General features: G+C 71.4%; 51 protein-coding genes, 1 pseudogene and 1 riboswitch (2 of these 53 only partly in view). Of the genes and pseudogenes, 31 read left to right on the top strand and 21 right to left on the bottom strand.

Annotation, left to right across the window (positions count from 1 at the left end; translation table 11 throughout):
- The 3 genes from OOZ19_RS08085 to xylA all read right to left on the bottom strand — a co-directional run.
- Positions 1-1,171, bottom strand: the 5' portion of a protein-coding gene (locus OOZ19_RS08085) for an MFS transporter (protein ID WP_266089396.1). The gene continues 35 nt to the left of window position 1, outside the view; only the first 1,171 of its 1,206 coding nucleotides appear in the window; its start codon is at positions 1,169-1,171; its stop codon lies beyond the left edge, outside the window.
- Positions 1,172-1,537: 366 nt separating this feature from the next.
- Entirely contained in the window at positions 1,538-2,791 is a 1,254-nt protein-coding gene (locus OOZ19_RS08080; RefSeq protein WP_266089395.1) for an FAD-binding protein, read from the bottom strand.
- A 39-nt stretch (positions 2,792-2,830) separates the two neighbouring features.
- Positions 2,831-4,024 carry a xylose isomerase gene (xylA, locus tag OOZ19_RS08075; RefSeq protein ID WP_266089394.1) on the bottom strand — a complete coding sequence of 398 codons (1,194 nt, stop codon included), beginning with the start codon at positions 4,022-4,024 and terminating at the stop codon, positions 2,831-2,833.
- 126 nt (positions 4,025-4,150) lie between these two features.
- Between xylA and OOZ19_RS08070 the strand changes: the two genes are divergently transcribed.
- From OOZ19_RS08070 to OOZ19_RS08045, 6 genes are all read left to right on the top strand, one after another.
- Positions 4,151-5,332 carry an ROK family transcriptional regulator gene (locus OOZ19_RS08070; RefSeq protein WP_266089393.1) on the top strand — a complete coding sequence of 394 codons (1,182 nt, stop codon included), beginning with the start codon at positions 4,151-4,153 and terminating at the stop codon, positions 5,330-5,332.
- Between the two features lie 391 nt (positions 5,333-5,723).
- On the top strand, positions 5,724-7,220 hold the full coding sequence (locus OOZ19_RS08065) for a DHA2 family efflux MFS transporter permease subunit (protein ID WP_266089392.1): 1,497 nt from the start codon (positions 5,724-5,726) through the stop codon (positions 7,218-7,220).
- A 678-nt stretch (positions 7,221-7,898) separates the two neighbouring features.
- Positions 7,899-8,750 (top strand): helix-turn-helix domain-containing protein, encoded by an 852-nt coding sequence (locus OOZ19_RS08060; RefSeq protein ID WP_266089391.1) that lies wholly within the window; start codon positions 7,899-7,901, stop codon positions 8,748-8,750.
- Complete coding sequence (locus OOZ19_RS08055) at positions 8,747-8,923, top strand: DUF397 domain-containing protein (RefSeq protein WP_266089390.1); 177 nt, start codon at positions 8,747-8,749, stop codon at positions 8,921-8,923. Before OOZ19_RS08060 ends, OOZ19_RS08055 begins: the two co-directional genes overlap by 4 nt.
- A 128-nt stretch (positions 8,924-9,051) precedes the next feature.
- Positions 9,052-10,074 (top strand): DUF6528 family protein, encoded by a 1,023-nt coding sequence (locus OOZ19_RS08050; protein ID WP_266089389.1) that lies wholly within the window; start codon positions 9,052-9,054, stop codon positions 10,072-10,074.
- A gap of 231 nt (positions 10,075-10,305) precedes the next feature.
- Positions 10,306-11,193 carry an SAM-dependent methyltransferase gene (locus OOZ19_RS08045; protein WP_266089388.1) on the top strand — a complete coding sequence of 296 codons (888 nt, stop codon included), beginning with the start codon at positions 10,306-10,308 and terminating at the stop codon, positions 11,191-11,193.
- 36 nt (positions 11,194-11,229) lie between these two features.
- Here the strand turns inward: OOZ19_RS08045 and OOZ19_RS08040 are convergent, their stop codons facing one another.
- Positions 11,230-12,009 (bottom strand): class I SAM-dependent methyltransferase, encoded by a 780-nt coding sequence (locus OOZ19_RS08040; protein WP_266089387.1) that lies wholly within the window; start codon positions 12,007-12,009, stop codon positions 11,230-11,232.
- A 435-nt stretch (positions 12,010-12,444) separates the two neighbouring features.
- Between OOZ19_RS08040 and OOZ19_RS30140 the strand changes: the two are divergent.
- A pseudogene (locus OOZ19_RS30140) lies at positions 12,445-13,470 on the top strand (acyl-CoA dehydrogenase family protein); the annotation flags it as partial.
- A gap of 333 nt (positions 13,471-13,803) precedes the next feature.
- Here the strand turns inward: OOZ19_RS30140 and OOZ19_RS08025 are convergent.
- On the bottom strand, positions 13,804-14,175 hold the full coding sequence (locus OOZ19_RS08025; protein WP_266089384.1) for a TraR/DksA family transcriptional regulator: 372 nt from the start codon (positions 14,173-14,175) through the stop codon (positions 13,804-13,806).
- 165 nt (positions 14,176-14,340) lie between these two features.
- On the opposite strand from OOZ19_RS08025, the gene OOZ19_RS08020 reads away from it, so the two are divergent.
- The 4 genes from OOZ19_RS08020 (at position 14,341) to OOZ19_RS08005 (ending at position 19,950) form a co-directional block, all read left to right on the top strand.
- Positions 14,341-17,226: an AfsR/SARP family transcriptional regulator gene (locus OOZ19_RS08020; RefSeq protein ID WP_266089383.1), complete on the top strand. Its 2,886-nt coding sequence runs from the start codon at positions 14,341-14,343 to the stop codon at positions 17,224-17,226.
- Between the two features lie 373 nt (positions 17,227-17,599).
- Entirely contained in the window at positions 17,600-18,778 is a 1,179-nt protein-coding gene (locus OOZ19_RS08015; protein ID WP_266089382.1) for a WXG100 family type VII secretion target, read from the top strand.
- Between the two features lie 12 nt (positions 18,779-18,790).
- Positions 18,791-19,135: a hypothetical protein gene (locus tag OOZ19_RS08010; RefSeq protein ID WP_266089381.1), complete on the top strand. Its 345-nt coding sequence runs from the start codon at positions 18,791-18,793 to the stop codon at positions 19,133-19,135.
- Positions 19,132-19,950 (top strand): ESX secretion-associated protein EspG, encoded by an 819-nt coding sequence (locus tag OOZ19_RS08005; RefSeq protein ID WP_266089380.1) that lies wholly within the window; start codon positions 19,132-19,134, stop codon positions 19,948-19,950. Before OOZ19_RS08010 ends, OOZ19_RS08005 begins: the two co-directional genes overlap by 4 nt.
- A gap of 13 nt (positions 19,951-19,963) precedes the next feature.
- Here OOZ19_RS08005 and OOZ19_RS08000 read toward each other — a convergent pair whose 3' ends face one another.
- The 3 genes from OOZ19_RS08000 to OOZ19_RS07990 form a co-directional block, all read right to left on the bottom strand.
- On the bottom strand, positions 19,964-21,181 hold the full coding sequence (locus tag OOZ19_RS08000; RefSeq protein WP_266089379.1) for a cytochrome P450: 1,218 nt from the start codon (positions 21,179-21,181) through the stop codon (positions 19,964-19,966).
- A gap of 91 nt (positions 21,182-21,272) precedes the next feature.
- Positions 21,273-22,292, bottom strand: coding sequence for an SDR family NAD(P)-dependent oxidoreductase (locus OOZ19_RS07995; RefSeq protein ID WP_266089378.1), 1,020 nt, complete (start codon positions 22,290-22,292; stop codon positions 21,273-21,275).
- 91 nt (positions 22,293-22,383) lie between these two features.
- Positions 22,384-23,301, bottom strand: coding sequence for an alpha/beta hydrolase (locus OOZ19_RS07990; protein ID WP_266089377.1), 918 nt, complete (start codon positions 23,299-23,301; stop codon positions 22,384-22,386).
- Between the two features lie 423 nt (positions 23,302-23,724).
- Here OOZ19_RS07990 and OOZ19_RS07985 point away from each other — a divergent pair, with 423 nt between their 5' ends.
- Both OOZ19_RS07985 and OOZ19_RS07980 read left to right on the top strand, forming a co-directional pair.
- On the top strand, positions 23,725-24,636 hold the full coding sequence (locus tag OOZ19_RS07985; protein ID WP_266089376.1) for an AurF N-oxygenase family protein: 912 nt from the start codon (positions 23,725-23,727) through the stop codon (positions 24,634-24,636).
- 276 nt (positions 24,637-24,912) lie between these two features.
- Complete coding sequence (locus tag OOZ19_RS07980; protein ID WP_266089375.1) at positions 24,913-26,535, top strand: FAD-dependent oxidoreductase; 1,623 nt, start codon at positions 24,913-24,915, stop codon at positions 26,533-26,535.
- Here the strand turns inward: OOZ19_RS07980 and OOZ19_RS07975 are convergent, their stop codons facing one another.
- The 3 genes from OOZ19_RS07975 to bla all read right to left on the bottom strand — a co-directional run bounded on the left by OOZ19_RS07975 (position 26,536) and on the right by bla (position 28,492).
- Positions 26,536-27,150, bottom strand: a complete 615-nt coding sequence (locus tag OOZ19_RS07975) for a TetR/AcrR family transcriptional regulator (protein ID WP_266089374.1) — start codon at positions 27,148-27,150, stop codon at positions 26,536-26,538.
- A gap of 219 nt (positions 27,151-27,369) precedes the next feature.
- Positions 27,370-27,504 carry a hypothetical protein gene (locus OOZ19_RS07970; protein ID WP_266089373.1) on the bottom strand — a complete coding sequence of 45 codons (135 nt, stop codon included), beginning with the start codon at positions 27,502-27,504 and terminating at the stop codon, positions 27,370-27,372.
- Between the two features lie 88 nt (positions 27,505-27,592).
- A complete protein-coding gene (bla, locus tag OOZ19_RS07965) occupies positions 27,593-28,492 on the bottom strand; it encodes a class A beta-lactamase (RefSeq protein WP_266089372.1) in 900 nt (299 codons plus the stop codon).
- A 106-nt stretch (positions 28,493-28,598) separates the two neighbouring features.
- On the opposite strand from bla, the gene OOZ19_RS07960 reads away from it, so the two are divergent.
- From OOZ19_RS07960 to OOZ19_RS07950, 3 genes are all read left to right on the top strand, one after another.
- Complete coding sequence (locus OOZ19_RS07960) at positions 28,599-29,471, top strand: LysR family transcriptional regulator (protein WP_266089371.1); 873 nt, start codon at positions 28,599-28,601, stop codon at positions 29,469-29,471.
- A 34-nt stretch (positions 29,472-29,505) separates the two neighbouring features.
- Positions 29,506-30,408, top strand: coding sequence for a serine hydrolase (locus OOZ19_RS07955; RefSeq protein ID WP_266089370.1), 903 nt, complete (start codon positions 29,506-29,508; stop codon positions 30,406-30,408).
- Positions 30,409-30,568: 160 nt separating this feature from the next.
- Complete coding sequence (locus tag OOZ19_RS07950) at positions 30,569-31,897, top strand: MFS transporter (protein ID WP_266089369.1); 1,329 nt, start codon at positions 30,569-30,571, stop codon at positions 31,895-31,897.
- A gap of 197 nt (positions 31,898-32,094) precedes the next feature.
- Here OOZ19_RS07950 and OOZ19_RS07945 read toward each other — a convergent pair whose 3' ends face one another.
- Entirely contained in the window at positions 32,095-33,330 is a 1,236-nt protein-coding gene (locus OOZ19_RS07945; protein ID WP_266089368.1) for an oxygenase MpaB family protein, read from the bottom strand.
- 184 nt (positions 33,331-33,514) lie between these two features.
- On the opposite strand from OOZ19_RS07945, the gene OOZ19_RS07940 reads away from it, so the two are divergent.
- Positions 33,515-34,330, top strand: a complete 816-nt coding sequence (locus OOZ19_RS07940) for a TetR/AcrR family transcriptional regulator (protein WP_266089367.1) — start codon at positions 33,515-33,517, stop codon at positions 34,328-34,330.
- Between the two features lie 218 nt (positions 34,331-34,548).
- Here OOZ19_RS07940 and OOZ19_RS07935 read toward each other — a convergent pair whose 3' ends face one another.
- The 3 genes from OOZ19_RS07935 to OOZ19_RS07925 all read right to left on the bottom strand — a co-directional run bounded on the left by OOZ19_RS07935 (position 34,549) and on the right by OOZ19_RS07925 (position 38,276).
- Positions 34,549-35,250 carry a helix-turn-helix domain-containing protein gene (locus OOZ19_RS07935; RefSeq protein WP_266089366.1) on the bottom strand — a complete coding sequence of 234 codons (702 nt, stop codon included), beginning with the start codon at positions 35,248-35,250 and terminating at the stop codon, positions 34,549-34,551.
- 490 nt (positions 35,251-35,740) lie between these two features.
- Positions 35,741-37,375, bottom strand: coding sequence for a ribosomal protection-like ABC-F family protein (gene abc-f, locus OOZ19_RS07930; protein ID WP_266089365.1), 1,635 nt, complete (start codon positions 37,373-37,375; stop codon positions 35,741-35,743).
- Between the two features lie 268 nt (positions 37,376-37,643).
- Positions 37,644-38,276 (bottom strand): MSMEG_1061 family FMN-dependent PPOX-type flavoprotein, encoded by a 633-nt coding sequence (locus OOZ19_RS07925; RefSeq protein WP_266089364.1) that lies wholly within the window; start codon positions 38,274-38,276, stop codon positions 37,644-37,646.
- Between the two features lie 134 nt (positions 38,277-38,410).
- Here OOZ19_RS07925 and OOZ19_RS07920 point away from each other — a divergent pair, with 134 nt between their 5' ends.
- From OOZ19_RS07920 to OOZ19_RS07905, 4 genes are all read left to right on the top strand, one after another.
- Positions 38,411-39,046 carry a TetR/AcrR family transcriptional regulator gene (locus OOZ19_RS07920; RefSeq protein WP_266089363.1) on the top strand — a complete coding sequence of 212 codons (636 nt, stop codon included), beginning with the start codon at positions 38,411-38,413 and terminating at the stop codon, positions 39,044-39,046.
- A gap of 260 nt (positions 39,047-39,306) precedes the next feature.
- Positions 39,307-39,528 (top strand): hypothetical protein, encoded by a 222-nt coding sequence (locus OOZ19_RS07915; protein WP_266089362.1) that lies wholly within the window; start codon positions 39,307-39,309, stop codon positions 39,526-39,528.
- A 643-nt stretch (positions 39,529-40,171) separates the two neighbouring features.
- A complete protein-coding gene (locus tag OOZ19_RS07910) occupies positions 40,172-40,516 on the top strand; it encodes a hypothetical protein (RefSeq protein ID WP_266089361.1) in 345 nt (114 codons plus the stop codon).
- A 79-nt stretch (positions 40,517-40,595) separates the two neighbouring features.
- A complete protein-coding gene (locus OOZ19_RS07905; RefSeq protein WP_266089360.1) occupies positions 40,596-40,856 on the top strand; it encodes a hypothetical protein in 261 nt (86 codons plus the stop codon).
- Positions 40,857-40,925: 69 nt separating this feature from the next.
- Here the strand turns inward: OOZ19_RS07905 and OOZ19_RS07900 are convergent, their stop codons facing one another.
- The 3 genes from OOZ19_RS07900 to OOZ19_RS07890 form a co-directional block, all read right to left on the bottom strand.
- Positions 40,926-41,990, bottom strand: a complete 1,065-nt coding sequence (locus tag OOZ19_RS07900) for a hypothetical protein (RefSeq protein WP_266089359.1) — start codon at positions 41,988-41,990, stop codon at positions 40,926-40,928.
- Positions 41,991-42,161: 171 nt separating this feature from the next.
- Entirely contained in the window at positions 42,162-44,366 is a 2,205-nt protein-coding gene (locus OOZ19_RS07895; protein ID WP_266089358.1) for a DEAD/DEAH box helicase, read from the bottom strand.
- Positions 44,367-44,545: 179 nt separating this feature from the next.
- Positions 44,546-45,148 carry a MarR family winged helix-turn-helix transcriptional regulator gene (locus tag OOZ19_RS07890; RefSeq protein WP_266089357.1) on the bottom strand — a complete coding sequence of 201 codons (603 nt, stop codon included), beginning with the start codon at positions 45,146-45,148 and terminating at the stop codon, positions 44,546-44,548.
- Between the two features lie 59 nt (positions 45,149-45,207).
- Between OOZ19_RS07890 and OOZ19_RS07885 the strand changes: the two genes are divergently transcribed.
- From OOZ19_RS07885 to OOZ19_RS07850, 8 genes are all read left to right on the top strand, one after another.
- Positions 45,208-46,140 carry an NAD(P)/FAD-dependent oxidoreductase gene (locus OOZ19_RS07885; RefSeq protein ID WP_266089356.1) on the top strand — a complete coding sequence of 311 codons (933 nt, stop codon included), beginning with the start codon at positions 45,208-45,210 and terminating at the stop codon, positions 46,138-46,140.
- A gap of 152 nt (positions 46,141-46,292) precedes the next feature.
- A complete protein-coding gene (locus OOZ19_RS07880; protein ID WP_266089355.1) occupies positions 46,293-46,664 on the top strand; it encodes a hypothetical protein in 372 nt (123 codons plus the stop codon).
- Entirely contained in the window at positions 46,570-47,208 is a 639-nt protein-coding gene (locus OOZ19_RS07875; RefSeq protein WP_266089354.1) for a cytochrome P450, read from the top strand. The genes OOZ19_RS07880 and OOZ19_RS07875 overlap by 95 nt, the downstream gene beginning before the upstream one ends.
- 564 nt (positions 47,209-47,772) lie before the next feature.
- Positions 47,773-47,903: riboswitch (cobalamin riboswitch) on the top strand.
- Positions 47,904-47,986: 83 nt separating this feature from the next.
- Positions 47,987-49,009: an ABC transporter substrate-binding protein gene (locus tag OOZ19_RS07870; RefSeq protein ID WP_266089353.1), complete on the top strand. Its 1,023-nt coding sequence runs from the start codon at positions 47,987-47,989 to the stop codon at positions 49,007-49,009.
- Positions 49,006-50,052, top strand: a complete 1,047-nt coding sequence (locus OOZ19_RS07865) for a FecCD family ABC transporter permease (protein ID WP_416309409.1) — start codon at positions 49,006-49,008, stop codon at positions 50,050-50,052. The genes OOZ19_RS07870 and OOZ19_RS07865 overlap by 4 nt, the downstream gene beginning before the upstream one ends.
- Positions 50,049-50,807 carry an ABC transporter ATP-binding protein gene (locus tag OOZ19_RS07860; protein WP_266089352.1) on the top strand — a complete coding sequence of 253 codons (759 nt, stop codon included), beginning with the start codon at positions 50,049-50,051 and terminating at the stop codon, positions 50,805-50,807. Before OOZ19_RS07865 ends, OOZ19_RS07860 begins: the two co-directional genes overlap by 4 nt.
- Positions 50,808-51,066: 259 nt before the next feature.
- The gene (locus OOZ19_RS07855; protein ID WP_266089351.1) at positions 51,067-51,480 is read left to right on the top strand and encodes an effector-associated constant component EACC1; all 414 of its coding nucleotides are present in this window, start codon (positions 51,067-51,069) and stop codon (positions 51,478-51,480) included.
- Positions 51,473-53,494 carry a caspase, EACC1-associated type gene (locus OOZ19_RS07850; RefSeq protein ID WP_266089350.1) on the top strand — a complete coding sequence of 674 codons (2,022 nt, stop codon included), beginning with the start codon at positions 51,473-51,475 and terminating at the stop codon, positions 53,492-53,494. Before OOZ19_RS07855 ends, OOZ19_RS07850 begins: the two co-directional genes overlap by 8 nt.
- 60 nt (positions 53,495-53,554) lie before the next feature.
- Here OOZ19_RS07850 and OOZ19_RS07845 read toward each other — a convergent pair whose 3' ends face one another.
- Positions 53,555-54,451: an SDR family oxidoreductase gene (locus OOZ19_RS07845; RefSeq protein ID WP_266089423.1), complete on the bottom strand. Its 897-nt coding sequence runs from the start codon at positions 54,449-54,451 to the stop codon at positions 53,555-53,557.
- 87 nt (positions 54,452-54,538) lie between these two features.
- Between OOZ19_RS07845 and OOZ19_RS07840 the strand changes: the two genes are divergently transcribed.
- Positions 54,539-55,093 carry a TetR family transcriptional regulator gene (locus OOZ19_RS07840; protein ID WP_266089349.1) on the top strand — a complete coding sequence of 185 codons (555 nt, stop codon included), beginning with the start codon at positions 54,539-54,541 and terminating at the stop codon, positions 55,091-55,093.
- A 77-nt stretch (positions 55,094-55,170) separates the two neighbouring features.
- Entirely contained in the window at positions 55,171-55,971 is an 801-nt protein-coding gene (locus OOZ19_RS07835; RefSeq protein ID WP_266089348.1) for an SDR family oxidoreductase, read from the top strand.
- Between the two features lie 244 nt (positions 55,972-56,215).
- Here the strand turns inward: OOZ19_RS07835 and OOZ19_RS07830 are convergent, their stop codons facing one another.
- Both OOZ19_RS07830 and OOZ19_RS07825 read right to left on the bottom strand, forming a co-directional pair.
- Positions 56,216-56,653, bottom strand: coding sequence for a nitroreductase family deazaflavin-dependent oxidoreductase (locus tag OOZ19_RS07830; RefSeq protein ID WP_266089347.1), 438 nt, complete (start codon positions 56,651-56,653; stop codon positions 56,216-56,218).
- A gap of 139 nt (positions 56,654-56,792) precedes the next feature.
- Positions 56,793-56,991: the end of an alpha/beta fold hydrolase gene (locus OOZ19_RS07825; protein WP_266089346.1), read on the bottom strand. Its footprint extends 674 nt past the window's final position; 199 of the gene's 873 nt are visible here — the last part of the coding sequence; its start codon lies off the right edge, out of view; it ends in the stop codon at positions 56,793-56,795.

Here is a 56,991-nt window from a genome sequence, read left to right as displayed (position 1 = left end):
GCAGGAGCGCGGTGATCACGCTGCTCACGCCGATCAGCGCGATCGTGCGGTCGAGCGGGAGGAATTCCGCGATCAGGCCGAAGACCAGGGGACCGACGCCCTGGATCGTCATGGTCGTCGTGTTGAGCAGCGCGAAGCCCTGCCCATGGAGTTCGGGCGGGACCGCCTCCAGGAAGCGCCGCTGCAAACCGAGCAGGTAGGCGGACCCCACCCCGGTGATCACGTACGCGGCGGCGATCACCGGCTGCGGCGGGTTCAGGACGAGCGTGATCAGCGGCGTGTCCATGATCAGCAGCAGTGGCAGGACGAGCCGTTCGCGGGTGGCGGGCGCGAACGCTCGCCCGACCACGACGTCGCCGAGCAGCATGCCGACCGAGGTGGCGGCCAGGAGCACGCCGGTCTCCGCCGGGCCGAACCCGCGCTGCGCGGAGTAGGGGATGAGCAGGCTGCCACCCGCGGCCAGGTACGCGGCGGGCAGGCACTGGGCCGTGATCAGCTCGGTGACTCCGGGGGCGCGGGTGAGCGCGGCGTTGCCCTGCCAGGTCTTGCGCACGATCGAGCCGCTCGCCCGGACCGGCTCGGTGCGCGGCAGGAACAGGCGGCTGATCACCGACGCGAGCAGGTGCGCCACCGCGGTGAGCAGCATCGTGCGCTCCACGCCGAGCCAGGCGGTGAGCGCCCCGCCGACGGACATCCCGGCCAACTGCGCGGCGACCGCGACGAGGTACGAGAGCGACCGTCCGAGCACGTAGGCGTCGCCGGTGAGGACTTCCGCGAGGACTCTGGCCGTGGCACCGGTGGTGACCGGTGTCAGGCAGGCCACTGCCGCGACGAGCAGCAGGCTGCCCGCGACCGGGAGGCGCCCGGACGCGAGCAGCAGCCCGACCGCGCACTGCAAGGCGTAGCCCGTGCTGACGAGGGCGCGCGGCGGGAACCGGTCCGCCATCGCGGCGAGGAACAGGCCACCCGCGGCCTGCGGCAGGAAGCCGATCGTGAACGCCATCGCCGTCAGCAGCGGCGAGTCGGTCCGCTCGAACACCAGCACCGCCAGCGCCACGGACCGCACCGTGTCCGACATGACGCCGAGCAACCGACCGGCGAACAGCACCCGGAACTGCGCGACCGCGAAGACCTGGCCGTAAGTCGCCTTGGCCGTGAACTCACCGGTCATGATCGAGCAGCTCCTGCGGACGTCATGGGGAGAGCCTTCGGACCGGTACTTCGTCCGCGTCTTGTCAGCGGCCGGAGCCGCTGAGAGCCCGCCTGTGCACTCGGTCTGCGTTGTCGGTCGCTCAGCGGAACCTCAGCGGCTTGCTCGCTGCGGGATCCCTTGCTCCTGCATGCCGTGCGCAGCGAACTGGCCGTCCTCGCGAGGAAGCCGCTGAGCACCCGCCGGTGGTCCTGCAGCGTGCGCGGTCACCGCTGAGCAGTTTCGACGCCGGCGGGAAGCAGATCAAGCTCATTTCGCGATGCCTCGTGCACCGGACCGCGTTCTCCGGTGGACGACGGTGCTCCGGGGCGGCTCGTTCGACGAAGACTAGTGCGCTCCGAAGACCCGGTGGTCCAAGAAGTCGTTGCGGAAGCGGTGGTCCGGGTCCCAGCGGTCCGCCAGAGCGCGGAAGTCGGGCAGGCGCGGGTAGCGCTCGGCGAGCACGTCGGGACCCATCGCCCAGACCTTGCCCCAGTGCGGGCGGGCGCCGAACGGTGCCAGCGCCGCTTCGACCGCGGGCAGCGCGGCCTCCACGCCGGGTTGGTCGAGGCGCCAGGTGAAGTGGATCGCCAGCGAGTCGCGCTCCCAAGCGGGGCTGAGCCAGCGGTCGTCCGCGGCGACGGAGCGCAGTTCGCTCACCAGCAGCACGTGCGCGAACTCGGGGCCGGCTTCGCGCAGCGCCTCGACGGCGGCTGCCGCGTGCTCGGCGCCCACCAGGTACTCGCTCTGGATTTCGGCGCCGCTGCTGGGAGTCCGCCCGGCTCGGAAGTGCGGCAGCCGCTCGTGCCACGGTCCGGGCGCGGCCTGGACGGTGACGTTCTCCGCCGGGCCGCCCGCCACCGGGTGCCGCGGCCCGTCCACGAGGCGGACGCCGACGCGGTCGAACGGTCCGGTCTCGTGCGGGGTGCCGTCGCGTTCCTTCACCACGCACTGCCGGATGCCCGCGCCGTCGAAGTCGGTGAACAGGCTGACGCTGTACCCGCAGTTCAGCAGCGCGCCGAGCTCGTCGGCCAGCGCCGCCCACGGCAACGACCCGTACACGTGCTGGGTGACCTGGTAGGCGGGTTCGACGGCGAGCTCCACCCGCGTGATCACGCCGAGCGCGCCGAGCCCGACCACGGCGCCGGGGAACTCGGCGTCGCCCTCGCGCAGCTCGCGGAGCTCGCCGCGCGCGGTCAGCACCTCCATCGCCCGCACGTCGGAGGCGAGGCCGCGCAACCTGGAGCCGGAGCCGTGCGTGCCGGTGGAGATCGCGCCGACGACCGACAGGTCCGGCAGGGAAGCCAGGTTCGCCAGCGCCCAGCCGCGCGCGTGCAGATGCTCGGCCAGCTCGCGGTAGCGCACCGGGCCGGTGACCGACACGACGCGGCGCGCGGAGTCGATCTCGATCCCGGTCGGCATCGCCGCCAGCGAGATCCGCAGGTCCGCGCTGTCGGCGATGCCGTTGAAGGTGTGCCCGGTGCCCGCGACCCGCACCCGCTCGCCGGTGGTGACCGCCTCGGCGAGCTCGTCGACCCCGCGGGGTTCGGCGAACCTCGGTGCGCGGTAGGCGTAGTTGCCCGACCAGTTCGTGCGGATCACTGCTCTCCTCGGCATCCGGTCATCGTGCCCTGCCGCGGATCAGCCGCGGGCGCCCATCAGGTGTTCGGTCGCGAGCTGCTGCAGGCGCACCAGCCCGAAGCCGTGGCCGTCGAGGTACTCGGCGGCGTCGAACTCCTCGAACGCGGAGCGGTCGGACACCAGCGCCGCGTACCCCTCGCCGTCGGCGAGCGTCGGCACCGCCAGCTCCGGCACCCGCGCGGCCTCCAGCGCCTCCTGCACGTCGGGGTCGGCGCGGAACGCCGCCGCCCGTTCCTTGAGCAGCAGGTAGTTGGCCATGTTGGCGCGCACCGAATCCCACACGCCGGCCTCGTCCTCGGTGCGGCTCGGCTTGAAGTCGAAGTGCCGCGGCCCGTCGTAGGCGGGCACGCCACCGGGGCCGCCGTGTTCCAGCAGGTCCACGAGCGCGAACGCGTTGTGCAGGTCGCCGTGGCCGAACACGAGGTCCTGGTCGTACTTGATGCCGCGCTGGCCGTTGAGGTCGAGGTGGAAGAGCTTGCCGTGGTAGAGCGCCTGCGCGATGCCCGCCGCGTAGTTGAGCCCGGCCATCTGCTCGTGCCCGACCTCCGGGTTGACGCCGACGAGTTCGGGGCGCTCCAGCGAGTCGATGAACGCGATCGCGTGCCCCAGCGTGGGCAGCAGGATGTCGCCGCGCGGCTCGTTCGGCTTCGGTTCTAGCGCGAACCGGAGGTCGTAGCCCCGGTCGATCACGTACTCGCCGAGCAGGTTCACGGCCTCGCGGTAGCGCTCCAACGCCTGCCCGACGTCCTTCGCGGAGTCGTACTCGGCGCCTTCGCGCCCACCCCACATGACGAAGGTGCGGGCGCCGAGCTCGGCCGCGAGGTCGAGGTTGCGCAGCACCTTGCGCAGCGCGAAGCGGCGCACCGCCCGGTCGTTGGAGGTGAGGCCGCCGTCCTTGAACACGGGGTGGGAGAACAGGTTCGTCGTGACCATCGGAACGACGACCCCGGTGTCGTCGAGCGCCTGCTTCAACCGGTCGATCTCGGTGCGGCGCCGCGCCTCGGTGGAGTCGAAGGGGAACAGGTCGTCGTCGTGGAAGGTGAGGCCGTGGGCGCCGAGTTCGGCGAGCTTCTCCACGGCGTGCACGGTGTCCATCGGGGACCGGGTGGGGCCGCCGAACGGGTCGGCGCCGGTGTAGCCGATGGTCCAGAGCCCGAAGGAGAACCGGTCGGCCGGAGTGGGGTTGCGGCTCATGATCACTCGACTCCCTTGCGATTTGTTCGTTTGAAGAACATAATAGGGTTCGGCTGCGAGCGGTGACAACAGCCGAACCCTGCTCCGAACGATGGGAAGTGGATGCGCGGGAGCAATCTGGATCGCGTGCGGCGCGGCAACCTCGCGACCGTGCTGGGGCTCGTGCACCGCGGGGGATCGCTGTCGCGCGCCGAGATCACGCGGACCACCGGGCTCAGCCGCTCCACCGTCGCCGCCCTCGTCGCCGAGCTCGCCGACCTGGGGTTCGTCCTCGAATCCGGCCCGGAGGCCACGGCCAGGGTCGGCCGCCCCTCGCCCGTGGTGCATCCCGATCCAGGCTGCGTCGCGATCACCGTCAACCCCGAGCTGGACGCGGTCACCGTCGGCGTGGTGAGCCTCGGCGGCAAGGTCCGGGCCCGGATCCGCAACGAGGTCGGGCACCCGGTCACGGCGGCGGAGACCGTCGAGATCGTCGTCGGTGATCTCGCGGACCTGGCGCCGGAGCTCGCGAGCAGCCGCGTGGCGGGCATCGGCGTCGCCGTCCCCGGCCTGGTCCGCGAGGGCGACGGCGTGGTCCGGTGGGCGCCGCACCTCGGCTGGCGGGAGGAGTCGATCGCGGCGGCGCTGCACCGGGCGACCGGTCATGACGCGTTCGCCGCGAACGACGCGAGCCTGGGCGCGCTGGCCGAGCACATCTTCGGCGCGGGCGTCGGCGTGCGCGATCTCGTCTACCTCAACGGCGGCGCGAGCGGGATCGGCGGCGGCGTCATCACCGGCGGCGCACCGCTCGGCGGGGTCGGCGGCTACGCGGGCGAGTTCGGGCGGACCCGGCCGGGCGTGCGCGATCCGGCGGACAGCGCGGTCGCCGACGGGACCTTGGAGGACGAGGTGAGCCGCGCGCGGCTGCTCGCGCTGCTCGGGCTCGATTCGGCGGACCAGGTCGAACTCTCCGCGGCGCTCGCCGCGTCGGCCGACCCCGCGGTCCGAGCCGAGCTCGGCCGCCAGGCGCGGGTGCTCAGCGTCGCGGTCAGCAACGCGGTCAACGTGCTCAACCCGGAGCTCGTGGTGCTCGGCGGTTTCCTCGCGGACGTGCTGCGCGCGGACCCGGAGCGGTTCACCGGCCTGGTGCGCGAGCAGTCGGTCGGGCCCGCGTCGGAGGGGGTGCGGATCGTGCCCGCGGCGCTCGGCGCGGACCTGCTCATGATCGGCGCGGGGCAGCTCGCGCTGCACCGGCTGCTCGCCGATCCGGCCGCGATCAGGGACCGCGCCGGAGTGAACGGGCCGTCGGTCCCGGATCGCGGAGCGTGAGCGGGTGCCGCGTGTTCGCGGACAGCTCAAGACACCTGCCTTAACGTCGTGACCTCGACGAACGACCTGTGCTCACCCGTCTCCCGACAGGTGCGTGACCGGGTTCGCCTTCATCACTCGAAAGTGGCATCTAAACTGGGTGAGCCGTCCGCGTCACGCGGGCGGCAGTGCAGGCGATGGCATGCCTGGGGGGGAAGCAGCGAGGTCTCGGCGCTTGGCCGTCGCACGTTCATGACGTGCCGAGACCGGTGGTGCCGGACCACTCGGCTCGTCCGGACCGAGCCCGCCGGTGTCGGCGGGTGAACGTTTCTCGGAGCACGGGCTCCAGGTGCCGCGACGTGGCCGCGCCGGAGAACGCGCTCGACCTAGTTCTGTGAGGGGTACTCGAACCATGACCGACTCCACGAGAGCCGTGGACACGGAGTCCGATCGCGGGGCCGCCGCTCCACCGCGGGCCGCCGTGCTGCTCGGTGTGCTGGTCGTCTCGGCCTTCGTCATGATCCTCAACGAGACGATCCTGAGCGTCGCGCTGCGCGACCTCACCGTCGACCTCGGGGTGTCGACCACGACCGTGCAGTGGCTGACCAGTGGTTTCCTGCTGACGATGGCCGTGGTCATCCCGATCACCGGGTTCCTGCTGGAGCGGTTCACGCCGCGCCAGATCTTCATCGCCTCGCTGACCATGTTCAGCATCGGCACCTTGCTCAGCGGCCTGGCGCCCGGGTTCGCGGTGCTGCTGGTCGGCCGGGTCGTGCAGGCGTGCGGGACCGCGGTGATGATGCCGCTGCTGATGACCTCGGTGATGCGCCTGGTGCCCGTGTCGAGGCGCGGCGCGACGATGGGCACGATCACCATCGTCATCGCCGTCGCCCCCGCCGTGGGGCCGACGATCGGTGGCGCGGTGCTGGCGTCGCTGGGCTGGCGCTGGATGTTCTGGCTGGTGCTGCCGCTGTCGCTGCTGGCACTGGCCATCGGTGTGGTCTGGATGCGCCTGGACGGCGAGACGCGGCGGGTGCCGCTGGACGTGCTGTCGGTGGTGCTGTCCGCGGCCGGCTTCGGCGGCCTGCTCTACGGCCTGTCGTCGATCGGCGAGTCCGGCGGCGGTGACCACCCGGTGCCGCCGTGGGCATCGATCGTGGTCGGCGCGCTCGCGCTGGCGGCGTTCGTCGTGCGCCAGGTCCGCCTGCAGCGCCAGGACCGCGCGCTGCTGGACCTGCGCCCGTTCAAGATCCGCTCGTTCGTCGTGGCGCTGGTGCTCACGGCGCTGCTGTTCATGTGCCTGCTGGGCGCCGGGGCGATCATGCTGCCGCTGTACCTGCAGACGGTGCTGCACACCGGCACGTTCGGCAGCGGCCTCGCGGTGCTCCCCGGCGGTCTGGTCCTCGGGCTGCTCGGCAGGCCCGTGGGACGGCTGTTCGACCGCTACGGCGCACGTCGCCTGGTGATCCCCGGTGCGTTGGCGATGGCGGTCTCGCTGGGGCTGTTCGCCACGCTGGGCGCGGACTCGTCGCTGGGCGCGGTGATCGCGATCCACGTGCTGATGATGGCGGGGCTCGGGATGATGATGACGCCGTTGATGACGGAGTCGCTCAGCGCCCTGCCGGACCACCTGCACTCCCACGGCAGCGCGATCCTCGCGACGCTCCAGCAGGTCGCGGGCGCGTTCGGCACGGCGGTGTTCGTCACCGTCGCCTCGCTCGGCAGCACCGCGCCGTCCGGCGCACCCGACGCCGCGGGCGTGCGCACCGCGTTCATCGTCGCAGCGGTGATCGGCGCGCTCGCGTTCGCGACGTCGCTGTTCGTCCGCTCGTCCGGAGGATCCGGCGAGCCGGTGTCGGTGACGAGCTCGGACGACGAGCGGCGGTCCACCGAGACGGCGACCAAGTAGCCGGTTCGCCTCAACGAGAACCGAAGACGACGCCGCTCCGGCGGCACCACCTCGGCGCGATCACTCCAGTGGTCGCGCCGACGTGCTTTCCGGTTTAGGCAAGCGGTTCCGGCGCTCGGCGGCGGACGTCACGACGTAGGAAGGAGCAGGGCGCGTCGGTGGTCGGGGGCTTCGACGCGCCCTGCTCGTCTCCCGGGCGCGACCGCCGGGTCAGGAGCGGCGGTGCGGCGGCCGGGAGGCGCCCGGAACGCGTGCGGTGGGGGGAGGGAGGGCGCACGCGATCCGGGTGGTCAGTCGCGCCGATCGCCGCCGGTGCCGTCGAATTCCGCTGGCGGCCTCGTCAGCTCCACTCCCTCGATGTTCAAGAGCGGAGCCGCGCGCCAGATTTCCAAGTCGCCGTCGCACACGGCTTCGCGCACGCTCCGGTGCGGAGAATTCGCGCGCGGGCCGGCGAGCGCGTCGGCTTTTCCGTCGAACACTCGATCGGGCGTTTTGTCGGATGTCATTGGCGATTCCTCGAATGGTCCGTTCGCCGGTTGCGCCAGGATCGAGTGCGTTCCGCGCCCTTGTTCCCGCGCTCCGGATCGGTCGACGCACACGTTGACCGGTTGCGAATGAGGACCACCAGAGCGCCGATCGTGTGATCAGGTGAAAACAGCGACAACAGGTAGGTGTTGCATGGCTGCCACCGCAGGTACGCCTCGCGCGCGAGCTCTTTCGGCCGCGCTGCGCGACGCGCGCGAAACGCGCGGAGTCGGTCTCCGGGTGTTAGCGAGACAACTGGAGTTTTCGCACACCCAGATCTCGCACTGGGAGACCGGCTACCGGGTGCCCGGCGTCGAGACGGTCGCGATGATCCTCACGGCGCTGCGGGTCTCGGCGGGTGAGCGGGAGCGGATCCTCGACTTGGCCCGCAACCTCGGCGAACCGAGCTGGCTCACCGTCGGCACCGCCGGAATCCCGCAACAGCTCGCGGGAGCGATCGAGTGTGAACGCGCCGCATCAGCGATCTCGGAATGGTCCCCGATGGTCGTGCCGGGACTGTTGCAGACCGCGGATTACAGTCGGGCCCTCCTGGAAGGGATCGACCTCTCGAAAGAGGACCTGGATGCCCGAGTCATCGCGCGCGCGGGTCGCGGCGAGGTGTTGAACGAGCGAGATCCGCTGCGTTTCGAGGCGCTGATCAGTGAGGCCGTCGTCCACGAGCCGATCGGTTCGGCCCGGACGATGCGGACGCAGGTCGAGCACCTCATCGACATCAGCGCCAAGCCGAACGTGACGATCCGAGTCGTGCCGTTGAGGGTGGGTTGGCACCCCGGTTGGTCGGGCCCTTTCGTCGTCTACGAATTCCCGGACGCTCCTGCCGTCGTCCATTTCGAGCACTACAGTTCCGGGGTTTTCGTCCCCGTTGAGCACGATGTGCGGGAATATCGGAAGGCGGTGCGCAAGATTCACGATATCGCCATGGACCCGACCGGCTCGTTAGACTGCCTCGCCAAGGCTCTCAAGGTGTGGGAGGTTGACCGGTGAACGAGGTTCGTTGGCAGAAGCCCAGCCGTTCCAATCCGAACGGGAACTGCGTCGAGCTGTCGAATCCGCGAGGCAGGATCCGGGATTCCAAGGACCCGAACGGCCCGGTGCTGCGGGTGGACGTCCTGAAGTTCGTCGACTCGGTCAAGCGCGGCCGGTTCGACGCCGAGTAGGCGGGTGATCGAACGCGAGCGGCGCCTCGGGCCGGACTTCCGGGGTGCCGCTCGCGTTTCCGCGTTCGTCCACCGTCGGCCCGCTGATCGCCTACTGTTCGATCAAGCGTGCTTCTAGGGGGAATCACATGCACAGCAGGCGAACAGTGCTCAAGGGCGTCGCTGCGGGAGCGGTCCTCGGATCGACCTCGCTGGCGACCGGCGCCACCGCGAGCGCGGCGGCGGGCTACCACGTCGCCGTGGTCGACCAGAACTCCAAGACCGTGCGGATCTACGACCGCGACGCGACGCGGTGGAACGACGACTCGGTGATCTGGACCTTCGAAGGCAAGGAACCGCCGCTCGGCAAGAAGTGGTGGGCCGACCTGTCCGACGTCAAGATCCGCAAGACCGCGAAGCGCGGGCTCATCGCGCTCGTCGTCGCCTCCGGCGGCGGGGCCGGGGTCGTCGACATCAAGAAGCGCGGCGAGCACACCGACTCCGACAACGACCTGATCTGGGACGCCTACCCGGATGACAACCCGCATTCGATCGAGCGGATCCCGTACAACGGCTCGATCCTCACCGCCAGCTCCAAGGGTGAGAAGAACCTCCAGCTGTACTCGCCGAAGAACGCCGACTCCATCGACGACTTCGACGGCTACGAGAAGGTCAACTCCTGGACCTTCCCCGGTGCGCACGGAATCCTCTGGGACCCGCGGACGAAGGACTCGGTGGCGGAGGGCGTCTTGTGGGTGCTGGGGGACGGCAAGCTCGTCGGCTACAAGGTCAAGGGCTCCGGGCAGAACACCGACCTGGACGTGTGGCGGACGGTGCCGATCGAGCACGACGGCGCGAAGATGGGCCACGACCTGCAGCCCGACTACACCCACCGCGGGCGGCTGCTGCTGACCGACAGCAAAGGCGTCTACAGCTACGACGTCAACGAGGACGAGGTGATCAGCAAGCCGATCTGGGCGAAGGGCCGGGTCAAGTCCATCGCGCGCCACCCCGGCACCGGCGAGTACGTGTGGGTCGTCGGCTCACCGGACACGGGGGAGATGGGCACGAAGGTCAGCATCGGCACGAAGCTGGGCGAACCGTCCGACGAACGCGGCTGGGCGGACGCCCGGTTCTACAAGGCGCGGATCTTCTCGCCCGACTACGAATGAGCCCTGCGGCGCTGAACTCACCGGTCCGCTCGTGCGGGATTTCCCGCTGACGAGCCGGTTCGACGGAGCCCGCGGACGCGATCGGCCGCCGGTTCTCCGGCCAGCGGACCGGAAATCCTCCTTCCGGGCCGCTGGCCGTTTTCCTGGATTTCCGGGGATATCGTGGCCGGATCGTCGTGGTTCCGCCGCGAGCCGTGGTGCTCCCGGCGGGGCCTGGAGAGGAGATCGCTCGTGACCAGCCAAGATCCTTCGGCGCGCCGGACACCGTCCATCCCGGAGGGCGTGGCCCTGACGGCCGCGGCGGTGGCTCAGGAACGCGCGGTCGAATCCGCCGCCCCCGGTGCCCTGGTGCGCGATCCGTGGGCGCGGAAGCTGGTGGACGCGGCGGTGGCGGCGGCGCCGGACTCGAACCAGCAGTGGCGCCGGCTGGCCGAGGGAGCGACTCCCGGGGAGATGGTCCCGGCGATGAGCGGCTTCCTGGCCTTGCGCACCCGTTGGATCGACGACGCGGTCCTCGCGGCGGCGGCTGCCGGAGCGCGGCAGGTCGTCGTGCTCGGCGCCGGGTTCGACACCCGAGCGCTGCGCCTCCCGTGGCCGAGGCCGGTCGACGTGTTCGCGGTGGACCAGCCGGAGGTGGTGACCTTCGTCCGGCACGTGCTCGACGGCGTCGCGCCCGCCCCCGGCGTGCGCTGGGCATCGGTCGCCGCCGACCTCACGGAAACCTGGCCGGTCGCGTTGCGGGAATCCGGATTCGCCCCCGACGTCGCGACGGCGTGGATCGCGGAGGGGCTGTTGATGTACCTCGGGCCGGGTGAGGTCGAGGTGCTGCTGTCGGCAGCGCGGCAGCTGTCCGCACCCGGATCCGCGCTGTTCGCCGACGTCGCCGACCGCAGCGTGTTCGAGGCGCGCACGTTCGCGTCGGGACGGGAGGTCCTCGACGACAACCGGTCCCCGGTGCGCAGTGCGCTGGACGATCCGGCGACGTGGTTCGCGGCCCGCGGGTGGAACGCGCGGCTGGTCGACCCGACGGCGTTGGCCAAGGCCCACGGTCGCGTCGTGCCGCCCGTCCTCGACCCCGCCGGACCGACGTTCCACTTCGCCGAAGCGCGCCTCCGGTGAAGCCGGTCGGCAGCGATCCGGTGCGTGAGGTGTCCGTCAGTTCTTGCGGCCCACGAGGTGGAAGACGCGGCTGAGACCGCGGTAGGGGTCGCGCCGGCTCGCTTCGAGTTCGGCGGCGGCCGTCGCCGCGACCCGCCGCTCATCGCTCGGGTCGAGCTCGGTCCCGCCGAACCCCAGCCAGTCGACGAACAGCCACACCCCGTACCAGCGCAGCGGTTCCACGTCGCCGGCGCGCAGGAGTTCGCTGAGCTCGTCGACCGTATCGGCCCGGCCCGGCACTCCCAGCACCCCGATCTCGGTGCGGGAGTCGAACGCCGCCAGCGCGTCCTCCCAGCGCTGCTCCATCGCCGGGCGCACCGCCATCGCCTCGGCGTTCGCGGTCATGATGGACACGAGCCCGCCGGGCGCCGCGCACCGGCACAGCTGCTCGACCAGCGGCTCCGGCCGGTCGAGGTACCCGAGGACTCCGTGGCACAGCACGGCGTCGAACCGCTCGCCGCCGACGGCCTCGCTGGCCTTCTCGCCGTCGGCGTGCAGGAGCGTCACCCGATCCCGCGCTTCGGCGGGAAGCCGCTGCTCGGCCTTGTCCAGCATCGCCCGCGACGGATCGAGCACCGTCACCTCGTACCCGGTCCGCGCCAACGGGAACGACTGGTGCCCCGCACCGCCACCGACGTCGAGCACCCGCGCCGGAGGCGGCGGCAGGTGCTCCAGCAAGTGCCGGTGCAGCACGTACGTCCGCACCCGCCCCTTCACCGAGGCGTAGGCCTCATCGGCGAACTGACCGGCCAACTCGGCCCAGACGTCTTCGCTCATAGGGCCAAGGTAGGCCCTCGGCCCGAGGTGCGGCGCCAGGACGGGAGCGCTGTCAGCGCCGCCTGGCGAGTTGATCGCTGCAGGCGGCACCCGTGGTCCGCCGCCCGCCACCGGGCGTTGGCGTCGTCGAGGAGACGCGCGGGAAGCCGGGGCGACCCGCGCATCGTGCGCGGGCGCGTTTTCCGAGCGGCGCGCGCGGATTAGGTTGTCGCGCAAAGCAAGTTCCACGCTGTTGAGCAAGCGTGGGCAGGTCCTCGCGGTGAAGCTCGGCCTCGGGTCGGGAGTTCATCGAGGACCGCGCGACCCGGCTGGCCCGGCTGATCTCTGAACGCGCCCCGGCACCCGAAGCCCACGGGTGGGAGCGCGCGATGCCCGTGCGCCTCGGGCCGCCCACCTCGACCGGCCGTGCGCCGTGACCTCGCGAACGGAGTGCTGATGCCCGACGGACGAAGCCACCACCACGACGATCAGATCGACCGCGACTTCCTGCTGCCCCGGCACCGCGCCCTCGCTGAGTCGGTCGCCGAATTCGCCGACCTGCACGTCCGTCCCCGAGTTCCGGAGCTCGAAGCCGCGGGAGAGGTCAACGGCGACCTGGTGCGAAAGATCGCCCGGCTCGGCTGGATCGGCGCGACCATCCCCACCGGCCACGGCGGGCCGGGGTGGGACCACCGCGCCAAGGTGCTCATCGTCGACCGGCTCTCCCGCGTCTCCGGAGCGATCGGCGCCGCCACGCAGGCCGGCGACATCCCCGTCGCGATGTTCCGGTGGATCGCCACCCCCGAACAACAACGGGTGTGGCTTCCGGCCCTGGCAGGCGGACGAACGCTCGCCACGATCGCCGTGACGGAACCCCGTTCCGGCGGCCACGTCCTCGGGATGGACACCACCGCCACCCGAGACGGCCGGGACTACGTCCTCAACGGGCGAAAGTGCTTCGTCGGCAACTCCCACATCGCCGACGTCCACGCGGTCGTCGCCCGCACCGGAGAGGGAGAGCTGAGCGCGTTCGCCGTCGACTCCGACGCCGACGGACTCACCCTGCACCCCCACGAACCCGCCTTCGGCCTGCGCGGATTCTCGTTCGGAGACCTCGACTTCGACGACGTGCGCGTACCGGCCTCCGACCGGCTCGGCGCACGAGGGGACGGGTTCGCCGCCGCCCACCTAGCCAGCATCGTTCACGGTCGCCTGGACATCGCCGCCGTCGCCCTCGGCCTTCACCACGCCTTGCTGGAGGTCACCGTCGACTACGCCGGCGGGCATTCCCGGCTGTCACGGCACGAAACCGTTCAACAGCGCGTGGGACAGATCCAGTCCAACTACATGACGGCCCGTCAGATCGTCCACCACGCGGCCTGGTTGCTCGACCAGGGCGGCGACTGCGACGCCGAGTTGGTCAACGCGAAACACGTCGCCGTCGAACGCGGCGCGGACTCGGTGCGACTGGCCCAGGAAGTGTTCGGTGCCCGCGCGCTGCGCGCGGCCGAACCCGTCGAACGGCTCGCGCGGGACCTCCAGCACCTCTGGGCCCCGCCGGTACCGCCGACGTCCAGCGGTACCGGCTCTGGTAGATCGCCACCCGCACGTCGAAGACCTCCTGGTCCCGCCGCGCGACCGCCCCATGACCCAGCGCCGAGAGCGGGCGACCGCTCCCGCCCGAACGCGCAGACCGGAAGACCGACGATGCGCGGGGCACCAGGTCGGATCGTTCGCGCTCCTCCGCCACCGCGTCGCAGGTGGACCTTCGCCCGGTCTCACCGGTCACACGGGCCATCGACCTGCGCCGACCGGTCAGGGCCGGGTGGCGCAGGCGATGCAGGTGGTGGCGGCGGGCAGGGCCTGGAGGCGTTCTGGGGCGATGGGGTCGGCACAGCGTTCGCAGTGGCCGTAGGAGCCCTCGTCCAGGCGGGTCGTGGCTCGGTCCAGCGCTTCCAGCTCGCGGGCGGCGTCGGTGAGCAGGCCCTGCAGCTGAGCTCGTTCGTAGGCGATGGTCGCGCCTTCCGGATCGTGCTCGTCGTCGGCGCCCGTCCAGGTGGAGACCTCGCGGATGGACGTCAGTTGCCGCCGCAGGGACTCGATCCGCTCCAGCGCACCGGCGCGTTCGGCAGCCAGCAGTTCCCGCGCCGAAGCGGGCTCGGCGCTGTCGGCGGTCGGCTCGTCCATGACACGCCAACACCGCCGCACCGTCGCGATATTCCCGGTCAGAGCCTCGGGCGTGCTGATCCGCAGGGGAGCCGGGCGGCGATCCGCGCGCCGCCTTCCGAGGGAATTCGGGAAATCCGCGTGAAAAGCACCTCCTGGTGCTGATCCACTGCGTAGTCTCTTCCCATGCCGCCGGTTCAGGTGAACGGCCCACCGGTGTCCGCCGAGTGCGGACTGAGCTTCACCGTCCTCGGTCCGTTGCGAGCCTGGCGCGGTACGACGCCACTGGACCTCGGGCCGGTCCGCCAGCAGGCGTTCCTCGCCGGGTTGTTGCTGCGGCCGGACGTGACGGTCAGCAGGCAGCAACTGCTCGACGCGGTGTGGGGCGAGGAGCCGCCAGGCACCGGGCTCAAGGTCGTGCCGGGCTACGTCTACCGAGTGCGCAAGAGCCTCGGCGGTGACTCCGTCATCAGCGGCGACCGCGGCGGGTACCGGTTCCACGGCGACCGGGTGCGGGTGGATTCGGTGCTGCTGGAGGAGCTCGCGGCGCAAGCCCGCGCGGCGCATCGGGCAGGTGATCTAGCGGCGGCGGTGGGGCTGTGCGCCGAAGCGCTCGCGTTGTTCGGGGGCGAGCCGCTCACCGGGCTGCCCGGTCCGTTCGTGGCGGGCCAGCGGCGCCGCTGGACCGAGCGGCGGATCGCGCTCGCGCAGCAGAAGGCCGAGTGGGAGCTGCGGCTCGGTCGCCACGCCGAGGTCGTGGAGGAGTTGTCCGCGCTGCTCGCGGCGCACCCGGACAACGAGACTCTGGCCGCGCTGCTGATGCGCGCGCTGCACGACGGCGGCCGACGGGCCGACGCGCTGGCGGTGTACGCCGAACTGCGCCACCGGCTGGTGGAGGAACTGGGCGTCGAACCGGGCGCCGAGACCCGGCGCGTGCAGCAGGCGGTGCTGCTCGGCGAGGACGTCGCGCCCCGCACGCCACGCGCGACCGTCCAGCGCGGGGCCGCGCGCGACGAGCTCCCGGCCGACGTCGGCGACCTGGCCGGCCGTGATCGGGAGCTGGCACTGCTGACCGCGTCGGCGGGCGGAGGGGCGGTGACGGTCGACGCCGTGGACGGCGTGGCGGGCTCCGGGAAGACCGCGCTCGCCGTGACGGCCGCGCGGGTGTTGCGTGCCGAATGCTCCGGCGGCTGCTTGTTCGTGGACCTGCACGGCCACAGCGAGGTTCGCGATGCGTTGGCGCCGCAGCGAGTGCTGAGGAGGCTGCTGCGGGCCGTGGGCGTCGATGACAGCGCCATCCCGGATGATCTCGACGAGCTCGCGGCGGGGTGGCGATCGGCGACGATTCCGCTGCGGCTGCTGCTGATCCTCGACGACGCGTCGAGTCCCGAACAAGTGCGTCCGCTGCTGCCCGCCGGGGCCGGAAGCAGAGTGCTGGTGACCAGCCGCGGACGGCTGACCGGGCTGGACGTGCGGCGCCGGATCTCGTTGGGGCCGCTGGACGTGGACGCGGCGCAGGGACTGCTCGGCGGCATCGTCGGCACCCCGTCGACGGATCGGGAGCGGGCCGCGGCCCGGGAACTGGCCCGGCTGTGCGGGTGGTTGCCGCTGGCGCTGCGCATCGCGGGGGCAAGACTGCAACACCGACCGATGTGGACACTGGAGGACCTGGTCTCCCGGCTCTCCGACGATGACGCCCGGCTCGGCGAGCTGACAGCAGGCGATCGGAGCGTGGAAGCGGCGTTTCGCCTGTCCTACCACCGGATTCCCGGCATCGAACAACGCGCGTTCCGGGCGCTGAGCCGGACGCCGTCAGCCGAGCTGGACCGCGTCGCGATGGCGGCGATGCTGAACTGCTCGCCCGCGCGAGCCGGTCAGGTGTTGGAGAACCTGGTGGACGCGAACCTGGTGCAGCAACCCGCCGTCGATCGGTACCGGCTGCACGATCTGGTCGCCGTGTTCGCGCGGCGGCTCGCCGCGGAGCACCCGGCCGAGACCGCCGCCGCCGACCTCCGGCTGCTCGAACTCCACCTGACCGCGGCCCGCCGCGCCGTCGACTGGAAGCGCACGGGACGACCGGACGAACCGTGGACCCGCTCGACGCCGTTCAGCGGGGTGCGGGACGCCGTGGAATGGCTGAACTCGGCGGGCGACTTGTCCGACGTGGTCTCGCACGCCGTGGCCACCGGAAACGTGGACCACGCATGCCTGCTCGCCGAGGCCGGCGTCGACTACCTCCTGCGGCGGGGACGGATCCACGAGTGCCGGGCCGCCCTGGAGATCGCGCTGGAACACCTCGCGGAGGCCACCGAGCGGCGGATGGTCGCGGCGCTACGCTTCTGGCTCGGCTGCGTCGAACTCATCCAGGGCCGCCACGAACCGGCGCGCTCCTGCTTCCGCGATGCTCTGCACGCCGCCAGGAACATCGGCGACCGCTGGGAGGAATCCCGCGCCTTGGGCGCCTTGGGCGTGGTGGCCGGGTTGACCGGGGCGAAGGTCGAAGCGGTCGACGCGTTGAGCGAAGCGCTCGAGGCGGCCGTCGAGCTGGGCGACGATTGGCTGGTCGAGCGCGCGGACTCGTACCTCGGCTACCTCCAGCACGTCGACCACCGCCACGACGAGGCCCTCGAACGCTTCGAGCGCATCCATGCGCTGGGCGAGAAGCTCGGCAGCGCCGCGATGATGGCGCGAGCGCTGTGCTACTCCGGCAGCGTTCACCTCGTCGTCGGCCGCTTCTCCGAGGCGGCGACCGCGCTGCGTCAAGCAGTCGATTCCGCCGAGGAGCTCGGCGACCTCGTGCTGTACGCGGCGAGCCTGTCCAGGCTGGGCTCGGCCGAGTACGAACTGGGCGACCCGGTAGGTGCGCTCGACTCGCAGCGCCGGGCGCTGAAAGCGTTCCCCGCGGACGGCCCGGCTTCGGTGGAACTGGAGATGCACCAGCGCTTGGCCGAGACCTGCCTGCGAGCAGGGCGGCACCGCGAGGCTCAGGAGCACTTCCACTCGGCGCTAGCCCTCGCGGAGCTGACCGGCCCGACCGCGGAGATCGCCGGTCTCCGAGAAGTGTTCCTCTGAGCAGGGCCTGCGCGGCGGGTCATCGCACGGAACCGCAGCGGTTTCCCGCTGCCCCGTTGCCGAGTACCGCCGCGACTCCCCAGTAGCAGCCCTGCACGGCGAGATCGTCGTCCTCGTCAGGAAGCCGCTGGGAACCCGCCGGTCGTCGTCCTGCGCAGGTGGTCACTGGTCGTCGGCTTCGCGGCTGGCAGGACACCGACGAAAAGATCATTCTGCACGGACCTTGAATCCTCTTGCGTGCGTCATCGCGGACGCGAACTAGTGCCGAGGCGGCGGTGGTGACCGCGACGATCATCGTTTCATCAGGATTTCATCGGTCGCGGATACCGTTTCACCGCGTCGTATTCCGGTATGCAGGGGGATGAAACGGGACATGACCGACACGGGAGAAGACGATCTGATCGCCGTGGCGTCCGACGGGGTGCAGTCCCTCGCGGACACCGCGACCGCCGTGCTGGGACAGGGAGGGCCGGTCGGAGCGCTGGCGCAGCCGGTGGTGGACGCGCTGCGCAACGTGTGGGAGGGGTACTTCGGCTCGCCGATCCCGGAGGACGGGACGAACTGGAACTCCTACACGCATCAACAGCTCTACGACATGCTGTGGCAGGGAGCCGACGTCGGTGATGTCGGCGAGGTCGCGGGTGAATGGGAGCGGCACGGCACCGAACTGACCGGCCACGCCGAAGGATTGCGCGAACAGCGTGGGGCGCTGGAACGCAACTGGAACGGGCAGGCCGCGCAGCGAGCCGCCGGTGAGCTGGGCGAACTGGGGGACCGGACCTCGGACATCGGTACTCGCGCCGGTACCAATGGACAGGCGGTGCGGGAGGCGGGCGACGCGTTGTCGGTCGCGCGGGACACGATGCCGCAGCCGACCGATTCCGCGGCGCTCACCGGCGCCGGTACCTCGCTGGGAACGGCGGCGGGAACGGTGATCGGCGGCGTTCTCGGCGCCGGCGCTGGTGGGATCGGCGCCGCTCCGGGAGCGATGATGGGGGCCGCCGTGGGGGCGGTGGCCGGTGGCGTCGCGAGCGGTTTCCTCGCGAACGTCGCGTCCGCCGAGCAGAAGGCCCAGGCCGTGCACGTGATGCAGGACTACGAGCAGAGCCTGCTCGGCAGCAGCCGGTCGATCGCATCGGCGGGTTCCGCGGGGGCGGGGGGAGCGTCGGGATCCGCCGGGCCGGGGGAGGCGATCACCGGACCCGCGTCGACGAGCTCGGCGGGGTTCGCCGGCGGATCCCCGACGGGCGGCGGCGCCTCCGGAGGCGGCGGAGTGCCGTGGGGGAAGCTCGTCGGCCCCGGGCCGCTGGACACGGCGCTGCCGCCGGGCGGGCGCGCGGGGATCGGCGCCTCGGCACCGCGCGCGGCCACCACGCAGGCAGCGGCGGCGGGCGCGGGCCGAGGAGGAGGCCGCGGCGGGATGATGCCGGGCGGTGCCGCGGGCCGGGACCGCGATGACGACGGCGCCGAGCACCGCAACCGGCTGCCCTTGATCGACCAGCGGCTCTTCGAGGTCGACGAGCCGGTGATGCCCCCGGTCATCGGGGAGTGAGGGGAACGCACGATGACTTCCGAGAACGTTTCGAAGGGTTTTCAACTCCAGCCGGACGAGCTCACCACGCAGGTAACCGCGCTCACCGCGATCGGCGAAGGCACAACGGGTCTGGTCAACTCGGCGGGCGCGCTGGCGCAACGCCTGCCGATGCTCGGCACGGCACCGCCCGCGCTGCACCTGGCCATGAAACTCCGGGCGGCGGCGGGAGAAACAGGCCTCACCGGCGAGCTCGGCGGCGCGGACACCCGTGTGAACACCTTCCACGCGTCGTTGCAGGAGACCGTGACCGGATACCTGAACAACGACGCCGAGATTCAGCGGATCCTGCGGGCCGCGGGCGGGGAGCAGTCGTGATCGCGGGGAGCGTCGCCGACGAGGCGGTGGGCGTGCGGTTCGGGCTCGTCGAGCTGGATCTGCTCGCCACGCACGCCGGAGTGCCGTGCCCGTTCCCGCTGCGGGTGCCGTCGTTCGGCCGCATCGGCGGCGAACGCGAGGTGCTGCTGAACACTGCCGGTCAGACCTTGGGCCTGCGCGGACTGGCCGACGACTCCGGACCGGTCGGTCTCGCCGCGGAGCTGGTGGCGGCGCTGCGCGAGCACCGGGGGGCGGTGGACCTGGTGCTGACCGGCGCTGGTGGCACGACGGGCGTGGCGGCGCTGCTCTACCGGTCGCAGGCGTTGATCCTCCAGCGGGTGCTCGGCGCGGAACCGGCCGACGTGGTGGCGGTGCACCGGGTCGCGGAGGACTCGTTGCTGCGGGAACTGCTCGCCGTGGTGCCCGAGCTGGACGCCGCCCGGTCGATGCCGATCACGCTGCCCGCGCGAGCGGTGGCGGCGGCGAGCCGGGAGATCGACGAGGTGGAGCACGACGCCGAGCGGCAGCGCCGGTTGCGGGACCTGGTGCGCGACCACGGCGGCGACCCGGCCCAGCTGGACCACCTGATCAAGCTGCTGCCGAAGGTGCGCGGCCAGGGCCAGCTCGGCGCGACGCGGCGCCGCCGGGACGGCACCGCCGTGCGCGCGGGCGCCGAACTGTCCTGGGTGGACGGGCCGAGGGGCCGGGTTCGCGTCGGCCGCAACGGCGACTGGGTCAGCATCAACCCGCTCCGCGAAGCCGACCTGATCACCACGTTCACCGACCTCATCGCCCAAGCCCGCAGGACCAGGTGAGACCGGCCGCTCGTCACCAGGCGACCGGGAGTTCCTTCACGCCGTAGATCGCCTGGTAGGTGGCGAAGCCGACGTCGTCATCCGGGATCGCGAGGTGCAGGTCCGGGAAGCGCCGCAGCAGTGCGGGAAAGGCGATGCGCATCTCCATCCGGGCCAGCGGGGCGCCGATGCAGTGGTGGATGCCGTGGCCGAAGCCGACGTGCGGGCTCGCGGTCCGGGTGACGTCGAGCCGGTCCGGGTCGTCGAGCAACCGCGGATCCCGGTTCGCCGCCGGGAGGTTGAACGACACGAGGTCGCCGCGGCGGATCGTGCTGCCCTCGAACTCGACGTCGCGGGTCGCCATCCGGGGCGAGCCGCTGTTGACGACGCTGAGCCAGCGCAGCAGTTCTTCGACCGCGCCCGGCACGGCGTCCGGGTCGTCGCGGACGAGCCGGAGCTGCTCGGGGTGGCGCAGCAGCGCGAGGGTGCCCAGGCCGAGCATGTTGGAGGTCGTCTCGTGCCCGGCGACCAGCAGCAGGTTGGCGATGCCGACGAGCTCGGCGTTGGTCAGCGCCGCGTCGTGGTCGCGGACCAACATGCCGATGAGGTCCTCGCCCGGGGCCTGGCGCGCCCGCTCGACGAGTCCGTTCATGTAGGAGAGGGACTGCCGGGACAGCTCGACCTTCTCGTCCTCCGGCGCGGTGGTGTCGAGCTGCCGGTTGGTGCGCTCCTGGAATTCGGCTTGGTCCTCGGCGGGGACTCCGAGCAGTTCGCAGATGACCAGCGAGGGGATCGGCAGCGCGTAGTGGGCGACCAGGTCGGCCGGCGGGCCGTGCGCTTCGAGGGCGTCGAGGTGCCCGTCGACGATCTCCACGATCCGCGGTTCGAGGCGCCGCATGCGCCGCACGGTGAACTCGGGGGTGAGCATCCGGCGCAACCGGGTGTGGTCGGGCGGGTCCAGCGCGAGCAGGTTGCCGCTGCGGTCACCGGAGAGCTGGCGCGGATCACGGCGTCCGTCGGGCAGGTCCTCCGGGCCCCAGCCGCTGCGGAAGGTGTCTGCGTCGCCGAGCATCCGGCGCACGTCGGCGTGCCGGGTGAGCAGCCATGCGGAGGGGCCGAACGGGGTCGGCACCTGGATGATCCCGTCCCGGCCGCGCACCGCCGCGACGTCCGGCGCGGGGCCGAATCCGAATCTGCGGGTGGAGATCGGAGTGCCGGTGGGTTCCGCGTGGTCGGTCGGTGGCTGGGTCACTCGTGCTCCTGGTCCGGTGTGTTCCGTTGCTGGCGGTGATCGTAAATCACTTGACTGACTTGCGGCATTCCGGTGGCCGCTCAGGACGCCGTCACTGGATGGACCAGCCACCGTCGGAGGGCAGCAGCGCGCCGTTGACGTTGACCGAGTCGTCGCTGAGCAGGAACGCGACCGACGCCGCGATGTGCTCGGGCTCGGCGATGGTGGGCAGCGTGGCCAGCAGCGGCTCCAGGCGTTCCCGGCCCATCGCCGACGACATGCCGCCCTCGATGCCGGTCGCGACACCGCCGGGGGCGACGGCGTTGACCCGGATTCCGCTGGGGCCGTACATGAACGCCGTGCTGCGGGTGAGCCCGACGACGGCGTGCTTGGACGCGGTGTAGGCGGTGCCCGCGGTGGAGCCGCGCAGCGCGGCCTCCGAGGTGATGTTGACGATGGACCCGCGCCCCGCCTCGATCATCAGCGGCAGCACCGCCCTGGTGAGCCGGAACATGCCGGTGAGGTTCACGTCCAGCACCCGCTGCCACAGCTCGTCGTCGACCTCGTGCAGCGGCACCGCGGAATCGGTGATCCCGGCGACGTTCGCGAGCGCGTCGGCGCGGCCGTCCGCGGCGGCCAGGATCGCCGCCACCCCGTCCTCGCGGGTGATGTCGGCGCGCACCGGCACCACCTCGTGGCCCTCCAATTCGTTCGCCAAGGCGTCGAGCCGGTCCTGGGCGATGTCGGCGGCCACCACCCGGCCGCCTTCGCGGGCGACGCGGGAGGCGGTGGCCCGGCCGATCCCGGATCCGGCGCCGGTGATGATGACGGTGCCGCCGGTGAAGCGCCCCTGCGTGATCCGCTCCTGCCACCGCGGTGCGGGCGTGGGGCGGGGTGCGTCCGGCGAGGCCCCGGCCGCGGCGTTGGCCTCGGCGGCGAGGCGTTCCAGCTCGTCGGCGCCGATGCGCCCGCCGCTCATCTCCACCAGCCGGCTCATGCTGAAGTGCCGGACGGCGGTGAGCAGTGCCGGGCTCTGGCCGTTCTCCTCCAGCATCCCGCGCAGGATCGGCCCGCCTGCTGGGTGATCGAGCCATTCGGCCACAGTGGACTCCAACGTCAGCGGAACGGGCATCGGTGGTTCTCCTCTCGGGGCGGGGAAGTGCGCGATTCTCGGTCCGGCGGGACCGGCGGCACCGAGCGTGCGATCGGCCTCGCGGCGCGGATCACTCCCCGTGCGGCGGGTTCAGGGCTTGCCGGATGTGGCAGGCGATCACGCGGTAGGTCTCCAGGGCCTTGTCCGGGTCGTCGACGTCGTAGCCGTGGTCGGCGTCGGCGACCACGTGGTGCTGGACGAGGGCGCCGGCGTCGCGCAGGCGCTCGGCGTAGCGCTCGCCCTCGCGGGCCAGGTTGTCGAACTCGGCGGTGACGATCAGCGCCGGGGCGATGCCGGTGAGGTCCGCGGTGTCGGTCGGCGCGGCGGGGGAGAGCAGGCGGTCCGCGCGCACGCCGCGGTCCGGTGCGTAGGAGGCGTTGAACATCTCGCCCATCCAGGGCCGCAGCGCGGGCCGGGTCAGCGGCGACGGCTTGTCCCGCACCGAGGTGGTCAGGTCGAGCGCCGGGTAGTGCAGCGCTTGCAGCGCGAGCGGCGGGCCGCCCCGTTCGAGCGCCTGGCGCGCCACGGCCGCCGCGAGCGAACCGCCCGCGCTCTGCCCGCCGACGGAGAGCCTGCTCCCGTCCCAGCCGTGCTGAGCACCGTGCTCGGCCGCCCAGCGCGTCACCTCGAAGGTCTGCCGCGGCGCGGCCGGGAACGGGTGCTGCGGGGCGAGGACGTACTCCACGTTGAGCACGGCGACCCCGGCCGTGCCCGCGATCAACCGGCACAGCGGGTCGTCGAGCTCGGTCAGGCCGAGGACGAATCCGCCGCCGTGGAAGTTGACGTGCAGCGGCGGGTTCGGTTCCGCGTCCGCCGGGCGGTAGAGCACGGCCCGGGCCGGGGCGACCGAGGTCGGCACGGTGAGTTCGGTGGTGTCGCCCGGGAATTCGGGGAAGCGGTCGAGTGGTGGCCGGTGCCGCGAGCGGACCGCCCGTTGCATGGCTCTGGCGGCCAGGGCCGCCACCGGGGGACGGGACAGGATGGACATCGATCGCTCCTCGTCTCGAACGCGCTCGCCGTGGTCGACCGCGCATCGTGCGTGCTCGGGACGGATCCGCGAGGAGCACGTCCGACTGTAAGGCAACTGCTTGACTTACCGTGCGCCGGGTGGCCTCGCGCGCGGAGTTCGCGGTGTGGCGACCCTTCGGGTGCCGATGGCTCCGGAACGTGCGCGGCGTGCGAACCTTCGCCGGGGTGTAGCGACTCGTCGCGGCGGCCGGATGGGCGGCGGGACGTGCGACTCCACCCCTGGTCCGCGCGAGGTCGCGGGGGGCTCTCGACAGCTTATTGACATTCTGTCTAAGATGACACGGAGTCTCATAAGGCGTTCTTCGCTGGAGCGTGCGAGCGGTCGCGCGAACGGCGAACCCGCCCGTCCCGCGGCCCGCGAGGCCCAGTGGAGGTGTCATCCATGACCAGCACACCAACCGAACCCGCGCAGCGAACCGCCGCGGACGAGGACGTGTCGCAGCGGTTGCTGGACTCGGCCGCGACCCTGTCCTACGACCCGGCGACGGAAGTGGACTGGGAATCGCCGCTGCCCGCCGACCGCCACGGCCTCAACCCGGAGTGGAGCACCCTGTACGGGACTCCGCTGTGGGACGAGCTCAGCCCCGAGCAGCAGATCACGCTCACCAGGCACGAAGTCTGCTCGATCATGAGCATCGGCATCTGGTTCGAGATGATCCTGCAGCAGATGATCCTGCGCGACCAGTACGTCAAGGACCCCGCCAACGCGGAGTTCCGGTTCGCGCTCACCGAGATCGCCGACGAATGCCGGCATTCGATCATGTTCGCGCGGGCCTGCGCGAAGATGGAGGTGCCCCCCTACCTGCCGCCGCCGTTCGTCGCCCAGCTCGGCCGGTTGTTCAAGACGATCGCCAGTGCGGAATCGGCCTACGGCGGGATCCTCGTCGCCGAAGAGGTCCTCGACGTCATGCAGCGCGATTGGATGCGCGGCGAAGACGTGCTGCCGATCGTGCGCACCACCAGCAAGATCCACGTGGTGGAGGAATCGCGGCACATGAAGTTCGCCCGCCAGGAGATCAAGGAGAGCCTGCGCGGCGCCGGCCCGGTGCGCCGCCACACCAGCGCCCTGCTGATCTCGCTGGTCGCGAACGTCGTCGTGACGAACATGGTGCAGAAGGACGTCTACAAGTCGGTGGGGCTCGACCCGGAGCGGGCCGTGGCCGCCGTGCAGCGCAACGAGCACCGCAAGTCCATGCTGCGCAACAGCTGCGTGCACCTGATGGACTTCCTGTCCGAAGCCGGACTGCTCACCCGGCCGGCAATGGCGATCTACCGCCGCACGCACATGATCTGAGATCGCGGGTCGTTCGGCGCAGGGGGCGGGTAGCGGAACCTCAGCGGGATCCTCGCTGCGGGATCAATTTCCCAGGTGGCTCCGCCACGAAGGAAGATGCGGTCCTCGCGAGAATCCCGCTGAGAACCCGCGGCGGTGCCGGTTGCGAGCGCCGCTCAGCGCCTTCGCCGCTGACAGGACAGGGCGACCACGGCGCTGTGGTGCGCGTCGCGGTTTCGCGAAGTTTCGCTGGTGCACGTTTTTCGTAGAACACAGTCCCAGAACAGGGTTACCGCCATGGCGTATGCGATCACTCAGACCTGTTGCAATGACGCGTCGTGCGTGTCGGTGTGCCCGGTCAACTGCATTCATCCGACTCCGGACGAGCCGGGGTTCGGGAGCACCGACATGCTCTACGTCGATCCGAAGACGTGCATCGACTGCGGGGCGTGCGCCGACGCGTGCCCGGTCGACGCGATCTTCCCGGTGGATCGGCTGCGCGGTGCGGACACCATCTACGCCAGGCTCAACCGCGAGTACTACGAGACGACGCCGACCTCCAACGAGTGGGGCGCCCCGCACTTCCCCCGCTCGCTGCCCGCCTCGGTGGGCACGCTGCGGGTCGCCATCGTCGGCACCGGACCGGCCGCCGCGTACACGGCGCAGGCGCTGCTGCGGGACACCGGCGCCGAGCTCACGATGCTCGACCGGCTGCCGATCGCGGGCGGACTGCTGCGCTCCGGGGTGGCGCCGGACCACCAGTCGACGAAGAAGATCGGCGACGGTTTCTCCTGGCTCTACCGGCATCCTCGGCTGAGCCTGCACATGAACGTCGAAGTCGGCCGGGACATCACGCACGAGGAACTCGCGGCGCACCACCACGCGGTGATCTACGCCGTGGGTGCCGCCGCCGACCGCGAGCTCGACGTCGACGGCGCCGGCCTGCCCGGCAGCATGTCGGCGACCTCGTTCGTGGCCTGGTACAACGCGCACCCGGACGCCGCCGACGTGGAAGTGGACCTCTCGGCGGAGCGCGCCGTCGTCGTCGGCAACGGCAACGTGGCGCTGGACGTGGCCCGCATCCTGCTCAGCGATCCGGAGCGGCTCGCGACCACCGACATCGCCGACCACGCGCTGCGGCGGTTGCGCGGGAGCGAGGTGCGGGAGGTCGTGCTGCTCGCTCGTCGCGGACCGGAGCACGCCGCGTTCACCACGCCGGAGTTCCTGGCCATGCGGGAGATCCCGGGCGTCGAGCTCGTCGTCCAGGACGGGCCGGAGGCGCGGGCCGCCTTCGCCGCCGCGGAACCCGGCGGGAAGGTTGCGCTGCTCGCGGACCTGCCCCTCGCGGACCTCGACCGGGAGGCGCCGCCCGCCGACGGCAAGCGCCTCGTGTTCGCGTTCGGGACGGAACCGGTCGCGGTGCGCGGAGACGACCGGGTGGCCTCGGTGCGGGTGCGCGACTCCCGCGGCGAGGGCGCGATCACGACCGGCCTGCTGATCAGGGCCATCGGCTACCGCTCGTCGCCCATCGCCGGACTGCCCTTCGACGGCACGACGTCGACGGTCCCGAACGAGTCCGGCCGGGTGCTCGCCGAAGCGGGCGAACCGCTGCCCGGGACCTACGTCGTCGGCTGGGCCAAGCGCGGCCCGTCCGGCGGGATCGGGACCAACCGCGGATGCGCCGGGGAGACCGTCGGAGCCCTGCTCGACGACGCGGCGGCGGGACGCCTGGCGGCCCCGGCGGAAACCGGGTTCGACCGGCTGGTGCGCACGCGCGCGCCGAAATCCGTCGGCAGCCGCGGCATGCTCGCCATCGACAAGGCCGAACGCGACCGCGGTGACCGGGAAGGCAGGCCCCGCGTCAAGTTCGCCACCACAGCGGAACTGCTCGGCGCGGCGAACCGGCTGTTCGGCAGGTGATCAGCCGAGTTCGCGCAGCAGCGGGGCGATCTGCTCCGCCACCACGGGATCGTGGCTCGCAGTGGTGCCGACCATGGAGATGAGCTGATCGGTGAGCCAGTCCTCGAACACCTCGCGGGGCGGGTTGTGCGTCTGCAGCCAGGTGACGCACGTCGTCTCCACCAGCGCCACCCAGCCCCGCAGCGTCAGCAGCAGCAGCGGAGCGGGATCGGTGATGCCGACGCGCTGGCGCACGATCTCCACCACGTGGTTGCGCACCTTGTCGATGAGCGTCTCGGTCTCGCTGGTCGCGATGGTGGATCCGCTGCGCAGCAGCGCGGTGTAGCTGCTGGCGAAGACCTCCACGGAGGAGACGAACTCGGTGAGCCCGGCGCGCAACTGCGTGATGAGGTTCCCCTCCTGCGGCAGCGCGATCCGCTCGATCAGCCCGTCGACGACGGTCGTCAGCGCCGCGATGTGCACTTCGCGCAGGTTGGAGAAGTAGCGGTAGAACAACGCCCGCGACACCCCGGCCTCGGCGACGATGTCGTCGATCGTCACGTCGTCCATCGCGCGCTCACCGTAGAGCTGCAACGCCGCGCCGAGCAGGTGCTCGCGGCGCTCTGCGGGGCTCATCCGGCGGCGCGGACGCTCGTCGCGCCTCGCGGTCGCGGCGGAACGGGGCGGTGTGGACGTGTCTCTGGTACGCGGCATCGTCCCTACATCATCACATGTTTGCCCACGTCAGTCCCACCCGTCCGGGCCGGATCCTGCGGTGGACCGTGATCTTGCGCGGGTGGGCGCCACATGCCGGTGGCGCGGCGCCGTCGCGGCACCGCGCCACCGGTGATCGGATCAGCGGGGCGTGTCCGGTGGAGTGCGCGGGCCCGTGTGCAGGAGGGGGTCCCGCCGGGCGGTGTTCCCGATGCCCAGGCGGGACGCCACTACGTCCTTCAGCCTGCGCAGCTCGACCAGTGGGGAGCGGCGCATCCGAACTCCTCCTCGTGCTCGTCGACTGCTTCGCGGTCCCCGGTTTTCCACACCCGGCACGGGAAAAACATGCCTCGCCGACATCGGCTCATCCCAGGGCGCGCACGGCCACGCGGGTGGCCTCGGCGATCAGCGCGTTGTCGTACTCGGCGTCCGGCGCGGGCCGGTCGGACAGCACCGAGAGCATGATCGGGGCGCGGTGCGGCGGCCGGATGATCGCGATGTCGTTGCGCGTCCCGTAGTCCGCCGCGCCCGACTTGTCGCCGACCACCCAGCCCTCGGGAACACCCGCCGGGATGAGCTCCTGGGTGATCGGGCTCCCGTTCAGCGTCTCGTTGAGCAGCGCGCGTTGCGCCTCCGGCAGCGCGTCACCCGTGGTGAACGTGCGCAGGGTGTCGGCGAGGGCGCGGGGAGTGCTGGTGTCGCGCGGGTCGCCGGGGGAGGTGCGGTTGAGGTCGGTCTCCGTCCGGTCCGAGCGGGTCGTCGTGTCGCCGACCGCGCGCAGCGCGGCGGTGAGCTCGCCGGGGCCGCCGAGCTCGCGGAACAGCAGGTTCGCGGCGGTGTTGTCGCTGTAGCGGATGGCGGCGTCGATCACCTCGCGCAAGGTCATCCCGTCGGCCACGTGCTGCTCGGTCACGGGGGAGTTGTCGACGAGGTCGTCGGCGGTGTAGGTGATGCGGCGTTCGAGCGCGTCGATCGTGTTCCGCTGCAGCACGACACCGGCCGACAGCGCCTTGTGCGTGGAGGCGAACGCGAAGCGGTCGTCGGCCCGGAACGCGACCTCCCGGCCCGTCCCGGTGTCCAGCGCGTAGACCCCGAGGCGCGCGTCGAACCGGCGCTCCAGGTCGCCGAACTCCGCGTGGTGGGCGGTGGCCTCGGCCGCCGGGGCAGCGGGCGCGGGCGGTGCCGCCTCGACGCCCGAGCAGCCCGCGAGGGCGAGCACGGTCAAGGCGGCGACGGCGACCTGGTGTAGGCGCTGCGTGAGCACGGTGTTCCTCTCGTCAGTGGTGGTTTCGATCAGTCTTGCGAGCTCCGGTGATGCTGTCCAAGACGGAAACGATCGGTTCCATGCCGAAAGCGCATACACTGAGGTGATGGATCTCGTGGGCGGCTGTCGGGCGTTCGTCAGCGTGAGCGAAGCAGGCAGCTTCACCGGCGGTTCGGCGGCGGCGGGCATCCCGCAGCCGGTCGCCAGCAGGCGCATCGCCGCGCTGGAACGCCACCTCGGGGAGCGGCTGTTCGACCGCTCGGCCCGACGGGCGCGGCTGACCCCGTTCGGCCGGGACCTGCTGCCGCGGGCACGCCGCTTGGTGCGGCTCGCCGACGCGCTGGAGCAGGACGCGAAGCGGGCGCGGCTGCGGCCGTTGCGGCTGGCGGTGCCCGCCACCTGCCCCACCCGGGCGCTCGCGGAGCTCGACGCGGAGGCGCGGTCCCACGAGCTGTTCCTCGAATTCCGCCCGGCCGCTCCCGCGGAACGGCTCGACTTCGCGCACACCCACGACGTCCGCGCCGCGCTCACCGCCGTGCCCGCCGACGAGGCGGTGTGGACCGTGCCGCTGGGCGTCGCCTCGGCCGTGGACCTCGACCGCGCGGCGGTGCACCTGGACTCGCTGCGCATCGGCCGCACGGGCCGGGCGCCGCGCCGCCGGGTGTGGATCCAGCCGGAGGACGACGTGCCGCATGTGCGGGACCGGCTGCTGCGGGTGCGCGACGCGGTGGGGCTGCGACCCACGCAGGTCGTCGTGGCAGAGTCGTTGAGCGCGGGCGTCGCCGACGTCCTGGGCTCGGCGGACCTGCTGCTGTGCTCGCGGGCGCAGGCGGCCGAGTTCGCGCTGCACTGGCATCCGATCGCCGAGCTGCCGCTGGCCCGCGGCTACGACGTCACCGCGGAGGCCGGTCCCGACGCCGACCGGTTGCGCACCGCGTTGTGGCGGGGCATCGCGCGTTGCCTCGGCGCGGACGCGTGAACGCCCGCACCGTCCCTTCCAGCTGGAGAACCAGGTGAACGCCGAAGCACTGATCAGCGAGCTCGTCGCCGAACTCGACGACGCCGGCCTGCGCGGCTCGTTCCTGGTGCGCGACCTGCGTTCCGGGCGGGAGATCGGCATCGACCCGGACATCACCCACCCCGTCGCCTCGCTGATCAAGATCCCGCTGGCCGCTGCCACCGCGGAGCGGATCCGCCGCGGCGAGCTCGACGGCGCCACCGAGCTGCTGGTGCTGCCCGGTCAGGTCACCACCCCCGGGCCGACCGGGCTGAGCCGGTTCCGGCATCCGGCGCGGGTGGCGGTCGACGACCTGATGTACCTGGCGATGGCGCTGTCGGACAACGTCGCGGCCGACTCGCTGTTCGGGATCACCCCGCCCGCGGAGGTCACCCGGATGCTGCGGGAGTGGGGGCTGCGCGGCATCACCGCGCGGCATCGCGTCGGCGACCTCAGCGAGACGCCCGCGGAGCGGTTCGACACCGCGGACGTGCACCTGGCGCACTCGCTGGCGATCGGCGCCGCCACCGCCGGGCGCGGGCACCCGATCGCGCAGCTCGACGTGACCCGCGCGAACTCCGGTTCGGCGCGCGACTTCGTGAACCTCCTGCAGGCGCTCTGGACGCCGTCGGCGATCGACGGCGGTGTCGCCGAGCGGGTGCGGGAGCTCATGGGCGCCAACCTGATCCGGCACCGGCTCGCGCCGGACTTCAGCTCCGACGCCTCGACGTGGTCGTCGAAGACGGGGACGGTGCTGAACCTGCGCCACGAGGTCGGCGTCGTCGAGCACGCGGGCGGCGGGGTGTTCGCCGTCGCGGCGCTGACCGAATCGCGGGTGCCCGCGGCGACGCAGCCGGAAGCCGAGGCGCTCATGGCGCGCGTCGCCCGCGTGCTTCACGACCGGTTGCGGACCGGCTGAGGCACGGCGGTTCCGCGCGGTCGTGCCGTGGCGAACTCCGATCAAGTCAATTCGGGTATCGCACGTTGCCGATTTGGGTTTGGACGCGCGGTGATCGTCGCTCCTACGGTGAGGCTCGTCCGGTGCCGGCGGTGCCGGGCCGCGACCGAAGGAGTGACCGATGTCGTTCACGCCAGATCAGCACGACTCCGCGCTGAGCAGCGCCATCGGCAAGATCTTCCGGCGGATCGTCCCGCTGTTCGTGATCATGCTGATCTGCAACCAGCTCAACCGCTCCAACATCGGTTACGCGGAGAGCCACCTGGAAGCCGACGTCGGCATCGGAGCCGCCGCCTACGGGTTCGGCGCCGGGCTGTTCTTCATCGCCTACGCGCTGTTCGAACTGCCCAGCAACGTGCTGATGGAGCGCTTCGGCGCGAAGATCTGGCTCACCCGGATCATGGTCAGCTGGGGACTGGTCTCGGCGGCGATGGCACTGGTCTCCAGCCCGGAGATGTTCTACGTGCTGCGCTTCCTGCTCGGCGCGGCCGAAGCCGGCTTCTTCCCCGCCGTGCTGTTCTACTTCACCCGCTGGTTGCCGGACTCGCACCGGGGCCGGGCGACCGCGCTGTTCGTCGCGGGTTCGTCGATCGCCGCGGCCATCTCGGGTCCGCTGTCGGGTCCGCTGCTGTCGATGGACGGGCTGCTGGGCGCGCACGGCTGGCAGTGGATGTTCGGGCTGGAAGGCGCGCTGTCGGTCGTCGTCGGCATCATCGCGTTCTTCTTCCTGGACGCCCAGGTCCGCGACGCGCGCTGGCTCACCGACGGCGAGAAGGACGCGCTGACGAGCCGGATCGCAGCCGAGGACGTGGTGAAGTCCTCCGGTGATCGCGGCGGCTCGCGCTGGCGGCTGCTGGTGCAGCCGAAGCTGCTGCTGTTCTGCTGGATCTACTTCGCCATCCAGTTGTCCATCTACGCCAACACGTTCTGGCTGCCGTCGATCGTGCGGCGCATCGACGGGACCAACGACGTCACGGTCGGGCTGCTGTCCTCGCTGCCGTGGATCTGCGCGATCGTCGCGATGTACCTGGCGGGCCGGGCCGGGGACCGGATGGGCGATCGGCGCCCGCTGCTGGTGATCGCGCTGCTCACCGCGGCGGTCGGGACCTGGCTGGCGGCGGTCGTGTCGCCGTGGCCCGCGCTGGTGTTCCTGTGCTTGGCCGCGATGGGGTTCAAGAGCGCCAGCCCGCTGTTCTGGTCCATCCCGCAGCAGACCCTGAGCCCGCGCATCGTCGCCCCCGCCATCGCCGTGATCAACTCGCTGGGCAACCTGGGCGGTTTCGTCGCCCCGTTCGGCTTCGGCGTCCTCAAGGAGCAGACCGGAACGGTCACCTACGGCCTCTACGCCCTGGCCTTCGCCTCCCTGCTGGCGGCGGGATCGGTGCTGGTCCTCCGGAGCAGGAGCGGTGCCCGGCGCGCGGCGGACGCGAACGAGCCCGCGGCGAGGTGAGCGCTCCAAGCCTGCCGTTGATCTCCCGTTCGGGCGGGTGCTCGGGGTTCGTTGCCTTGTCAGCGGCGGGTTCTCAGCGGCCTTCTCGCGCGGACGGCGATGTCGCCGTGCACGGCGGGCATGAGCTCCCGCAGCGAGGGGGCCGCTGAGGTTCCGCTACCCGCGCCGCCGCTCAGAACGAGTTCACGGACGAGCGCTCAACTCGGCAGGGCGCCGATTTCCGGGGCGTCCCGGCCGAAGGTGCGCCGCAGGTCGCGCTCGGCGAAGCGGTCACCGGCGCGTTCCAAGTAGCGGCGCCCGCGGCGGCTGCGGGCAATCAGCCCGGACCGCACCAGGTTCTTCGCGACGATCGGCGGGATCGCCCAGATCGGCGTGACCGGCAGCTCCAGGTCGCGCAGGTCCCACTTGCCGAGGAAGTACCTCAGCATGCTCAGCAGCCGCAGCCGCGCGTACGGCCCGGCGACCGCGTCGAACCGGCCGTGGTCCAGGTTGCGCTTGCCCTCGACCAGCGCTCCCGACAACGCCGCGCCCGCCGGCGTGACGTCGTCCTGCACGCGCAGGATGTGGTAGTTGAAGCGGTTCTGCTCGCGCTCGGTGTCGAACAGGCAGTCCTCGTCGACGCCCATCAACCAGCCCACGTACTTCCACGCGTGCATCACCGCGCGCGACTCCGCGGGCGTCACGATCCAGCCGAGCGCCCGCACCCCGAGCAGCAAGGTGCTGTTGAACAGGCCGAGCGTCGAGGCCTGATCGGCCTGGTTGATCGGCAGGCCCCACCGCTGCGAGTCCCACCGGCCGTTGGTCTCGAAGCGGTGGTTGACCAGCGCGTGCATGGCGCGGACGTGCACGGTGAGCTTGAAACCCTGGCCGTCGCGGCGCATTCCGCCCGGTTCGCTGATGGCCAGCGCCCACTTCTTCGTCTCGCCGAGCCTACGCATCGCGGTGGAGCCGGTGAGGCCACCGGTCGCCACCAGCAGGTCCGCCGGGCCGCCGAACCGGTAGCCGCCGATCAGCGACAGCTGCAGCAGCACGTCGTCCACGTTGCGGCCCATCCGGCGGATCGCGCGCGCTCCCCGCTCCACCTGGTCGAAATCGACCCAGTCCGGAACCCGGTCCACCACCGCGAAGAACTCGCGCAGCGGCTCCGGCGCGTCCGGCACCGAGTCGATCCCGTGCTCCAGCGCCCGTCCGAAGCGGGCCATCGTCACCCGCTCCGCGTCCGGCCGGTCCCGGCCCATCGCGCGCACGAGCCGCGCGCCGACCTCGTCGCGGGCGAACATCTTCCGCCCGATCCGGTCCACCAGCTCGTCGTCGAGCTCCCTCACCCCGGCCGCGAGGCGCAGGACGCGCCCGATGCGCTCGGAGCGTTCCGGTGCCCCGAGAAATCGAGTGGGATACGCCGCTTCGGAAGTGCGTTGCGCCACAGAGGTCATGTGAACGATGCTGACACGAAGATTCATTCGCGTTCAATTCGCTTTTGAGGAGCCTCGGGAGGGTTCGCTTGGGTGGTCGGGTGGCGGAACCCCAGCGGCTTCCTCGCTGCGGGATCTCCTTCCCCGGTGGCTCCGCCACGCGGGAAGAAGCCGTCCTCGCGAGGACGCCGCTGAGAACCCGCGGGTGGTCGATCTGCGTGCGCGGTCGCTGTTCAGCGGCTTCGCCGCTGACGAGACACGGACGGGAGACGCGGCTCGTGAGTTCGAAGGCAGGATTCGAGGTTCCGCCACCTGCCCCGCCGCGCAGAACGACATCGAAGGCGGACGCCTCGCGGTACCCGAGGTGGGAGTGGTCGTGACGTCGCGTGCTCGGCGGCCGGTGCGCCGCGAACCCAGGCAGGAGCGGTCCCGCGCGATGGTCGAACGGATCCTCGACGCGGGCCACGCGGTCCTGCTGGAACACGGCTACGACCGGGCGAGCACCAGCCGCATCGCCGTCGCCGCGGACATCAGTCCCGGCTCGCTCTACCAGTACTTCCCGGACAAGCACGTCCTGCTGGCCCAGGTCATCGACCGCTCCACCGATCGGATGCACGCTCGCATTTCGAGCGCGTTCGTCGGCAACCTCGCGGGCGGATCGCTGACCGGCGCGGTGCGCGGCAACGTGATCACCCTGCTCGACGCGTTCGAGGAGAACGCGGGCCTGGTGCGGGTGCTCTACGAGCAGCTGCCGCCCGCCGCCGACACCCGACGGGTCGACTTCAAGCACCGCATCGACGAGCTGGTGACGACCACGCTGCTGCTCCACGACGGCGGGCGCGGCGGCCGGGTGGACGCGGTCGCGTGGGTGCTGGTGCGCACCGTGGAGTACCTGACGATCAGCTACGTCCTGGACCGCCCGCACATCGACCGCGACACCGTCATCGACGAGATCACCAGCCTGCTCACCGGCTACCTGGCCGACCGGCTCGGCGTTCGGCGGCGGCCGGAAACCGGGTGAGCGGCGGAGCTTCGGCCCCGCCGTGCCCGGATTCCCCTTCGCCCCGCGGGATCCGTCGCACCCGAACTCACTCGACGGCGCGCGGATCGACCGACAGCAACAGGGGAATCCTCCTCCGCGTCATCGCCATGCCTGGCCGGCCGGAAAACTTGTAGCACGTGACTCCTTCGAGCGTTGATCGAGGAACTTCCGGGGAAGCCGACGGATCCGCCGGTGCGTCAGCGGCAGCGGGCGCGCGGCGGTGGTCGTCCGGCTGCGTCCGCGCCCGCCGCGGTCGCGCCCTCGTCCCCGGAGATGAGCCCCCACCGCGTGGCGGTGGCGATGGCCTCGCTTCGATTGCGGGAGCCCAGCCGGTGGTAGATCTCCCGGACCAGCCGGTACATCTGCCGTTCCGAGTAGCCGGCGGACTTGGCGATGTCGGCGACGGGGCTGCCCATCGCCAGCCGGGTGAGCAGTTCCCGGTCCACACCGGTGAGGTTCAGCGCGGTCGGCGGGCGGGTGGTTCCGGCCGACAGCGACCGGGCGACGTCGAGCGGCAGCAGGACCGAACCGCGCAGCGCGAGCCGCAGCACGGTGATGATCTCGTCGAGCGCCGCGTCCTGGGCGACCAGTCCGTCGGCTCCGAGGCGCAGCGCCGCGCGGTAGTCCTCGGGGTCCGGCTCGTCGAGCAGGGCGACCAGCACTCGTGCCCGCCGGGTGGCGCGCAGCGTGGCGAGCGTCGAGGCGTCGGACCGCGACACCTCGACGAGGCACGCGTCCCACTCGCCGGTGTTCGACGCATCCGCCGGAGCCGACTCCTGCACCGCGAATTCCGATTTCTCCAGTCCCAGCGCGAGTCCGTAGCGGTAAGCGGGAATGCCGTGCGCGATGAGGATGACCGCATTCCGTGTGGGCCCGTCACCGGAAATGCTTCCCCCCACTGTTCCTCCTCCGAATCGTTTTGCTCATCGAGCGCGCGCGGTGCAAGTGTTCGGTGCAATGGCAGATGTCCGGCTGCCCGATGCGTGCGGAAGCGAATAGAGGTCGATTCGCGCGCGTCGCAGTAGTCGCCCCACGTCAGCAGGCGTATTTCCCGACGTCGTCCGGCCCGGCGCCTGGCAGCCGCGGGCCGCGCGGCATCGGGTCGGAGCACACCACGTCTGATCGGAACCGATGCCGCCGGCCAATCGGGTCGATCACCTTCCCAGTTCTTCCAAGTTACTGGAAGTGGGCGGTAATCGCATACGTCCCTTCGGGTGTCACGCTCGTGCGCTCGGGTGTTCGCCTGGTATATCTCCGGTTTCCCATTGCCGATGCTGTTGTTCCGCATGCCGCTCGGAAATTCCGGTTGAACGGACGCCGCGCTGATTGTTCAGTCCGGTCGCGATCGTCTCAGTCGATTCCTCGCCGGTGCCGGGGAGCGCGAACCGGTCAACGCGGCGCGCCGCCCGCTTCGCGCAGCGTCCCGCCGGACAGGTGCAGCCGCCGGGTCACGCCGATCTCGGTGAGGAACCGGTCGTCGTGGCTGACCACGACGAGGGCGCCTTCGTAGGCGTGCAGCGCGCCCTCCAGCTGGCCGACGCTCACCAGGTCGAGGTTGTTGGTCGGCTCGTCGAGCAGCAGCAGCTGCGGTGCGGGTTCCGCGCACAGCACGCAGGCCAGCGTCGCGCGCAGCCGTTCACCACCGGAGAGCACCTCGACGGGCAGGTGGATGCGATCGCCCTTGAACAGGAACCGGGCCAGCACGTGCATGAACTGCGACTGGGGCAGTTCCGGCGCGAAGGCGCGCAGGTTCTCGGCGACGGTGCGGCCGGTGTCGAGCAGGTCCAGCCGCTGCGAGAGGTAGGCGATGCGCCCCTCGGCTCGGGTGATCTCCCCGTGCTCCGGGACGAGCTCACCGGTGATCAGGCGCAGCAGCGTGGACTTCCCGGACCCGTTGGCCCCGGTGAGCGCGACGCGCTCCGGCCCCCGGATCGCCAGGTCCACCCCGGGCTCGGCGAACACGGGCCGCCCCGCGTGGCCGACCCGCAGCCCTTCGCCGAGGAACGCGGTGCGCCCGGCGGGCATGCGGGTTCCGGGCAGTGCCAAGGAGATCTTCTCCTCGTCGCGCAGCGCCCGCCCGGCCTCGTCGAGCTTGGCCTTGGCCTCCTCGACCCGCTGCGCGTGCGTCCCGTCGGCCCGGCCGGCGGATTCCTGCGCGCGGCGCTTGCGGGCTCCGGCGAGGATCTTCGGCAGCCCGGCGGACTTGACGTTGCGGGCGGCGTTGCTCGCGCGGCGGTCGGCGCGTTCCCGAGCCTGCTGGCGTTCCCGCTTCTCCCGCTTGACCTCTTGCTCGGCGTTGCGGACGTTGCGCTCGGCGGCCTCCTGCTCGGCGCGCAGCGCTGCTTCGTAGTCGGTGAAGTTGCCGCCGTACCAGCGCATCTCGCCCCGGTCGAGCTCGGCGATGCGGTCCATCCGGTCGAGCAGCTCCCGGTCGTGGCCCACCAGCAGCAGGCAGCCGTTCCACTCCTCCAGCACGGAGTGGAGGCGGTGGCGCGCGTCGCGGTCGAGGTTGTTGGTGGGTTCGTCCAGCAGCAGCACGTCGGGTCGTTTGAGCAGTTGCGCGGCGAGCCCGAGGGACACGACCTGGCCGCCGCTGAGCGTGCCCAACGGCCGGTCCAGCGCCACGTCGCCCAGCCCGAGCCGATCCAGCTCGGCGCGGGCCCGTTCCTCGATGTCCCAGTCGTTGCCGACTGCGGCGAAGTGGTGCTCCTCGACGTCACCGGCTTCGATGGCGCGCAACGCCGACAGCACCGGGGCGATCTCCAGCACCTCGGCCACGGTGAGCTCCCCGGCCAGCGGCAGGCTCTGCGGCAGATGGCCGACGACGCCGTGGACGGTGACGGAACCGGACTGCGGCCGGTGCTGCCCGGCGATGAGCTTGAGCAGCGTGCTCTTGCCCGCGCCGTTGGGCGCGACGAGCCCGGTGCGGCCACCGCCCACGGTGAACGACAGCTCGTCGAACACGGGGGTGTCATCGGGCCAGGAGAAGGTGAGGTCGGAGCAGACGATCAGTGCGTCGGGCATGGAGGGTGCCTTCCAACGCCAGGCGGGCACGCGGCAGCGGCCCGGCGAGCGGACGGGGGAACAGGTACGACGACATGACCTCCCGCGCCACCCGGAGGTGGGTGCGGAGGTGCTCGGGCTCCGGAATCACCCGGAGATGTCGTCGTCGCTCACCACGTCGGAACTCCCTGCTCAGCGGGACCGCAGAACCTCGTCCTGCGCTCGTACGGCACCGTAACAGCCGACCTCACCGCGGCGAAAACGGTTTTCCCGACGAGCAGGTGCGGCGTCAGTACAGCTTGCGGTACCCGGCTTTCAGCTCGCGTTCCAGCACCGCCGGGTCGATGTCCAGCCCCGCCTGCGAGGCGGCGATCTCGCCCGGTGACGGGACTTCGGCGGCGAGGGCCTGGCCGTCCGGATCCCACAGCCGGGACCGCAGCAGCGCCCGTCCGCAGTGGAAGAAGACCTGCTCCACCTCGACGATCAGCGCGAACTGCGCGTCCTTGCCGTTGACCCGCATCCGGGCGAGCACGTCGGGTTCGTCGGTGGCGTAAGCGCTTCCGTTGACCCGCAGCACTTCCGCCACGCCGGGCACGAGGAACAGCAGCCCGATCCCGTCGTTCTCGGCGAGGTTGCGGAACGAGTCGGCCATCTTGTTGCCCGGCCGGTCCGGGATAGCGAGCGTGCGTTCGTCGAGCACCTTCACGAACCCGGGGTGATCACCGCGAGGCGAGCAGTCGGCTCGGCCCGCCGCGTCGGAGGTGGCCATCGACAGGTACGGGGAGTGCGCGATGAAGCGGTGCACGTGCTCGTCGACGCGATCCCCGGACTTGAGGGCCTTGAGCACGTCGTCGGGGTGGCCGAGGCGAGCGCGCAGCTCCTCCATCGGCACCCGCCGGGGGCGGGTGCGGGCGTGGGGCATGGGCGGTTCCTTCCAGGGAGGGGGCGGGCCGGCGCCGCGCTGGTGCTGGCCGCATCACTGCAGGCCGTGGCACTATTATGAGCAATTGTTCGCTTCGTGCGCTACTCGCTTTCGGGCGCACTCCAGGAGGTGCCGTGAACTCGGGTGAGCGTCGACTGCGACCACGCAAGCAACCGCGCCAAGTCCGGGCCGAACTGACCCGGCAGCGCATCCTCACCGCGGCTGCTCACGTTTTCACCGAGCACGGCTACGCCGCGGGCACCACCAACCGCATCGCGGAGCGGGCGCGGATCTCGATCGGCTCGCTGTACCAGTACTTCCCGAACAAGGACGCGATCCTCGTCGAGCTGCTGACCCGCCACCTCGACGACGGCCTGCGCAACACCCGCGAACGGTTGCCCGAGGAGCTGCCCGACTCCGTCGAGGAGACGATCCGGCTCTTCGTCCGCGCCGCCATCGACAACCACCTCGACGACCCGAAGCTGCTGCGCATCATGCTCGAAGAGGCGCCCCGCTCGCAGGCCTTGCTGGACAAGATCGCGCGAGTCGAGCGGATCCACATCACCTACGCCCGCGACCTGATCGAGCAGCACCCCGCGGTCCGGGTCGACGATCCGCACACCGCTGCCCGCCTAGTCGTCTCCACGGTCGAACTCGTCGTGCACCGGCTCATCGCCGCATCGGACCCGGTCGACATCCCGAGCTTCGAGAACGAACTGGTCGCCATGCTGACCCGGTACCTGACGGGAGGCCCTTCCCGGCAGCACTGACGGCGGACGCGGCCGAGTGCGGAGTTCGGGAAGTGTTCCCTGGTTAATCGAGCCCGGCCGCGGTCCGCGCGACCGGCCGACCGGTGTTCCGCTCGACCCAGTGGTGCGGGGACGGATCCGGCCATCAGCTCGCCGAGCGGTGAGTGCGCCGCGCGGTGAAGGAGACCCCGTCGCATCCCCGCCCGCGCTGAGGCGATGCCGGCCGAGGAGAACGCTCGGATCCGGCCGGCGCGCAGTCCTGGCGGTCAACGGGGGGCGATGTGAAGAAGCTTGCGACCGGCGCCGCGCTCGGGATCGGAATGCTGCCGGCCACGGCGGCGCCCGCGGCGGCGGAGGGCTACGTCTGCACCGGCAACTGGTACAACACCGCTGCCGCCTGCGAGCCGGCGTGGGACGACTGGCACGGTGGCGGCATGAGCCCCGGCCACGAGTGCCGCCGCAACGCCGTCGGCGTGTACGAGCTGTGGGTCTACCAGCTCTGATCGATCCGGCAGCGACCGGCTGATTCGGCGAGGCCCCTTCGATGGGAACGGGGCCTCGTCGAACGCTCCAGGTGGTCGAGTTCGGCGGATGCCGCGAGAAGACGTTCCGGTGCGAGACGTGCTCCGAACCGGAACCGAGCCGAGCGAAGCGGCACCCGAAAACCCCGCTGCGGCCCCGGAACACCCGGTCCGCCGCCGCACGGCGGGAAGGCGAACGCGCCTCCCGGCCGCACGGGCATCGCCCGTCGGCGGCTACGACGACGTCCCGCTCGCCGCAGAACTCCCGGTGCCGCTGAGCTCGGGGCGTTCGCGGATGCGGCAGAGGGGCCGCGAAGCGGCACGCGCGCATCCGCGCCATCGCGGGTGAGGAGTGCGTATCCCCCTGCTGCCACACGAATTCCAGACTCGCGCCTCCAACGGCGGGGTGCGGTGAGAAGTCCTGTCGGATGGCCCGCGTGGTGGGTCAAGACCTCGGCGGTGTCCGCGCTGCGGGGTGGATGCGTCGCCGCTGCCGAGGTGGTGCGAGACCGGGCGCTGCGCGAGGCGGGGATCGTGCGAGCGGCCCGGGCGATGCCTCGTGGGCCGAACAGGTCGGTCGACGGGGTCGGTCGGCTCAGCCGCGGAGGGCCGCACCGATGGTGCGGTGGGTGAACTCGTCCAAGGTGCGGGGCTGGTGCGCGCGTTCCAGGGGGAGGGTTCCGGTGATGGCGGCGCCGCGGACGCCGTGCGGGGTGCGTACTGGGAATTCTTGCTCCTGATGGGGGTGGAATCGGGCCGTCCGGTGGGCGAGGTGCTAGGTCCGCGGAACCTGGTGCAGGCCATCGGCGGAGTAATCACCACGCGCGGTTTCCTGGTGGGCCGCTACGAGAACGTGGAGGACCGGTTCCTCGTCGAGATGGGCGGCTGGCTCGCTCGCGGCGAAGCGTCCTGCCGGGAGACCGCGGTGAAGGGCGTCGACGACTCCCGCGGGGCTTCCTGGACATGTTGAGCGGCGCGAACACCGGGAGAACCCTCATCAAGATCGCCGATCGAGCCGATGCGGAAAGCGAGGACCAATGATTTCCCCGATGCCTGATTCCGCATTCGTGGAGATGTTCACCGCCGGAGCGTGGACGCCTACTTCGCGGGCCGGGGCGACGCGCGCCCGACTCCTGTCTTCGTCCTCTCCCGAGGATCCACCGCGATCCCGCCGAAAGCGGCCACTCGATCTCTACAACGCTCTGGTCCGCGAGGTCCCCGACCTGCGCCCGGCAGCGTCCCTCGACGAGATCCCGCTGAAGAACGCCGCCGCCCTCTTCGGCCTCCACGCCCTGCCGGTGACCTGGTAGCCGCGCGAGCCCGGTCCAGTGTTCGGAGGCGGACGCTGGACCGGGCTCGTCAGGTGCTTGAGCTTCCGGTCACTCGTGGTAGGTAGCGGTGTACGGCTCCAGCGCGTCGCCCGAGCCGGTGTAGCCGACGCCGAGAACGGCACCGTCGTCTTGGACGGCCGCGCCCTCCACCCGGACGCTGGGCGGTGCCAGCGCACCTTGCCAGCTACTGCCTTCCCAGATCCGCCACAGGGGTTCGAGGTTCGGGCCGATCGCGAAGAGCTGGACCTGGTCGCCGACCTGGATCAGGTCGGTGACGTGGCCCGATTCGTGGAGGTTGAACACCTCCCACCCGGTGCCGTCCCAGTGCGCGGTGTACGGCACCTTCTGCTGCGACTCGCCGGTGTGGCCGCCGACCCACACGTCGTCCGCCGCGAGGGCGAGCACGTTGGTGAGCGCCTCCGGCACGTCGGGGTTCGGATCGAAGTCCGGGGCGGGCACCTCCGCCCACGTCGCGCCGTCCCAGTGCAGGGCGACGCTGCGCGAGGTCGAGGGGACGCTGCCGACGGACCACAGGTCGTCCGTGGCCACGCCGTCGACGTCCACCAGCGAGTAGCCCCCGTTCTCCAGCACCGGGACGGGGACGTCGGTCCACGCCGCGCCGTCCCAGTGCTGCGCCAGGCCGCGCGTGGAATAGGTCTGGCCGACCGTCCACACGTCGTCGGAGGCGAAGGCCTTCAGCGCCAGTGGCCGCACGTACTTGCCGGGCAGCGGATCGAGGCCGATCCGCGTCCACTTCTGGCCGTCCCAGTGCGCCGAGCTGCCGGACCCGGTCTTGGCCGACATTCCGATCGTCCAGACGTCGTTCGGCGCGAGGACCGCGCCGTCCCCCAACGGCCCGATGCTGTCGAGCGGCACCTCCTGCCAGCCCTGCTCGCCTTTGCGGTAGACCGCACTGGTCTGGATCTTGGGGTTCCCGCCGTTGTAGCCGAAGGCCCAGGACTCGCCCCGGGCGCTGCCCGCGGCGGTCAACTTGGCGGTCTCGGCCGTCGTCGGCACCGGTTCCTCCGCCCAGCTCCCGACCGCCGCGGCCTGCCCGACCGATCCCGCGAGCAGTCCGGCGGTGGCGACCAAGGTCGCTGCTGTTCGTCTCATCTGCTGTCGCTCCCAGCTCGTCCATCGGGTCAGCCAAGCGACGCGATCAGTGCACCCGTGGTTGTCCGGGGGTGCCGAGGCGGGACCGAAGGGCACGGAGCGGTGCGCTAACGACTCCTCTTCGCGCGAGTCGGTAACGCGCCCGTGCGGCGCGCGCGAGCCGTTCCGGGCTCAGCCGAGGCCGAGGCGGTGGCGTTCGGCCGCGACGATGCGCTGTTCGGCGGCCGTGCCGTCGTGTCGCTGTTCGGCGAGCGGGGAGGTGTTCAGAGCCTCCGGGTCGGCGAGCTTGGCGGTGCTCTCGCGGGCGTAGGCGTCGAACAGGCCGGACTTCGCCTCCAAGGTCTCGGTGAGGCGCTCGTCCACGCTGTCCTTGGCGAGGATGCGGTGCACGTGGACCTTGCGCGTCTGGCCCATGCGGTGGCACCGGGCGATGGCCTGGTCCTCCGTGCTGGGTTTGAGCTGCGGCTCGGCGAGGATCACGACGTTCGCGGCCTGGATGTTGAGCCCCGTGCCACCGGCGAGGATCTGGGCGAGCAGCACGGCGTGGCCCTCGCGTTCGGTGAACTCGTCGATCAGGTCCTGCTTGCCCCGGGCGGACAGGCCGCCGGTCAACGCCAGCGGCATCACAGCCGGTCCGAGGGCGGCGCGCACGGTGTCGATGACGTCGAGGAAGTTGGTGAACACCACGACCTTCCACTGCTCGGCGGCGGCTTCCTCGACGATCTCGCGCAACCGCTCCAGCTTCGCGGAACGGCTCGACGCGTACGCGGCGCGGCGCATCGCCATCATGTTCCCGTCGCGCACCCCGGCCAGGTAGGCGCGGGACTCGGCGGCCCCGCCGAGCTCCACCCAGTCCTCCAGCTCGATCAGCTCGGGGAGTTCGGTGAGCACGTCCTCCTGGTTGCGCCGCAGGTACGCGGGCGACACGGCCTTGCGGAACGTGGTGGGGGACAGCGCGTCCCGCGCGTCGAGCTTCCGCGCCACCTCCGGTTGCAGGTAGCCGACGAGGGTGCGGAACTCCTCGACCCGGTTCTCCATGGGCGTGCCGGTGAGCAGCAGCGCGCGTTCGGCTCCGGACACGAGGGACACGACGGCCCGGGACCGCTTCGCCTGCGGGTTCTTGATGTAGTGCGCTTCGTCCACGACGACCATCGCCAGCGGTGCCGAGTCCAGCCGCAGCCGCTGCAGGGTGTCGAAGGTGGTGACTGCGACACCGCCGTCGCGCAGCCACTCGCGCGCGTCCGCGTCCCGGGTGGGGCCGTGCAGCGGGTGCGGGACGAGCGCGCTGTGCCGGGACGTCTCCTCCACCCAGTTGATCAGCACGCTGGCCGGGCACACCACGAGGAAGTGCTTCGCGCCCCCGGCCGCGAGGTGCGCCATCGCGGCGAGCGCCTCCACGGTCTTGCCCAGCCCCATCTCGTCGCCGAGGATGCAGCGCCGCCGGGCGAGCGCGAACTTCGCCCCGAACGCCTGGTACCCGCGCAACGCGACCCGCATCAGCCGGCTGTCCAGCGAGGTCGCGGTGACCCGCCGCTCCTGCTCCGGCGGCAGGTGCCCGGTCGCCGAGTTCGCATCGGTGCTCGCGCGGCCGGTCAGCTCGCTGAGCAGCGTGTTGTACGTGGCGGCGCGCCGCTGGTAGTCCCGCCACAGCTCGTCGGGGGAGAGTCCCTCTTCGGCCCCGGCGACCTCGTTCGCGGCGGTGCTCACCCGCCCGACGCTCGAGTCGTGGAGCAGATTCTCCAGTCGCCCCAACGCTTCCAGTGCCGCGTTCTTGCTGCGGCGGCCGGTGAAGAACATCCGGAACCGGCTGGCGGCCCGGCGCGCGACCGGTTCGAGCTCGTCGATCGCGCCGACCCCGCGCCGCGCCTCGTCCTGCCGCGCTGACACCTGCCGCCCGGCGATCTCCAGCGCCCGCAGCGTCGCCAGCAGCCCGGTGTCCGCGGGACCGCGCCGATCCGGGTCGATGCGGACCACGGTGTCCAGCGCGGTCGCCTGCGCGAGCCGCTCGGCGGCGGCCACGGCGTCCCGAGCGGTCGCAGGGCCGACTCCCGGGACGGTCTGCAGCCGATCAGGTCCGGCGGCGGCCACGTCCGCGACGGTGCGGAACGCGGACCGCTCCAGCTCACCCAGCCGGAGCCGCCCGTCCGCCGCCTCGCGGAGCCTGCTCACCGGCATCTCCCGCAGCCGCTCGTGCACCTCCCGACGGTGGGAGTCGGCGTACTGCTTCCGAGCCAGCGCCCGCAGCCGATCCGGCTCCGCGAGCAATCCCGTCGCCGCCGCGCGGAACGACCGCGCGGTGTGCAGCACCGCTGCCGCCGCCCGCCCGATCTTCGACTCGTCCGGCACGGCACGCTCATCGGAGCCCGTTGGTCGCATGCGTCGCCTCCCCGGAGTTCCCGCGCCCGTCACCGATACCGGTCGCGCCACCCGCGAACATCCACCGGACGGGTGATCGTCTTGGGCGCCGTTCGCCGGATCAGTCCGGACAGCTTGCCGGATGATCGACGGTCATCGGCGCGGGGCTCGGCGTGTCGGACGCGCGTCGCCGGGGAAGCTCAAGCATTTCCCCCCGCCATGCGGGATTCCATCGTGTCGGCGAGTCGGTGCAGGGAGGTGAGGACGGTGTCGCGCTCTCGGCCGAGGCCCGCCAGCAGGCGCGCGTGGGCTTCGAGCTCGCGGGGGAAGACGTCGCCGATGGCGCGCTCGGCTTCCGGCGTGATGCTGATGAGGGTGGCGCGGCGGTCGGCTGGTTTCGCCGAACGAGCGATGAAGCCCCGCTTTTCGAGCTTGGCCAGGGTTTTGCTCACCCCTGCCCGGGACATCCCGAGCTGTGCGGCCAAGTACGCCGCGGTCACGGGTTCTTCCAGGTAGCGGAGCGGGACGAGCAGCTTGACCTCTGCAGGGGTCAGCGCGGCGCTGTCGTAGAGCTGCTCCGTGGCCTGTTCGAGCACGGCCGCGATGCGGTTGACCAGCGCGACGACCGCCATCGGGGATGTGTCGAGGTCCGGGTTGTTGACGTCCCAGAGTTCGATCGTCCGAGCCTGCAGAAAGGACATCGCCACCTTTTCGTTAACCAGCGAACTACTCGTTACAGTACGAGGATATCCGTCCTCCAGGCGGCGAACGCCGGGCGGGGTCGCGGTCCGCTCGCCGCTCACGGCGAATTCCGGCGTGCGTGCCCCGGAGTCCGAAGGAAACCGAGATCGTGGAGATGAGCATGCTGGAAATGGACGTTGTGATCGTCGGCGGCGGAGCCGCCGGCTTGGCCGCCGCGATGATGCTGGGGCGGTCCCGGCGGCAGGTCACCTTGCTCGACGCGGGCGAGCCGCGGAACGCGCCTTCCGCGCACCTGCACGGATTTCCGTCCAGGGACGGGGCGGACCCGGCGGAGCTGGTCAAGATCGGAAAGGAGGAGGCCCGGGCCTACGGCGCGGAGATCCGCGAGGTGCGGGTGTCCGGGCTGGAACACGCGGACGGCGGCGGATTCGCCGTCCACCTCGACGACGGCGGCGCGCTGACCGCGCGTGCCGTGGTGGTCGCCACCGGCTTGCGCGACGAACTGCCGGAGATCCCCGGACTGCGCGAGCGCTGGGGACACGACGTGCTGCACTGCCCGTACTGCCACGGCTACGAAGCGCGCGACACCGCGCTGGCGGTGATCGGCGGCGACAACCGGCCCTTCACCCTGCACCAAGCGCAACTGGTTCGGCAGTGGTCCGACGACGTCGTGTTCTTCCCGCACCACATCACGCTGACCGACGACGAACGCCACCGGCTCGTCGCACGCGGGGTGCGGATCGTCGAAGGGGAGGTCGCGCGCGTGGTGGCCGAGGACGATGCCGTTTCCGCCGTGGAGCTCGCCGACGGCCGGATCGTTCCGCGGGCGGCGGTCTTCGTCGGCCCCCGGTTCGTGCCTCAGGACGAGTTGCTGACCTCCTTGGGGTGCGCTGCCGACGACAACGGCTGGGTGCGCGTCGACCCGTCCGGGCAGACCAGCGTCCCGGGCGTGTGGGCGGCGGGCAACGTCTCGGACAGCCCCGCCCAGCTCGTCAACGCGGCAGCCGCCGGGTCGAAGGCCGCGATCGCGCTCAACCACCACCTCCTGGCCGACGACATCGACCGGGCCGTCGCGAAACACGACGCGAGCTGAACGAACCTCCGCGCTCGGAGCGACACCGCCTGCCGCGGTCCCGGCGCGCGGGTGGTGTCCGCGCACCCCGCGGTGTGGTCTTTTCCCCAGCGAATCGGGCCCAACGTCGGCGGCACGACCATGATCGCTGCCCCGCCGCGGAGGACACATCCATGACCGTCGACGAGCTGCCGCTGCTGAGATCAGAAGGGGCCGTGGTCGGCAGGCTGAGCCCGCTGATGCGGCAGCTGCGCGAACGCGGCCCCGTCGTCAAGATGCGCACCCGCTCCGGCGACGAGGCCTGGCTGGTGACCCGGCTCGCCGAGCTCAAGCAACTGCTCAAGGACCGCCGCATCGGCCGCTCCCACCTCGACCCGGAGAACCGGCCCCACTACCTCGACAGCCCGCTGCTGGACACCCCGGTGCGCAGCGACGATCCGCGAGATCCACGTGAAGACCCGCGCCGCGCTCACCCCGCGCTTCTCCGCGAAGCGGATGGTCGCGCTGCGGGCGCGGGTCGCCGAGCGCGTCGCCGAGCACCTTGACCGCCTCACGGCGTCCGCGCCACCGGTGGACCTGCACGCGGAGCTGTCGCTGCCGCTGCCGTTCGAAGTGCTCTGCGACCTGCTCGGAGTCGCCGAGTACGACCGGTTCATGGCGATGCTGGCCGGGTCCGGACGGCTCGACGAGTCGGAGGAGGTGGCCGTCGGCGCCCAGGAGTTGTTCGCCTACCTGGGAGAACTGGTCACGACCAAACGCCGCGAACCGGACGAGCACCTGATCTCCGCGCTGCGCGAGGCGGAGATCGACGACGGCACGGTGTGCGAGCTGATCTCCACGATCAGCTTCTCGTACCTGGTGACGCCGACGAACCTCAGCGCGGGGATCGCGCTGTTCGCCTCGCACCCCGAGCAGCGCGAACGCGTCGTGCGCGATCCCGGCCTGCTGGAGACCGCCGTCGAAGAGGTGCTGCGGCTGAGCAAGGTCGACGAGTCCTTCCAGCCCCGCTACGCCGGCGAGGACATCGAGATCGGCGGCATCGTCATCAAGGCCGGTGACCTGGTGCTGTGCGGCCACTACTCGCCGTAGTTCGACGACCGCGTCTTCGACGACCCGGAGACCTTCGACGTCGGCCGCAGCCCCAACCCGCACCTGGCGTTCAGCCACGGCCTGTCGCACGGCGCCCCGCTGGCGCGCATCGAACTCCAGGAGTTCTACGGCGCACTCCTGCGCCGCCTGCCGAACCTCAGCCTCGCCGTCCCGATCGAAAAGGTGGGAATGCCCGTCGGCACCGAAGACGACGACGAACAAATGGGCAACGGCATCGTCCGACTCCCCGCCACGTGGTGAGGAATCCGCTCCCAGCGGCCTTCGTTCCGCGTGCTGCTCAGCGGCGAAGTCGCTGAGCCGTGACCGGCTTGAGCAAGGTGACCACCGGCGGATTCTCAGCGGCTTCCTCGCGAGGCGCGATTTCGCGTGTGGCGGAACCACTCGTGAAATCGATCCCGCAGCGAGGAAGCCGCTGAGGTTCGGCCACCCGACCCGCTGCGCGGGCCACTCCGCTTCCGAAGTCCTACGGCGAGGAACATCACCTTGATGGCGTAGTGGTGTGCCCGGTTAGGGTGCTCGGGAGCCTGTCGCGCCCGTGAGGGCAGGGAATCCGGTCGGAAGCCGGAGCTGACGCGCAGCGGTAGGGGCGATGGGCGAGGACGGCCACGGCCGGAACCACTGGACCTCCCGGTCCGGGAAGGGACCTCGCCCGGTGAACCCGAGCCCGAAGACCTGGCCGGCTCCCCGGACCGCAGGCGGTGCCGGGTCGCAGCCTGCCGGACTCCGCGCCTGAGTCCGGGGTGAGGAACTTCGTGACATGCCGTTCTCGCACGCCCGCTCGTTACGTCTCGGGCTGGTGGCGCTGGCCGCCGCCCTGCTGACCTCGTGCGCCGCGCCCGCCGCCGACGACGACACCGCCCGCACCGGGGCCGCGACGACGGTGCGCAACTGCGACACCGACGTCACCGTCGAAGCGCCACCGCAGCGCGCGGTGTCGCTGAACCAGTCCACGACGGAGATCATGCTCTCGCTGGGTCTGGCGGACCGGATGGTGGGCACCGCGACCTGGACGGACCCGGTGGATCCGGCGCTGGCCGAGGCGAACTCGCGGGTGCCGCGACTCGCGGACAACAACCCGTCGTTCGAGTCCGTGCTGGGCACCGAACCGGATTTCGTGCTGGGCGCCTACAAGGCCGTGTTCACCGACGAAGGAGTCGCCGACCGCGAGCGGTTCGGTGAGCTGGGCGTGCCGACGTACCTGTCGCCGAGCAACTGCCTCCCGGAGGAGGCGCCGCTGTCGAAACCGGTGGAGCTCGACGACATCTACCGCGAGGTGCAGGAGATCGCCGACCTGTTCGGCGTCCCCGAACGCGGGCACGCGCTCACCGAGCAGCTGCGCGGCCGGGTCGCTGCGGCGCAGCGGAAGGTCGCCGCGCTCGATTCCCGCGCCGACACCTCGGTGCTGTTCTGGTTCGCCCGCACCGAATCCCCGTACATGGCGGGCTCCACCGGATCACCCGCGGTCATGACCCGCGTGCTGGGCGTGCGCAACGCCTACGAGGACATCAGCTCGATGTGGCCGCAGGTGTCCTGGGAGGACGTCCTCGCGCGCGACCCGGACCTGCTGGTGCTCGGCGACCTCACCCGCGACGGCGAAGGCGACGGGATCGAGGCGAAAACCCGGTTCCTGCACGAGGATCCGGCGGTGTCCCGGCTCGCGGCGGTGCGCGACGAGCACCTCATGGGCATGACGGGCACCGAGCTCAACGTCAGCATGCGCACCGTGCAGGGCATCGAACGGCTCGCGGACCGGCTCGTCGAGATGGACCGGCAGCGGTGACGGCTGCGCCGTCCGCCGGGCTGTCCGCCGGACGACTGCCACCGGTCGCGATCGTGCTCGCCGGGATTCCCGCGCTGCTGCTGTCGATCGCGGTCGCGGTCACGCTCGGACCGGCGCACCTCACCGTCGGCGACGTCGGCAGCGTGGTCGGGGATCGGCTCGGCCTGCTCGACACCGACGTGTCCCGCATCGGGCAGGGCATCGTGTGGCAGCTGCGGCTGCCGAGGGCGCTGCTGGCCGCGATCTGCGGTGCCGGGCTCGGCGTGTGCGGGGCGGTGCTGCAATCGCTGCTGCGCAACCCGCTCGCCGACCCCTTCCTGCTCGGCGTGTCCGCCGGAGCGTCCACCGGCGCGGTGTCGGTCGTCGTGCTCGGGTTCGGCGCCGGCGCGATCGGGCTCACCGCGGGTGCGTTCGCCGGGGCGCTGGTGGCGTTCGCGCTGGTGATGCTGCTCGCGTCGGTCGCGGGCGGCGCGGCCGGGCACACGGTGCTCGCCGGGGTGGCGGGCACCCAGCTGTTCTCCGCGCTCACCTCCTACATCGTGATCACCTCGGCGGACGCGGAGCAGACCCGCGGGGTGCTGTTCTGGTTGCTGGGTTCGTTGTCCGGCGCGCGGTGGAACGACGTCGCGATCTCCGCGGTGGTGTGCGCGGTGTGCCTGGTGCTGTGTCTGTCGCGGGCGGGGGCGCTGGACGCGTTCGCGTTCGGGCAGGACGCCGCCGCCTCCCTCGGCGTCCGCGTGGCGCGGTTGCGGGCGGTGCTGCTGGTGGCGACCGCTCTGCTGGCCGCGACGTTGGTCGCCGCCGCCGGTGCGATCGGGTTCGTCGGGCTGGTGCTGCCGCAGGCCGCGCGGCTGCTCGTGGGACCGCGCCACCGCGCGCTGCTGCCGGTGACCGCCGTGCTCGGCGCGGTGCTGCTGGTGTGGGTCGACGTGCTGGCCACGACCATCGCCGCACCGCAGGAAGTGCCCGTCGGCGTCGTCACCGCGCTCGTCGGGGTGCCCGCGTTCGCCGTGCTGCTGGCCAAGCGGGGGAGGGTGTCGTGAGCCTGACCGCGAACGACGTGTCCTGGTCCGCCGGCGGCACGCTGATCCTCGACGGGGTGGGCCTGCGCGTCGACGAAGGCCGCACGGTGGGCCTGCTCGGGCCGAACGGGTCCGGGAAGTCCTCGCTGCTTCGGCTGCTGGCCGGACTGCGGCGGCCGAGCTCCGGGGCGATCGAGATCGGCGGGCGCGCAGCGCCGCAGTGGTCCCGGCGCGACCTGGCGCGTCGGGTGGCGGTCGTGGAGCAGCAGGTGGGTACCGACGTCGACCTCACCGTGACCGAGGTGGTCGCCCTCGGCCGCACCCCGCACCGGAACGGATGGGGCGGCGCGAACCCGGACGACGCGGAGATCATCCGGCGAGTGCTGGCGCAGACCGGGCTCGACGGGCTGGCGGACCGCCGCTGGCACAGCCTTTCCGGCGGCGAACGGCAACGCGCGCAGATCGCGCGGGCCTTGGCCCAGGAACCGGCGGAGCTGATCCTCGACGAGCCGACGAACCACCTCGACATCGCCCACCAGCTGGAACTGCTCGCACTGGTGCGGCGACTACCGGTGACCAGTGTGATCGCGCTGCACGACCTGAACCTGGCCGGGATGTTCTGCGACGAACTCGCGGTGCTCTCCGGCGGACGGGTGGTGGCCACCGGAACCCCGGCCGAGGTGCTGACCGAGCAGCTCGTGGCGGACGTGTACGGCGTTCGCTGCTCGGTGTCCGCTGTGGATGGTCGTCCGCACGTGCGGTTCTTGGTCGATTAGCCGGCTCGGATCGCGGTTGTCCGGGCCATTCTCACGATGGTCGAATTGAGATCATATCTCCGGGTTCGAGTCATCTCCCCGACCTTGAAATGGCCGTTGGGTCGCACTATTCCGCATTCGTGCGGAATTCTTGAGAATATCGGCCGAAAAGCCCGTGCCGCCTCCGCAAGAATCGCGTCTCGCGCTAACGTGGCCTCCGCTGCTTTCGAAGAAGGCGTCACGCGTATCGCCGCATCGAACTCGACAACAGGGGGACCCAGTGGAGTTGGAAGTTTCCATCACCGGTGTCGATTCGACGGAGAACCTGCGCACACTGCGGACTTGGCTGGCGGAGGAACCGGAGCTGCGAGGCCGTGTGCGACTCGTCGAACGGCCGCCCGAACCCGGTCATCTCGGGACCGTTCCGGAACTGATCCTCGTCACGCTGGGCACCGGATCCGCGACGACCGGATTCGCGACCGCCGTGAACGCGTGGCTGCAGCATCGGGCCGTCGACGTCGCCTGCACGGTCACCAGAATCGCCGACGGCACCGGCATCACGATGTCCGCCCGGCAGCTGCGGCGGGCGGACGCGGCCACTCGTGGTCGGCTCGCGCGCGAGCTCTCGGCGACGCTCGCCGGTGGCGGCGCGAATTCCGGCACTCCGCGGCTGGAGGGGCGCGTCGATGGCTGAGTTGAACTCACCGGGCAGCAGGGTGGTCCTGGTCGGCACGCAAGCCTGCGCCAACGACGCCGCCGCGCCGCCGGTCCCCGCAGTCGAGTCCACCATGGAAGATCTGGCCCACGTCCTGCGGAACCGGTGCGGCGTGCGTTCGGAGCAGATCATCCGAATCCTGGACTCCGCCGACCCGATGCGAATGGGGCTCGCCGTCGCCGAAGCGGCCGATCAGGCCACTGATGTCCTGCTGGTGCACTACGTCGGGCACGGGTTCGTCAGCGCCGATGGCGAGCTGTACTTGGCGACGAAGGCGACCGATCCGAACGCGAACAGGCTGGAGCACAGTTCCGTTCCGTTCACGACGATCCGGCGGAGCCTGCTCAAGAGCCGGGCCCGCGCGATCGTCGTCGTGCTGGACTGCTGCTTCTCGGGTCGTGCGATCGGCACGCTCAGCGCGCAGGATCCGATCGATCTGGCCGACGTGCACGGCGGGTACATCTTGACTTCGGCCGCCCGCGATCAGGTCGCGCTCGCTCCGCCCGGGGCGCAGCACACCGCGTTCACCGGCGAACTGATCCGGTTGCTCGACCGCGGCGATCCCAGCGGCCCGGCGGAACTGAGCATGCGCGACGTCTACCGGGGTTTGGATCGGGAGCTGCACCGCCGCGGACTGCCCCGGCCCCGCCAGCGCGGCAGCGAACGCATCGACGACCTGGTGATCGCACCCAACGCGGCCCGAATCTCGGCCCCCGCGCTACTGCCCGCGACTCCGGAGGAGCGGGTCGTGATCCGCCGGAGGAAACGGTTGCTCCTCGCCCTGGCGGCGACCACGGCCGCGCTGGTGGCGGCGGTCGCGACACCGGTGCTGTGGTCCGGGAGCGAGTCCGATCCGCAAGCGCGACCTGCCCCGGCGCCCGCTCCGAGCCTTTCCTCGCCCGTGCCAGCGAAACCACCGGGCGCGGAAACGCCCGCCCCGACCGAAAATGCGACGTCGAGCCCCGTGCCTTGCGGGGAGCGCACGGACGACGCCGGCTGCGAACTTCCCGCCCACTCCACCGCCCGGGCCGCTGCCGGAAGCCTCGTCACCTTGCAGCGGGCCGGGGCGGATGTCCGCCGGTACCGGCAGCGGCCGGATGGTTCGTGGGCCGGGCCGGAGAACATCGGGGGCGGAATCGGCGGCGACCCCGTCATCGTGCCGGATGCCAACGGAAGGCTGGTCGCGTTCGCGGCCGGCAAGGACGGCGGGTTGCGGTACAACCTGTCGGCCGGCGGTGCCGTGCGATCCACGAAAAGCGCCTGGAGAACGATGGAGGGCGTCGACGAGGTGAAAGGACGGCCGACGGCGCACCAGGACTCGGACGGAAACCTCGAAGTGTTCGTCAGGGGCGACAGCGACAAGCTGTGGCAGCTCACCCAGCTGGAACCCGGCAAGGACCTGTGGTCCGACGCGGTACCGATGCGCGGTGCCGGGGATGGGGTTCCGTCGATCTCCGGAGACCCGAAGGTCCACATCGACCAACACGGATACCTGCGGGTCTTCGCACTGGACCTGGAGACGAAGCGGCTTCGAACCTGGGCGCAGCGTGGAAGCGCCAAGGACCAGTGGGAGGAACATCCGGACCACCCGTTCGGCGATAAGCCGCTGGCGGCTCCGCCCACGGTGGCCCTGGGAGGTGACGGATTGCTGCATCTGTTCGCATTGGACGAACTCGGCTTGTTGTGGCAGGTCAGCGAGCTACCCGGAGCTCCCAACGTCTGGCCCGGAGCCTGGGAGGTGGTCCCCGCGCTCAAGGGCGTCCACACCGGACAACCGATGTCGGCGACGAACGGGGCCGGCGAGGTTCTTGTGTTCGTCCGGGTCAAGGACCCGGCGGATCGCGTGGTCTACGCGTCCCTCGGGCGCCCAGAGGATTCGGTCGTCGAGCTGGATCAGCCCATGAACGTGTTGTGGTCCGTGACGCCCGACGAGGACGACCGCTTGGTGGTGCAAGGAGTGCACAACGATGTCGTGGTCACCGGCTCGCCGTGATGGATCGGGACGCGACCGCCTGTGCCGCTCCGCGTTCGAGCGGAGCAGCACGGGGACGGGTCACTCCGGCAGCGCGTAGGCCCCGGCGGCGATGTCCTCCAGGAGGGTCGGGCCGGTAGGGGTCCAGCCGAGCAGTTCTCGCGTGCGCTCGTTCGTCGCGGCGGCGTCCATGCCGAAGAAGCCGCCGATCCAGCCGAAGTGGGTCTCGGCGTCCTCCGGGGCGACCGAGATCACGGGCACGCCCAGCTGTTCGCCGATGGCGGCGGCGATGTCGCGGGAGGGGATTCCGCTCTCGGCCACCGCGTGCAGCCGCGAGCCCGCCGGGGCCTTCTCCAACGCGAGCCGGACCATCCGCGCGGCGTCGGCGCGGTGCACGGCGGGCCAGCGGGTCGAGCCGTCGCCGATGTACCCGGCCGCGCCGTGCTCCTTCGCGATCTTCGTCAGGACCGAGGTGAATCCGGGGTCGCCCGTGCCGTGCACGGTCGCGGAGAAGCGCAGCGCCACCGCGCGCACACCGCGTTGGGCGTAGGACAGCGCGAGGTTCTCGCTGCCGCCGCGAGCGGAGTCGGCGCCGTGGAACGGTGCGGAGTCGTCCTCGGTCAGCGGCCGGTCCAGGTCACCTTTGGCCAGTCCGGAGGCGAGCAGGAACGGCCGGTCGCCGTCCATCGCCTCCAGCATCCGCTGGACGGCGGCCCGCTCGCTGCGGCCCGCCCCGGCGTAGTCGGAGAAGTCGTGCTTGAAGGCGAGGTGGATGACGCCGTCGGCCTGCGCGGCGGCAGCGGCCAAGCCGTCCGGGGCGTCGAGGTCGCCGCGATGGGCGGTGGCTCCCTTGGCTTCCAGGGCCGCGGCGGAGGCGTCGGAGCGGGCGAGGCCGACGACCGCGTAGCCGTGGGCGAGCAGTTCGTCGGTGACGGCCGATCCGATCCAGCCGGAGGCACCGGTGATGAAGATGCGCAAGGCGATCTCCCCCTGTTGGTTCATGTCAGTGACTGACATCGACAGTAGCAGTCGATGTCAGCGACTGTCATCACTACACTCCTCGGCATGGCTCGCTGGGAACCGGACGCGCAAGGGCGCATGATCCGCGCCGCCTTGGAGCTCTTCGCCGAGCGCGGCTTCGAGCAGACCACCGCGGGCGACATCGCCGCCCGCGCCGGCGTCACCGAACGCACGTTCTTCCGGCACTTCGCCGACAAGCGGGAAGTCCTCTTCGACGGCTCCGAGACCATGCAGCGGACCGCCCACGACGCGATCCTCGCCGCGCCGGACGGCCTGTCCCCGCTGGACGCGGCGTTGACCGGGATGGTCGCGGGCGGCGAGCTGCTGCGGGACCGCCGGGACCGCTCCGTGCGGCGATCCGCGATCATCGCCGCGAACCCGAGCCTGCAAGAGCGCGAACTGCTCAAGCTCGCGTCGATGGCCGACTCGACGATCCGGGCGCTGCACGAGCGCGGCGTCGAGGAACCCACCGCGAGCCTCGCCGCGCACAGCGCGGTGACGGTCTTCCAGGTCGCGTTCGCGCGCTGGACATCGGACGACCGGTCCGGCTTCGCCGACTGCGTGGCCGACGTCGCGACCGCCCTGCGCGCGCTGGAGTGACGACGGAGGTTCCGGGGAGTGCTCGCCGTCCGCTCGCGTAGGTTCGACGCTGATCGACTGGCGCGAGGAGGGCGATCGTGGAGACGCTGCAGGACAAGGTCGCGGTGATCACCGGCGCGGCGAGCGGGATCGGCCGGGCCGCCGCGTGGTCGCTGGTTCGCCGAGGCGCTCGGGTCGTGATCGCCGACATCGACGCGGACGGCGCCGAGCGGGTCGCCGGTGAGATCGCGGCGGCGGGCGGATCCGCGCTCGCGGTGCCCTGCGACGTGGCGGCGGAGGGCGCGTTCGAGGAGCTGCGGCGGTCCGCACTGGACGGTTTCGGCCGGGTCGACGTGGTGATGAACAACGCCGGTGTGCTGACCCGGGGACTGCCCGAGCACATCCCGGTCGCCGAGTGGCAGCGGGTGCTCGACATCAACCTGATGTCCGTGGTGCGCAGCAATTCCGCGTTCCTGCCGCTGCTGGTGGAGCAGGGATCGGGGCACCTGGTGAACACCGCGTCGTTCGCGGGGCTGTTCACCTACTCCTACGACCGGTTGCCCTACGCGGCGTCGAAGGCGGCGCTGATCCAGCTCTCCGAAGGGCTCGCGCTGTACCTGCGTCCGCAGGGCATCGGCGTCACCGTGCTGTGCCCCGGACCGGTGGTGACCGGCATCGCCGGGTCGATCCGGTCGTTCGGGCCGGAGACCACGACTTGCGGGCCCGGCCCGGAATTCGAGGCGCTGCAACCGGAACAGGTCGGCGAGCAGGTCGCGGAGGCGATCCTCGCGAACCGCTTCATGCTGCAGACCGACGACAACGTCCGCCCGCACCTGCGCAGCCGCGCGGCGGACTGGGACGCCTACCTGGAGGACCGCATCGCCGCACTCCAGGACTGAGCTCGCTCGGAGCCTCGACCAGGTGCCTGCAGCGCCGTCTGCTCGCGGCGGAGCCGCTGAGCAGCGGCCAGCTCGAGCAAGGCGTTCACCGGCGGGTTCTCAGCGGGTTCCTCGCGAGGACGGCGATCGTGCGTGTCGTGCAGCCACACGCGAAATCCATCCCGCGGCGAGGAAACCGCTGAGGTTCCGCCACCCGCCCCCTACGCGGACCACTCCGGATGGACCGACCGGACGGGCGTTGACGTCACTTGGGGTCGAGTACGAAGACCGGGATGTGCCGGTCGGTCTTCTCCTGGTACTCGGCGTACGACGGGAACGCGGCGACGGCGCGCTCCCACCACTCGGCGCGCTCGGTGCCCTCGACCTCGCGGGCGACGTACTCCTTGGTCGTGGCACCGTCCTGGAGCGGGAACTCGGGGTGGGCCTTGATGTTGTAGTACCAGGTCGGGTGCTCCGGCGCACCGCCCTTGGAGGCGACGACCGCATAGCTGCCGTTGTGCTCGACCCGCATCACGGGCGTGTGGCGCAGCTTGCCGGACCGGGCGCCGCGCAACGTGAGCAGCACGATCGGCGACCCCTTGATCTCGAGGCCCTCGGTGGTCCCGGTTTCGCGGATCTTCTTCGTCTGGTCCTGAACCCAGTCGGTCGGGCTCAATTCCACTGCCTCGTTGCTGTTGCCCACTGAACATGCTCCTCTTGCGGTCGGTTCGGGGACCTCGATCGCGGTTCTGCTCCCGGATCAAGGCCTGAACGGTTCAACGCCGCGGGCGCAGTGCTATTCCCGCGGCGCACCGGGACACCGCCGGTTCCTCCGGTCGAGATCACCCGGCGGCTCGCGGTCGGCGCAGCACCGACATCAGCGCGGTCGCCAGGTCGTCCGGGCGGGCGGCGAACGGGGTGTGCCCGCCCGGCAGCGTGCGGACGGCGAACGGGCGCGCGGGCATGGCCGCGTCGGCTTCGGCGATCATCAGGTCCTGCACGGCGGGGGTGAGGGCGCGGTCCGCGGCGCAGCGCACGAAG

It is taken from the genome of Saccharopolyspora sp. NFXS83, from assembly GCF_026241095.1.
GTDB lineage: Bacteria > Actinomycetota > Actinomycetes > Mycobacteriales > Pseudonocardiaceae > Saccharopolyspora_C.
Note: the sequence above shows the minus strand (reverse complement) of the source record. Positions and strands in the feature narration are given on the sequence as shown.

Coding starts and splice junctions, on each gene's coding strand:
- xylA (WP_266089394.1), bottom strand. CDS start 4,024: ATGAGCCGCAACCCCACTCCGGCCGACCGGTTCTCCTTCGGGCTCTGG.
- OOZ19_RS08065 (WP_266089392.1), top strand. CDS start 5,724: ATGACCGACTCCACGAGAGCCGTGGACACGGAGTCCGATCGCGGGGCC.
- OOZ19_RS08060 (WP_266089391.1), top strand. CDS start 7,899: ATGGCTGCCACCGCAGGTACGCCTCGCGCGCGAGCTCTTTCGGCCGCG.
- OOZ19_RS08050 (WP_266089389.1), top strand. CDS start 9,052: ATGCACAGCAGGCGAACAGTGCTCAAGGGCGTCGCTGCGGGAGCGGTC.
- OOZ19_RS08040 (WP_266089387.1), bottom strand. CDS start 12,009: ATGAGCGAAGACGTCTGGGCCGAGTTGGCCGGTCAGTTCGCCGATGAG.
- OOZ19_RS08025 (WP_266089384.1), bottom strand. CDS start 14,175: ATGGACGAGCCGACCGCCGACAGCGCCGAGCCCGCTTCGGCGCGGGAA.
- OOZ19_RS08020 (WP_266089383.1), top strand. CDS start 14,341: ATGCCGCCGGTTCAGGTGAACGGCCCACCGGTGTCCGCCGAGTGCGGA.
- OOZ19_RS08015 (WP_266089382.1), top strand. CDS start 17,600: ATGACCGACACGGGAGAAGACGATCTGATCGCCGTGGCGTCCGACGGG.
- OOZ19_RS08010 (WP_266089381.1), top strand. CDS start 18,791: ATGACTTCCGAGAACGTTTCGAAGGGTTTTCAACTCCAGCCGGACGAG.
- OOZ19_RS07995 (WP_266089378.1), bottom strand. CDS start 22,292: ATGCCCGTTCCGCTGACGTTGGAGTCCACTGTGGCCGAATGGCTCGAT.
- OOZ19_RS07990 (WP_266089377.1), bottom strand. CDS start 23,301: ATGTCCATCCTGTCCCGTCCCCCGGTGGCGGCCCTGGCCGCCAGAGCC.
- OOZ19_RS07985 (WP_266089376.1), top strand. CDS start 23,725: ATGACCAGCACACCAACCGAACCCGCGCAGCGAACCGCCGCGGACGAG.
- OOZ19_RS07980 (WP_266089375.1), top strand. CDS start 24,913: ATGGCGTATGCGATCACTCAGACCTGTTGCAATGACGCGTCGTGCGTG.
- OOZ19_RS07975 (WP_266089374.1), bottom strand. CDS start 27,150: ATGAGCCCCGCAGAGCGCCGCGAGCACCTGCTCGGCGCGGCGTTGCAG.
- OOZ19_RS07970 (WP_266089373.1), bottom strand. CDS start 27,504: ATGCGCCGCTCCCCACTGGTCGAGCTGCGCAGGCTGAAGGACGTAGTG.
- OOZ19_RS07960 (WP_266089371.1), top strand. CDS start 28,599: ATGGATCTCGTGGGCGGCTGTCGGGCGTTCGTCAGCGTGAGCGAAGCA.
- OOZ19_RS07950 (WP_266089369.1), top strand. CDS start 30,569: ATGTCGTTCACGCCAGATCAGCACGACTCCGCGCTGAGCAGCGCCATC.
- OOZ19_RS07945 (WP_266089368.1), bottom strand. CDS start 33,330: ATGACCTCTGTGGCGCAACGCACTTCCGAAGCGGCGTATCCCACTCGA.
- abc-f (WP_266089365.1), bottom strand. CDS start 37,375: ATGCCCGACGCACTGATCGTCTGCTCCGACCTCACCTTCTCCTGGCCC.
- OOZ19_RS07925 (WP_266089364.1), bottom strand. CDS start 38,276: ATGCCCCACGCCCGCACCCGCCCCCGGCGGGTGCCGATGGAGGAGCTG.
- OOZ19_RS07905 (WP_266089360.1), top strand. CDS start 40,596: ATGCCTGATTCCGCATTCGTGGAGATGTTCACCGCCGGAGCGTGGACG.
- OOZ19_RS07900 (WP_266089359.1), bottom strand. CDS start 41,990: ATGAGACGAACAGCAGCGACCTTGGTCGCCACCGCCGGACTGCTCGCG.
- OOZ19_RS07895 (WP_266089358.1), bottom strand. CDS start 44,366: ATGCGACCAACGGGCTCCGATGAGCGTGCCGTGCCGGACGAGTCGAAG.
- OOZ19_RS07885 (WP_266089356.1), top strand. CDS start 45,208: ATGCTGGAAATGGACGTTGTGATCGTCGGCGGCGGAGCCGCCGGCTTG.
- OOZ19_RS07880 (WP_266089355.1), top strand. CDS start 46,293: ATGACCGTCGACGAGCTGCCGCTGCTGAGATCAGAAGGGGCCGTGGTC.
- OOZ19_RS07870 (WP_266089353.1), top strand. CDS start 47,987: ATGCCGTTCTCGCACGCCCGCTCGTTACGTCTCGGGCTGGTGGCGCTG.
- OOZ19_RS07850 (WP_266089350.1), top strand. CDS start 51,473: ATGGCTGAGTTGAACTCACCGGGCAGCAGGGTGGTCCTGGTCGGCACG.
- OOZ19_RS07840 (WP_266089349.1), top strand. CDS start 54,539: ATGGCTCGCTGGGAACCGGACGCGCAAGGGCGCATGATCCGCGCCGCC.